Annotated in this window: 57 protein-coding genes (2 of these 57 only partly in view); 22 read left to right on the forward strand and 35 right to left on the reverse strand. The window is 63.4% G+C overall.

The features are described 5' to 3' along the window. Positions 1-476 carry the 5' portion of a preprotein translocase subunit SecA gene (gene secA, locus K3152_RS05590; RefSeq protein ID WP_221573149.1) on the reverse strand. 2,323 nt of this gene lie to the left of the window's left edge, so only the first 476 of its 2,799 coding nucleotides appear in the window; it begins with the start codon at positions 474-476; its stop codon lies off the left edge, out of view. Positions 477-571: 95 nt separating this feature from the next. Beyond that, complete coding sequence (locus tag K3152_RS05595; protein ID WP_221573150.1) at positions 572-844, reverse strand: hypothetical protein; 273 nt, start codon at positions 842-844, stop codon at positions 572-574. A 106-nt stretch (positions 845-950) separates the two neighbouring features. Here K3152_RS05595 and argJ point away from each other — a divergent pair, with 106 nt between their 5' ends. The 4 genes from argJ to K3152_RS05615 all read left to right on the forward strand — a co-directional run bounded on the left by argJ (position 951) and on the right by K3152_RS05615 (position 6,777). Beyond that, positions 951-2,177 (forward strand): bifunctional glutamate N-acetyltransferase/amino-acid acetyltransferase ArgJ, encoded by a 1,227-nt coding sequence (argJ, locus tag K3152_RS05600; RefSeq protein WP_221573151.1) that lies wholly within the window; start codon positions 951-953, stop codon positions 2,175-2,177. Positions 2,178-2,206: 29 nt separating this feature from the next. Then, the gene (locus tag K3152_RS05605) at positions 2,207-2,971 is read left to right on the forward strand and encodes an inositol monophosphatase family protein (protein ID WP_221573691.1); all 765 of its coding nucleotides are present in this window, start codon (positions 2,207-2,209) and stop codon (positions 2,969-2,971) included. A gap of 102 nt (positions 2,972-3,073) precedes the next feature. Further along, a complete protein-coding gene (locus K3152_RS05610; RefSeq protein WP_221573152.1) occupies positions 3,074-5,263 on the forward strand; it encodes an RNA degradosome polyphosphate kinase in 2,190 nt (729 codons plus the stop codon). Next, a complete protein-coding gene (locus K3152_RS05615) occupies positions 5,260-6,777 on the forward strand; it encodes a Ppx/GppA phosphatase family protein (protein WP_221573153.1) in 1,518 nt (505 codons plus the stop codon). The genes K3152_RS05610 and K3152_RS05615 overlap by 4 nt, the downstream gene beginning before the upstream one ends. Here the strand turns inward: K3152_RS05615 and apaG are convergent. Next, complete coding sequence (gene apaG / locus K3152_RS05620; protein ID WP_221573154.1) at positions 6,774-7,172, reverse strand: Co2+/Mg2+ efflux protein ApaG; 399 nt, start codon at positions 7,170-7,172, stop codon at positions 6,774-6,776. The genes K3152_RS05615 and apaG overlap by 4 nt on opposite strands. 267 nt (positions 7,173-7,439) lie before the next feature. Further along, the gene (locus tag K3152_RS05625; protein ID WP_221573155.1) at positions 7,440-8,051 is read right to left on the reverse strand and encodes a 2-hydroxychromene-2-carboxylate isomerase; all 612 of its coding nucleotides are present in this window, start codon (positions 8,049-8,051) and stop codon (positions 7,440-7,442) included. Positions 8,052-8,186: 135 nt separating this feature from the next. Here K3152_RS05625 and K3152_RS05630 point away from each other — a divergent pair, with 135 nt between their 5' ends. Next, complete coding sequence (locus tag K3152_RS05630) at positions 8,187-8,411, forward strand: excalibur calcium-binding domain-containing protein (RefSeq protein ID WP_221573692.1); 225 nt, start codon at positions 8,187-8,189, stop codon at positions 8,409-8,411. On the opposite strand, the gene K3152_RS05635 is transcribed toward K3152_RS05630, so the two are convergent. Beyond that, entirely contained in the window at positions 8,408-9,613 is a 1,206-nt protein-coding gene (locus K3152_RS05635; protein WP_221573156.1) for a trans-sulfuration enzyme family protein, read from the reverse strand. The two genes, K3152_RS05630 and K3152_RS05635, sit on opposite strands and share 4 nt — an antisense overlap. Before the next feature lie 40 nt (positions 9,614-9,653). After that, positions 9,654-10,193 (reverse strand): TetR/AcrR family transcriptional regulator, encoded by a 540-nt coding sequence (locus K3152_RS05640; protein WP_221573157.1) that lies wholly within the window; start codon positions 10,191-10,193, stop codon positions 9,654-9,656. A 67-nt stretch (positions 10,194-10,260) separates the two neighbouring features. Here K3152_RS05640 and K3152_RS05645 point away from each other — a divergent pair, with 67 nt between their 5' ends. Further along, the gene (locus tag K3152_RS05645) at positions 10,261-10,650 is read left to right on the forward strand and encodes a hypothetical protein (RefSeq protein ID WP_221573158.1); all 390 of its coding nucleotides are present in this window, start codon (positions 10,261-10,263) and stop codon (positions 10,648-10,650) included. 43 nt (positions 10,651-10,693) lie between these two features. Then, on the forward strand, positions 10,694-11,965 hold the full coding sequence (locus K3152_RS05650; protein WP_221573159.1) for a phospholipid carrier-dependent glycosyltransferase: 1,272 nt from the start codon (positions 10,694-10,696) through the stop codon (positions 11,963-11,965). Between the two features lie 4 nt (positions 11,966-11,969). Here the strand turns inward: K3152_RS05650 and K3152_RS05655 are convergent, their stop codons facing one another. From K3152_RS05655 to pgi, 11 genes are all read right to left on the reverse strand, one after another. After that, the gene (locus K3152_RS05655; RefSeq protein ID WP_221573160.1) at positions 11,970-13,061 is read right to left on the reverse strand and encodes a glycosyltransferase; all 1,092 of its coding nucleotides are present in this window, start codon (positions 13,059-13,061) and stop codon (positions 11,970-11,972) included. Between the two features lie 34 nt (positions 13,062-13,095). Beyond that, complete coding sequence (gene leuB / locus K3152_RS05660) at positions 13,096-14,163, reverse strand: 3-isopropylmalate dehydrogenase (RefSeq protein ID WP_221573161.1); 1,068 nt, start codon at positions 14,161-14,163, stop codon at positions 13,096-13,098. Between the two features lies 1 nt (position 14,164). Next, complete coding sequence (gene recO / locus K3152_RS05665; RefSeq protein ID WP_221573162.1) at positions 14,165-14,761, reverse strand: DNA repair protein RecO; 597 nt, start codon at positions 14,759-14,761, stop codon at positions 14,165-14,167. A gap of 32 nt (positions 14,762-14,793) precedes the next feature. Then, on the reverse strand, positions 14,794-15,039 hold the full coding sequence (locus K3152_RS05670) for an accessory factor UbiK family protein (protein ID WP_040965904.1): 246 nt from the start codon (positions 15,037-15,039) through the stop codon (positions 14,794-14,796). A gap of 31 nt (positions 15,040-15,070) precedes the next feature. After that, positions 15,071-15,628 (reverse strand): TspO/MBR family protein, encoded by a 558-nt coding sequence (locus K3152_RS05675; RefSeq protein WP_221573163.1) that lies wholly within the window; start codon positions 15,626-15,628, stop codon positions 15,071-15,073. 74 nt (positions 15,629-15,702) lie between these two features. Continuing rightward, positions 15,703-16,425, reverse strand: a complete 723-nt coding sequence (locus K3152_RS05680) for an SDR family oxidoreductase (RefSeq protein WP_221573164.1) — start codon at positions 16,423-16,425, stop codon at positions 15,703-15,705. Beyond that, complete coding sequence (locus K3152_RS05685) at positions 16,425-17,444, reverse strand: NAD-dependent epimerase/dehydratase family protein (RefSeq protein WP_221573165.1); 1,020 nt, start codon at positions 17,442-17,444, stop codon at positions 16,425-16,427. The genes K3152_RS05680 and K3152_RS05685 overlap by 1 nt, the downstream gene beginning before the upstream one ends. 40 nt (positions 17,445-17,484) lie before the next feature. Further along, positions 17,485-18,837 carry a glutathione-disulfide reductase gene (gorA, locus tag K3152_RS05690; protein ID WP_221573166.1) on the reverse strand — a complete coding sequence of 451 codons (1,353 nt, stop codon included), beginning with the start codon at positions 18,835-18,837 and terminating at the stop codon, positions 17,485-17,487. Between the two features lie 67 nt (positions 18,838-18,904). Continuing rightward, a complete protein-coding gene (locus K3152_RS05695) occupies positions 18,905-20,272 on the reverse strand; it encodes a DEAD/DEAH box helicase (protein ID WP_221573167.1) in 1,368 nt (455 codons plus the stop codon). Positions 20,273-20,486: 214 nt separating this feature from the next. Further along, positions 20,487-21,506, reverse strand: coding sequence for a hypothetical protein (locus tag K3152_RS05700; protein ID WP_221573168.1), 1,020 nt, complete (start codon positions 21,504-21,506; stop codon positions 20,487-20,489). A gap of 56 nt (positions 21,507-21,562) precedes the next feature. Continuing rightward, positions 21,563-23,164, reverse strand: coding sequence for a glucose-6-phosphate isomerase (gene pgi / locus K3152_RS05705; protein ID WP_221573169.1), 1,602 nt, complete (start codon positions 23,162-23,164; stop codon positions 21,563-21,565). A 53-nt stretch (positions 23,165-23,217) separates the two neighbouring features. Here pgi and lepB point away from each other — a divergent pair, with 53 nt between their 5' ends. The 4 genes from lepB to K3152_RS05725 are packed head-to-tail and all read left to right on the forward strand — an operon-like array spanning position 23,218 to position 26,903. Beyond that, the gene (gene lepB / locus K3152_RS05710; RefSeq protein ID WP_221573170.1) at positions 23,218-24,069 is read left to right on the forward strand and encodes a signal peptidase I; all 852 of its coding nucleotides are present in this window, start codon (positions 23,218-23,220) and stop codon (positions 24,067-24,069) included. Next, a complete protein-coding gene (gene rnc / locus K3152_RS05715; RefSeq protein WP_221573171.1) occupies positions 24,066-24,737 on the forward strand; it encodes a ribonuclease III in 672 nt (223 codons plus the stop codon). The genes lepB and rnc overlap by 4 nt, the downstream gene beginning before the upstream one ends. Further along, positions 24,734-25,636 carry a GTPase Era gene (gene era, locus K3152_RS05720; RefSeq protein WP_221573172.1) on the forward strand — a complete coding sequence of 301 codons (903 nt, stop codon included), beginning with the start codon at positions 24,734-24,736 and terminating at the stop codon, positions 25,634-25,636. The genes rnc and era overlap by 4 nt, the downstream gene beginning before the upstream one ends. 13 nt (positions 25,637-25,649) lie before the next feature. Then, a complete protein-coding gene (locus K3152_RS05725; RefSeq protein WP_221573173.1) occupies positions 25,650-26,903 on the forward strand; it encodes an MgtC/SapB family protein in 1,254 nt (417 codons plus the stop codon). A gap of 122 nt (positions 26,904-27,025) precedes the next feature. On the opposite strand, the gene K3152_RS05730 is transcribed toward K3152_RS05725, so the two are convergent. The 7 genes from K3152_RS05730 to plsY all read right to left on the reverse strand — a co-directional run bounded on the left by K3152_RS05730 (position 27,026) and on the right by plsY (position 34,114). After that, on the reverse strand, positions 27,026-27,394 hold the full coding sequence (locus K3152_RS05730) for a hypothetical protein (protein ID WP_221573174.1): 369 nt from the start codon (positions 27,392-27,394) through the stop codon (positions 27,026-27,028). 21 nt (positions 27,395-27,415) lie between these two features. Continuing rightward, positions 27,416-27,679 (reverse strand): energy transducer TonB, encoded by a 264-nt coding sequence (locus K3152_RS05735; protein ID WP_221573175.1) that lies wholly within the window; start codon positions 27,677-27,679, stop codon positions 27,416-27,418. Between the two features lie 60 nt (positions 27,680-27,739). Next, the gene (locus K3152_RS05740; RefSeq protein ID WP_221573176.1) at positions 27,740-27,922 is read right to left on the reverse strand and encodes a hypothetical protein; all 183 of its coding nucleotides are present in this window, start codon (positions 27,920-27,922) and stop codon (positions 27,740-27,742) included. Beyond that, a complete protein-coding gene (gene topA / locus K3152_RS05745; protein ID WP_221573177.1) occupies positions 27,922-30,489 on the reverse strand; it encodes a type I DNA topoisomerase in 2,568 nt (855 codons plus the stop codon). Before topA ends, K3152_RS05740 begins: the two co-directional genes overlap by 1 nt. Positions 30,490-30,713: 224 nt before the next feature. Continuing rightward, complete coding sequence (locus K3152_RS05750) at positions 30,714-32,306, reverse strand: vWA domain-containing protein (protein WP_221573693.1); 1,593 nt, start codon at positions 32,304-32,306, stop codon at positions 30,714-30,716. 87 nt (positions 32,307-32,393) lie between these two features. Continuing rightward, positions 32,394-33,512, reverse strand: coding sequence for a DNA-processing protein DprA (dprA, locus tag K3152_RS05755; RefSeq protein WP_221573178.1), 1,119 nt, complete (start codon positions 33,510-33,512; stop codon positions 32,394-32,396). Continuing rightward, the gene (gene plsY, locus K3152_RS05760) at positions 33,509-34,114 is read right to left on the reverse strand and encodes a glycerol-3-phosphate 1-O-acyltransferase PlsY (RefSeq protein WP_221573179.1); all 606 of its coding nucleotides are present in this window, start codon (positions 34,112-34,114) and stop codon (positions 33,509-33,511) included. The genes dprA and plsY overlap by 4 nt, the downstream gene beginning before the upstream one ends. Positions 34,115-34,230: 116 nt before the next feature. Between plsY and murI the strand changes: the two genes are divergently transcribed. The 6 genes from murI (at position 34,231) to K3152_RS05790 (ending at position 39,854) form a co-directional block, all read left to right on the forward strand. After that, complete coding sequence (murI, locus tag K3152_RS05765) at positions 34,231-35,025, forward strand: glutamate racemase (protein WP_221573180.1); 795 nt, start codon at positions 34,231-34,233, stop codon at positions 35,023-35,025. A 111-nt stretch (positions 35,026-35,136) separates the two neighbouring features. Continuing rightward, entirely contained in the window at positions 35,137-36,357 is a 1,221-nt protein-coding gene (gene hemA / locus K3152_RS05770; RefSeq protein WP_221573181.1) for a 5-aminolevulinate synthase, read from the forward strand. 61 nt (positions 36,358-36,418) lie between these two features. After that, positions 36,419-37,111 (forward strand): nitroreductase, encoded by a 693-nt coding sequence (locus K3152_RS05775; RefSeq protein WP_221573182.1) that lies wholly within the window; start codon positions 36,419-36,421, stop codon positions 37,109-37,111. Positions 37,112-37,291: 180 nt separating this feature from the next. After that, positions 37,292-37,771, forward strand: a complete 480-nt coding sequence (locus K3152_RS05780) for a hypothetical protein (protein ID WP_221573183.1) — start codon at positions 37,292-37,294, stop codon at positions 37,769-37,771. An 83-nt stretch (positions 37,772-37,854) separates the two neighbouring features. Next, positions 37,855-38,640, forward strand: a complete 786-nt coding sequence (locus K3152_RS05785) for a hypothetical protein (RefSeq protein WP_221573184.1) — start codon at positions 37,855-37,857, stop codon at positions 38,638-38,640. Positions 38,641-38,744: 104 nt separating this feature from the next. After that, entirely contained in the window at positions 38,745-39,854 is a 1,110-nt protein-coding gene (locus K3152_RS05790) for a serine hydrolase domain-containing protein (protein WP_221573185.1), read from the forward strand. Between the two features lie 15 nt (positions 39,855-39,869). Here the strand turns inward: K3152_RS05790 and K3152_RS05795 are convergent, their stop codons facing one another. Beyond that, complete coding sequence (locus K3152_RS05795) at positions 39,870-41,072, reverse strand: type III PLP-dependent enzyme (protein WP_221573186.1); 1,203 nt, start codon at positions 41,070-41,072, stop codon at positions 39,870-39,872. Positions 41,073-41,437: 365 nt separating this feature from the next. Between K3152_RS05795 and K3152_RS05800 the strand changes: the two genes are divergently transcribed. After that, positions 41,438-42,031 (forward strand): hypothetical protein, encoded by a 594-nt coding sequence (locus K3152_RS05800; protein ID WP_221573187.1) that lies wholly within the window; start codon positions 41,438-41,440, stop codon positions 42,029-42,031. A gap of 33 nt (positions 42,032-42,064) precedes the next feature. On the opposite strand, the gene K3152_RS05805 is transcribed toward K3152_RS05800, so the two are convergent. After that, positions 42,065-43,243, reverse strand: coding sequence for a carboxynorspermidine decarboxylase (locus K3152_RS05805; protein WP_221573188.1), 1,179 nt, complete (start codon positions 43,241-43,243; stop codon positions 42,065-42,067). A gap of 5 nt (positions 43,244-43,248) precedes the next feature. Further along, the gene (locus K3152_RS05810; RefSeq protein WP_221573189.1) at positions 43,249-44,460 is read right to left on the reverse strand and encodes a saccharopine dehydrogenase family protein; all 1,212 of its coding nucleotides are present in this window, start codon (positions 44,458-44,460) and stop codon (positions 43,249-43,251) included. A gap of 81 nt (positions 44,461-44,541) precedes the next feature. On the opposite strand from K3152_RS05810, the gene K3152_RS05815 reads away from it, so the two are divergent. The 3 genes from K3152_RS05815 (at position 44,542) to K3152_RS05825 (ending at position 46,460) form a co-directional block, all read left to right on the forward strand. Then, positions 44,542-45,486, forward strand: a complete 945-nt coding sequence (locus K3152_RS05815; RefSeq protein ID WP_247713242.1) for a threonine ammonia-lyase — start codon at positions 44,542-44,544, stop codon at positions 45,484-45,486. Positions 45,487-45,556: 70 nt separating this feature from the next. Then, the gene (locus tag K3152_RS05820; protein ID WP_221573191.1) at positions 45,557-46,009 is read left to right on the forward strand and encodes an MAPEG family protein; all 453 of its coding nucleotides are present in this window, start codon (positions 45,557-45,559) and stop codon (positions 46,007-46,009) included. A 16-nt stretch (positions 46,010-46,025) separates the two neighbouring features. Continuing rightward, positions 46,026-46,460 (forward strand): MAPEG family protein, encoded by a 435-nt coding sequence (locus K3152_RS05825; protein ID WP_221573192.1) that lies wholly within the window; start codon positions 46,026-46,028, stop codon positions 46,458-46,460. 41 nt (positions 46,461-46,501) lie between these two features. Here K3152_RS05825 and trxB read toward each other — a convergent pair whose 3' ends face one another. Then, a complete protein-coding gene (gene trxB, locus K3152_RS05830) occupies positions 46,502-47,485 on the reverse strand; it encodes a thioredoxin-disulfide reductase (protein ID WP_221573193.1) in 984 nt (327 codons plus the stop codon). Positions 47,486-47,553: 68 nt separating this feature from the next. Then, a complete protein-coding gene (locus K3152_RS05835) occupies positions 47,554-48,333 on the reverse strand; it encodes a tyrosine-protein phosphatase (RefSeq protein WP_221573194.1) in 780 nt (259 codons plus the stop codon). Positions 48,334-48,454: 121 nt separating this feature from the next. Here K3152_RS05835 and K3152_RS05840 point away from each other — a divergent pair, with 121 nt between their 5' ends. After that, positions 48,455-48,913: a response regulator gene (locus K3152_RS05840; RefSeq protein WP_040965869.1), complete on the forward strand. Its 459-nt coding sequence runs from the start codon at positions 48,455-48,457 to the stop codon at positions 48,911-48,913. Here the strand turns inward: K3152_RS05840 and K3152_RS05845 are convergent. The 6 genes in view from K3152_RS05845 to egtB are tightly spaced (at most 60 nt apart) and all read right to left on the reverse strand, a layout consistent with a single transcriptional unit that may run on beyond the window. Then, the gene (locus K3152_RS05845) at positions 48,910-50,310 is read right to left on the reverse strand and encodes an alpha,alpha-trehalose-phosphate synthase (UDP-forming) (protein WP_221573195.1); all 1,401 of its coding nucleotides are present in this window, start codon (positions 50,308-50,310) and stop codon (positions 48,910-48,912) included. The genes K3152_RS05840 and K3152_RS05845 overlap by 4 nt on opposite strands. After that, positions 50,307-52,094, reverse strand: a complete 1,788-nt coding sequence (locus K3152_RS05850) for a glycoside hydrolase family 15 protein (protein WP_221573196.1) — start codon at positions 52,092-52,094, stop codon at positions 50,307-50,309. The genes K3152_RS05845 and K3152_RS05850 overlap by 4 nt, the downstream gene beginning before the upstream one ends. After that, positions 52,091-52,834, reverse strand: coding sequence for a trehalose-phosphatase (gene otsB, locus K3152_RS05855; RefSeq protein ID WP_221573197.1), 744 nt, complete (start codon positions 52,832-52,834; stop codon positions 52,091-52,093). The genes K3152_RS05850 and otsB overlap by 4 nt, the downstream gene beginning before the upstream one ends. 40 nt (positions 52,835-52,874) lie before the next feature. Then, the gene (locus K3152_RS05860) at positions 52,875-53,525 is read right to left on the reverse strand and encodes a retropepsin-like aspartic protease family protein (RefSeq protein WP_247713243.1); all 651 of its coding nucleotides are present in this window, start codon (positions 53,523-53,525) and stop codon (positions 52,875-52,877) included. Between the two features lie 60 nt (positions 53,526-53,585). Beyond that, positions 53,586-54,584, reverse strand: coding sequence for an L-histidine N(alpha)-methyltransferase (gene egtD / locus K3152_RS05865; RefSeq protein WP_221573199.1), 999 nt, complete (start codon positions 54,582-54,584; stop codon positions 53,586-53,588). Then, positions 54,581-55,740, reverse strand: the 3' portion of a protein-coding gene (egtB, locus tag K3152_RS05870; RefSeq protein ID WP_221573200.1) for an ergothioneine biosynthesis protein EgtB. 91 nt of this gene lie beyond the right edge of the window; 1,160 of the gene's 1,251 nt are visible here — the last part of the coding sequence; its start codon lies beyond the right edge, outside the window — the gene reads right to left on this strand; the stop codon is at positions 54,581-54,583. Before egtB ends, egtD begins: the two co-directional genes overlap by 4 nt.

The following is a 55,740-nucleotide window of genomic DNA, read 5'->3' on the forward strand; positions in this document are numbered from 1 at the left end:
GGCACGACGACACCGATCGTCAGGCCAAGATAGTTGTAGAGCTGGCCCATCCACTCCGCGTCGCGTGCGGCGAGGTAGTCGTTGACGGTGACGACGTGGACGCCCTTGCCCTCGATCGCGTTGAGATAGGTGGCGAGCGTCGCCATCAGCGTCTTGCCTTCACCCGTGCGCATTTCGGCGATTTCGCCGCGGTGGATGACGATACCGCCGATCATCTGGACGTCGAAATGACGCATGCCGAAAACGCGAACCGAGGCTTCGCGCACGGTGGCGAAGGCTTCGGGCAGGATATCGTCGAGCGTCTTGCCGTTTGCGAGCTGGTCGCGGAACTTGTCGGTCTGGGCGCGCAGTTCCTCGTCGGAGAGCGCCTGGATTTGCGGCTCGAGCGCGTTGATCTGGTCGACGACCTTGCGGACGGAATTGACGTAACGGTCGTTGGACGAGCCGAAGATGGCCTTGCCGATTGCTTTGAACATGATGGGGCGGATGCCTCGAATGAAGTGGGATTATATGGGAAATGCCCGCGCACAGTGATTGTGCCGGGCAGGAAATGCTGGATGTGCCGGGAAGGCTATTCGTAAGCGCGGTCGGCGCCGAACATCACCGAGGGGATATAAACGGTCACCGGTTCCTGCTGCTTGCAGGGAGTGACGCGTTCGCCGCGCAGCTTCTGCTTGCGCTGCTTGTCGGCGCAGGTTTCCTGCGCATCCCGGGCTTCGGAGCCGCGCGTGTCGGACTGCGAAACAGCCGTGTCGACAACGCTGTTCACCGCTGCATGCACAGGCGCGCCGATGGCCGCGAGGCCAGTCAGCAAGGCGATGAGTGCAAGAAGTTGGCGAACCATGGAAAGACCAGATAACGCATCAAGATGAACAATTAAAGACCGACATGTGCTTTTTCGTCGGCCTGCCGTGCTTGCGGGCCGCACGAAGGCGGTTTAGCGCAGGCCAATGGACCTTGCCCCCTCCCCCCTCTCCCGTGCCTTTCCGCAGCTCCGCGCCATCGAAGGCGTGACCCTGAGGGTGGCGCGTGCCCGCTACAAGAACTGGGACCGCGCCGACCTTACCTTCGCCGAGCTTGCCAAAGGGACCAGTGTCGCTGGCGTCTTCACCAAATCAGCCTGCGCGTCGAGTGAAGTCGAGATGGGGCGTGAACAGGTCACGCTAGGACTGGCGCGTGCACTGATTGTCAACGCGGGCAATTCCAACGCCTTCACCGGCTATCGCGGGCGAGAAGCGGTAGAGCAAATCATGGCGCAGGTCGCCGAGGCGCTCGACTGCGAGCCAAGCTCGGTCTTCGTGTCCTCGACCGGCGTTATTGGCGTGCCCCTCCCCAAAGACAAGGCGCGTGACGGTGTGGCGGCGGTGCTCGAAAGCGAGCCATGCGGCTGGGAAGAAGCAGCCAATGCCATCGGGACCACCGACACTTTTACCAAGGGCGCAGGTGCCTCGGCGATGCTGGGCGACACCCGCGTGGAACTGGCAGGCATCATCAAGGGCAGCGGCATGATAGCGCCCGACATGGCGACCATGCTCGGCTATATCTTCACCGATGCAGCCATCGAGGCGGCTTTCCTCCAGGAAATGTTGTCGAAGGCGAATGAGGAGACCTTCTCCTGCATCACTGTCGACGGCGACACCTCGACCAGCGACACGGTGCTGGCCTTTGCGACCGGCAAGGTTGGCAACGCGCCGCTCACCTCGTGGGAGGATGCGGGCGCGGATGCTTTCTACGCCGCACTGCTCGAAGTTTGCCGCGAGCTTGCACATCTCGTGGTGCGCGATGGCGAAGGGGCGCAGAAGTTTATCGAAGTCGCGGTTTCGGGGGCTGAGAGCGATGAAAGCGCCCGCCGCGTGGGCCTCGCCATTGCCAATTCGCCGCTGGTGAAGACCGCCATTGCGGGCGGCGATGCCAATTGGGGCCGCGTGGTCATGGCCGTCGGCAAGGCGGGCGAACCCGCCGACCGCGACAAGCTTTCGATCGGTTTCGGCGGGGTCTGGGCCGCGAAGGACGGGCAGCCGCTCGCCGATTATGACGAGGCGCCGGTTGCTAAACACCTTCAAGGGCAGGATATCCGCATGGATGTCGACCTCGGCATCGGCGAAGGACGCGCCAAGGTGTGGACCTGCGATTTGACCCACGGATACATCTCCATCAACGCCGACTATCGCTCGTGAGCACGCTCGACGCCGAAATCCTCGCGCTGATGGAGCGCGTTACCCGCGAGGCAATCCTCCCGCGTTTTCGCAACCTTGAAGACGGCGATGTCGAGGACAAGGGCGGCAACGACCCGGTCACCATCGCCGACAAGGATTCAGAGGCACTGCTGCGGGAAGGGCTGACCCGCATCGACGACACCATCGCTTTCGTAGGCGAGGAGGCTGCCCATGCCGACCCGGCCATTCTCGACCGGCTCGACCAGCCCTGCTGGATTGTCGACCCCATCGATGGGACGCGCAACTTCGCGCATGGCAAACCGCCCTTCGGGATCATTATTGCGCGCGCCGAGGGCGGCTTCACCCAATCCGGCTGGCTCTATGATTGCCTGACCGGCCGCTTCTGTTCCGCCCATCGCGGCAAAGGCGCTTTCGTGGATGGCGAGCGTATTCAATCCCGCGCCACCGGCAAGAACCCGCCGGTCGCCGCCATTTCGCTCATTTTCATGGAAGAAGAGCGCAGGCAGGCGACCCGCCGCCACATCTCGCCCAATTACGAACTGGTCGACATTCCCTTCTGCGCCGCCGAGCAATATCCGCGCCTTGCACTAGGCGAAAACGACGTCTCCATCTTCGAGCGAACGCTGGCCTGGGACCATGCCGCGGGCGCGCTGTGGCTGGAGGAAGCGGGCGGCAAGGTCGCTCGCCCCGACGGCTCTCCCTACCGCGTTGACGAATGGGACCGGAAAGGCCTGCTCGGCGCATCGACACCCCAATTATGGGACGAACTTGCAGGTCGCTACGCGGAATTATGACGCTCGCCTGACACGGGAAAGTGACCGGTGGCGGGCTGAAACGCTTTCAAATAGCGAGCCTGCGCCCTACCTTGGACAAGCGATGAGACGAGAGACCCGCCCGTGACCCTAGGCGAAGCCCCCTCCCCCGGCAGTGACCACACGAGTGCCGAACCGAGTGCGGATGGGGTGGTTGGCCCGCCCGAGGCTCCGGAAGAACGCTACGTCAATCGCGAACTGAGCTGGCTCAGTTTCAACCGGCGCGTCCTCGCAGAGAGCGAGAACAGCGATTATCCGCTGCTCGAACGCCTGCGCTTCCTGTCGATTTCGGGCAGCAATCTCGACGAATTCACCACTGTCCGCATCGCTGGTCTCGAAGGGCAGGTTCACCGCAATATCGAGACACCCGGCATCGATGGCCGCAGCCCGCGCCAGCAACTCGACGCCATCCGCGAGCAGGTCCTCGAACTGGAAGACCGCCAGCAGGAAAGCCTCGATGTCCTGCGCGGCCTTCTTGCCGAAGAGGGCATCGTCATCGCTCTCGTCGACGAATTGTCCAAGGACCAGCAGAAATGGCTCGAAGACTATTTCGAGACCGACATCCTCCCGCTCATCACCCCGCAGGCCATCGATCCCTCGCACCCCTTCCCCTTCGTCGCCAGCGGAGGAATGGGCGTGCTGTTCCGCCTGAAGCGCGGGAAGCGCAAAGGCGAGCTGGTCGAGATGGTCCTCATCCCCAGCGGAGCGCCTCGCTTCGTGCGCGTACCGGGAGAGCAGGCCATCTATGTCGCCATCGAACAGCTGGTGACCAAATTCGCCGACCAGATGTTCCCCGGTTTCAAGATATTGGGCGACGGCATTTTTCGCGTGTTGCGCGACAGCGACATCGAGGTCGAGGACGAGGCCGAAGACCTCGTGCGTTACTTCCGCACCGCCATCCAGCGCCGCCGCCGGGGCCGCGCGGTGCTGCTCGAACTCGACGACGAATGCGACGATGCCGCCGAAGCGCTCTTGCGCGAACAATTCGATGTCGATGCCGCGATGATCGTGAAGACCGGCGGCATGCTCGGCCTCCATGACCTCGACACCATCTGCAACGAGCCCCGCCCCGACCTCAAGTTCACTCCCTTCTCGCCGCGCTATCCCGAGCGCGTGCTGGCGCATGACGGCGATGTCTTCACCGCCATTCGCGAAAAAGACATCGTCATTCACCACCCCTACGAAAGCTTCGAGGTTGTGGTCGATTTCCTGCATCAGGCCGCGGTCGACCCGGCCGTCGTCTCCATCAAGCAGACGCTTTATCGCGCGGGCGACCAGTCGCCGGTCATCGCCGCGCTGGTGGAAGCGGCGCAGAACGGCAAGGCCGTGACCGCCGTGGTCGAGCTCAAGGCCCGCTTCGATGAAGAGCGCAACATCCGCTGGGCCAACGAGCTCGAGCGCGCAGGCGTGCAGGTCATCTACGGATTTACCGAGTGGAAAACCCACGCCAAGGTCAGCCTCGTCGTGCGGCGCGAGGAGGACGGCTACCGCACCTATTGCCACTTCGGCACGGGCAATTACCACCCGGTCAACGCGAAGATTTATACCGACCTCAGCTACTTCACCGCCGATGCCGCGCTGGGGCGCGATGCAGCCAAGATGTTCAACTTCATCACCGGATACATCGAGCCCGACGACCTCGAATGCATCGCCATTTCTCCCATCGGCATGCGCGAAAAGCTGTACGAGCTCATCGACAAGGAAATTGCCAACGCCAAGGCGGGCAAGCCATCGGGTATCTGGGTGAAGATGAATTCCATCACCAACCAGCCGATTATCGACAAGCTTTACGAGGCCAGCCAGGCCGGTGTTGAAATTCGCATGGTGGTGCGCGGCATCTGCTCGCTGAGGGCGGGCATTCCGGGCCTGTCGGAAAACATCAGCGTCAAATCCATCATCGGCCGCTTTCTCGAACATGCGCGCATGTGGGCCTTTGCCAATGGCAAGGCGCTGCCGAGCAGGCAGGCAAAGGTCTACATCACCAGCGCCGATGCGATGAGCCGAAATCTCGACCGGCGCGTGGAAGTCATGGTGCCGGTGACCAACAAGACGGTGCACGACCAGATGCTGAAGCAAGTGATGCTCGCCAATATCCTCGATACCGAGCGCAGCTGGCGGCTCGACCCGGACGGCCAATACCGGCGCATGGGGATTGGCGAGGAAGGCTTCAACTGCCACCAGTATTTCATGTCGAACCCCTCGCTCTCGGGACGCGGTTCCGCGCTCGACAGCCATGACGTGCCGCACCTCACCCTGCCGGGGCGCGAGGCGTGAGCGCGACCAAGACTCGCAATCCGAAGTGGCAGCGGCGGCTCATCCATCCGCCGCGCGCGGTCATCGACATCGGCTCGAATACCGTCCGGCTCGTGATTTACGAAGGCACGGGCCGCGCACCCGAGACAGTCTGGAACGAGAAAGTTGCTGCTCGACTAGGCCGCGACCTGTCCGAAACCGGTCGCATTCCGGAAGAGGCCGAGAAGGAGGCGCTCGACGCTCTGGCGCGATATGCCCTGCTGGTCGCCGACCGCGGTATCGAGGATGTGCAGACCGTCGCCACCGCCGCCGCACGCGATGCGGAAAATGGCGCGGAGTTTCTCGCCAAGGTTGCAAGCCTCGGCCTCGAACCTCGCTTGCTGAGCGGCGAGGAAGAAGCCTGCGCTTCGGCCTATGGCGCTATCGGCGCCTTCCCCGGAGCGCGCGGAACGGTGGCCGACCTCGGCGGGGGCAGCCTCGAACTCGTCGCCATAGGGGACGGCGATTGCCACGACGCCGTGAGCCTGCCGCTCGGCACCTTGCGCCTACCCAAGCTGCGTGCGGCGGGCAGCGATATTGCCAAGCCGGTCCACGACATCCTCAGCCACGAAGGCTGGGCAGAAGCGCATTCCGGCCCGCTCTACATGATTGGCGGCACATGGCGCGCGCTGGCCTATTACGCGATGAAACAGGCGGACTATCCGCTCACCGATCCGCATGGTTTTTGTCTCGAAACCGACGTTGCCCGCCTCCACGCAGTGAAATTGCTCGAAGCGAAACCCAATGATCTGCAAAACATTTCAGGCATCTCGGAGATGCGGGCCGAATACCTGCCCAACGCAGCTGCCCTGCTTCTTCCGCTGCTCGATGAACTGAAACCCGACAGCCTCGTGTTCTCGAGCTGGGGTATCCGAGAAGGCCTGCTTTACGGGCGCCTGACCGACTTGCAGCGAGGCCTCGACCCGCTGCTATCCGGTGTTCACGCGTTCTGCGAGCCGCGCGATGCCGCCGTCGTCGATGCTACCCGCGTCGCTGGCTGGACGGTCGAGCTCGCCAGCGGGAACGGCAAGCGCAACGAACGGCTCCGGCTTGCCTCCGCGCAGCTCGCCGCCGCGCTCCAGCGCGTCGAGCCGAACCTGCGCATCAACCACGCCACCGAATGGGCGCTCGACAAGCGCTGGATAGACTGTTCGGCACGAGACCGGGCGATGATGTGCGCCGCCCTTTTCGGCAGCCTCGGCAAGACCGCCCTTCCCGCAAAACTGCGTGAACTGGCCGAGGATGACGACTTGCGCGAAGGTCTGACATGGGGTCTCGGCTTCCGCCTTGCCCGCCGCCTTGGCGCAGGTTCGCGCCTCGTGCTTGCCAGCAGCAAGCTGCGGCTGGAGAAGGATGCGCTTGTCCTGTCTATCGATGAAAGCCGCAAGGCACTGGCGACGGGGCCGATGACCCAGGACCTCGCATTGCTGGCCGAATGGCTCGGCCGGAAGCCGAAGGTCGAAACCGGGCGGTTCGAACAGTCCGACGAGGATTAGTTCGCGGTCGCCGGCGCGGCGAGCGGGAAGAAAGGGATACGCACTTCGAAAGGCGTGCCATCCTCGCGTTGGAAGGTGTAGAACCCTTCCATCGAACCGAAGGGCGTGTCGAGCGGGCAGCCGGACACGTAATCATGGCTCTCGCCCGGCTTCAGCACTGGTTGTTCGCCCACCACGCCGTCACCATCGACATGCGCGACCATGCCTGCGCCATCGGTGATGCGCCAGTGGCGCGTCATCAGCTGCACGGTCTCGTGCGAGGCGTTCTCGATGCGGATATGATAGACCCAGAACCACTTCTCGGCTTCGGGCTGGGATTGCTCCGGCAGGAAGTTCACCGCGACCCGCACGGTAATGCCATCGGTCATGGCGCTATGCTGGAAAAGTTCCTTCATTGCCCCTCCAACCTAATGCTTCCCGAGCCTCGCGCAAGGGGCGCGAGGCCCTTATCCCACCGCCTTAATATCGGTTAACCGCAAAAAGGAAGGCGCGGGTAAGCAGACAGGTCCATTCTCTGTTCAGGGAAAGGGGACGCGACATGCTGTTCGCACTTATTTACCGGCTCATGGCCGACCAGGACGGGGAAGGACGCATCGAACTGATGCTCGCCGCGCAGGTTGTCTTCGCCGCCTTCGCTCTGGGCTGACAGAGCGCGAGAAACCTCAAGGCTTGCCGCCCGACAGATAGCTTTCGAGCTGGTCGAGGCGCTCCTTGCCGAACCACATCTCATCGCCGACGAAGAAGGTCGGGATGCCGAAGGCACCCCGCTCGACCGCCGATGAAGTGTTGGCCACAAGTTCCTGTTTCACCGCGTCATCCTGCGTGCGCTCGAGCAAGGCGCGCGCATCGAACCCGGCATCGGCCAGCACCTTTCCGACAACCTCCGCATCGCCGCAATCGATGTTCTGCTCCCACACTGCGGGCTGCAATACGTCGACCAGCGCCTGCCGCTGCGCTTCGTCATCGGCAGCCACCAGCAGGCGTTGCAGGAGGATGGAATTGAACGGCAGGTCGGGATGCATGGAGAAGCGGTCCATCCCGTGCCGGTCGAGAAAACGCCGAAATTCGAGCGCCGCGTAAGGCACCTTACCCTTCACATCCGCATCACGCATCATCGGCGGCGCGTTGCCCGTAAGCTTGTGCATCCCGCCAAGGAAAACCGGCGTCACCACCAGCTGCGCGCCGGTCCGCGCGACGATATCCTTCAATGGATACCACGCGAGATATCCATTGGGCGCGGCAAGATCGAGGATGAATTCGACGGTCTTCGTCAAGCTGGCCTCCCGTTTGTCGCGCGACGATGGTATATGGCTTGCATGAAGGCAAGCCTCGCCCTCGCGCTATTCATGACACTCGTTCCGGTTCCGGTGGCGGCCGACCCCATCCCCGAGGGCGAAGGGCGGTGTCACATGCACAAGGAAACCGGCGCGCTCCACTGCCCGCAACGTCCAGAGCCGAAGCGCGATGAGGCAGAACGCGAGCGGGCGCCGCTACGCCAAGTCTATTATCGGAACGGCGCTTCAGCGCGTGCTGCAGGGGTCGCACCCATACGGCGCGGGCAACCTGGCTATCGACCCGCGCTAGACCGTGACGGCGACGGCTGGGCCTGCGAACCTTATCGCGGGCGGCGTTAGAACCCGGCAGCCTTCAACGCGCGGTCGAGGTCTTCCTTTACGTCCTCGACATCTTCCAGCCCGACATTTATGCGCAGCAACCCCTCGGTCACGCCCATTTCGGCGCGGGCATCTTCGCACATCGCGGCGTGGGTTGTGCTGGCCGGGTGGCACATCAGGCTGCGCGCATCGCCGATATTGTTCGAGATATCGACCAGTTCTAGCGCATCGAGGATGGCGAAGGCCTTGGGGCGGGTCTCGACATCGAAGGCGAAGATGGGGCCGCTTGCGGTCATCTGTTCCATCGCCAATGCGTGGCGCGGATGACTTTCGAGGCCGGGGTGGAGGATGCGCGGCACGCGGCCCTCGATGAAGCGGCCCAGTTCGACGGCATTCTCGCTCTGCTTCATGGCGCGCAGCGACAGGGTTTCGAGGCCCTTGAGCACCACCCATGCGTTGAAGGGCGCGATGTTGGGGCCGGTGTTGCGCTGGAAGGGGAGGAGGACCTCCTCCATCCATTCCTGCGATGCGCAGACCGCGCCGGCGAGCACCCTGCCCTGCCCGTCCATCAGCTTGGTTGCGGAATAGGCCACCACGTCCGCGCCGAAATCCATCGGCCGCTGGAGCGCGCTGGTGGCGAAGGCGTTGTCGACCACTGTCGTGATGCCGTGCGCTTTTGCGACGCCGCACACATGCGCAAGGTCGACCACATCGAGCGTGGGATTGGCCGGCGTTTCGAAGAAGAAGACCTTGGTGTTAGGCCGGATGGCAGCTTCCCACGCATCGTTGTCGGCGCTGTCGACTACGGTGGTCTCGATGCCGAAACGCGGCAGCAGGCTGTCAAGCAGCCAACGGCACGAACCAAAGGCCGCCCGCGCCCCGACGACATGGTCGCCCGCCGACAGCTGGCACAGCAGCGCGGTGGTCATCGCCGCCATCCCGCTCGCCTGCGCGCGGCAGGCTTCGGCGCCTTCCATCAGCGCGATGCGCTCTTCCAGCATGGCCACGGTGGGGTTCTGGAGGCGCGAGTATGTCATGCCCTGCGCCTCGCCCGCGAAGCGGTCGGCCACCGTCTGCGCGTCGTCATAGGTATAGCCGGAGGTGAGGTAGAGCGCCTCGCTCGTCTCGCCATGCTCGCTGCGCCAGGTGCCGCCGCGCACGGCCTGCGTCGCGGGGCGCCACTTGGAGGTGATCGAGCGGTCGGTTCCGGTGGTCTTCTTCATGGATGCCGCGATAGCATGCAGGAGCGGCGCTTCAAGCGGGTCAGCCTTCCAAGGCGGCAAGCCCTGCTTCGCCCACTTCCCCAAGCCCGAGCGCGTCCATCATGAGCGAGCCTTCCACCGCCAGCGCCACCAGCCGCGCGCCGGCCTTCGGGTCGGGGTCATCGGGCGGCAGATGCGCTTCGAACCATGCAAGCTGGCTGTCCATCATGGCGGCGGCGCTGGCACGGTAGGCGGCATCGCCCTTTGCCGCCCCAGCGACGATTTCCCACCACAGCCTGAGGAATGGGGCGAACATGGGCGCGCGGCCGATGGCGAGCAGCCTTTGCGCACATTCGCGGCGCGTAGCGGCAGGCTCGGTCGGCCAAGCCATTTCGAGCGCCTGAGAATACATCTGCGCCACATGCTCCAGCAGCGCGGTGACGAGACCATCCTTCGATTTGAAATGATAGATGAGCATGCGGTCGCTGGTCCCCGCAGCCTTGGCGAGGGGGCGCAGGCTCGCGCCCGCCAGCCCATGTTCGAGCACATGGGCGGCAAGTTTAGGCAGCAGCGTATCGGGGGACTGGCGAGAATTTTCCATTGACTACCTGTAGCAACTGCTACATTTCGTTTGCGTAGCACTCGCTACATAGAATCGGGAGTCATCAATGACCACTCTGGAAATCCTTTTCGCCCTGGGCGCTGTCGGCGCGCTTCCCGCAGTTCTTCTTCTGGCATTGCGCGGGCGAGTGCAAGAGAGCTGGTGGTTGGCCGCCGCCCTTGGCGCCGCCTTCATCGCCTTCAGCGCCCTCCCCATCGCGCAGGAGGGCTATCTCGGTTTCCTGCCCAACCATACGCAGGACCTATGGGGAACGCAGGTGTGGTACGACCTTATCATCTGTGTTGTTATCTCGCTGGTCTTCATCGTGCCGCGTGCCAAGGCCGTGGGCATGCGTGTGCCCCTGTGGGTGATCGCGGTCGGCCTCACCGCCTCGATATCGCTGCTCCCGATGGTCGCGCGCCTGTTCTGGCTGGAAAGCCGCGCAAAAGCAGACTGAACCCGCTTGTCGGGCGCGCGGGCTTTGCATAAGCCCCGCTGCGATGTACCGCGCGCCCGAGCAACCTCAGGACCCGTTGAAATGGTGCGCTGCGCTGGCGCTCGCGTTCTGGGCGCTGGTGCTGTGGAACCTCGGCATCCCGACCGAGCCATACTTCGACGAAGTCCATTACCTCCCCGCAGCCCGAGACCTGCTGGCGCTCTCCGATTATTCCAACCGCGAGCATCCGCTGTTCGGCAAGGAGATGATTGCGCTGGGCATCGCGCTGTTCGGTGACAATCCGTGGGGGTGGAGGCTGTTCTCGTCCATCGCGGGGGCGTTGTCGCTCTTCGCCGTGATGCGCATGGTCTGGTTCGGCACGCTGGACCGCTTCGCCACTATCGCTGCGGGCATACTGGTGGCGACGGGCTTCCACCTGTTCGTCCATTCGCGCATCGCCATGCTCGATATCTTCATGGTCGCAGGCCTCGCCGTCGCCCTCTGGCAATGCGCCGCCGCCATGCGCGAGCCGGAAACCGGAAGGTGGCGCCTCGCTATCGCAGGCGTGGCGCTGGGCCTTGCAATGGGAGCGAAATGGAATGCGCTGGTGGTCGCAGCCGTGCCGGGCGCGGCCTTCCTCATCCTGCGCTGGTTTGCCGGACGCCGCCGCCTGCTTCTCAGCCGCCGCGGCATGCCCGTACCAGGGATGACCTTGCTGGAGGCGGGGGTCTGGCTCGGCCTGCTGCCGCTCGCGGTCTACTGGGCGACCTACCTTCCCGGATATTTCTTCCAGACGCATACCATCGAAGGCGGCATCGTGGCTCACCACCGCCTGATGCTCGACCTGCAGACGCAGGTGCTGAAATCGCATCCCTACCAGTCGACTTGGCCCGAATGGGTGCTGAACTGGCGCTCGATCTGGTATCTTTACGAACCCATCGACGGGGCGCAGCGCGGCGTGCTGCTCATCGGTAATCCCCTGACCATGCTGCTGGGGCTGCCGGCGCTGTTGTGGTGTGCGTGGAAAGGCGCGGTGAAGCGCGTTCCGATGCATGGAGCGGTCGCGATCCTCTACGCCGTCAGCCTAGGCTTCTGGATTTTCGCCGCCAAGCCGGTGCAGTTCTATTACCATTATTTCCTGCCGGGCACGGTCCTTCTGGTGGCCCTGGCGATCGCTCTGTCGGACCTTCGCAAGGCGGGCTGGAAACGCACATCGACCGGCGTGCTCCTCGCCAGCGTTCTCTTGTTCGCTTTCTTCTACGAGATCCTCGCCGCCGAACCACTGGCAGGATTGATGAGCTTCCAGACATGGACCTGGCTGCCAAGCTGGCGCTAGCGCCTCAGTAGCGTGCCCAGACGAAGCGGCTCGACAGCGCGTAATTCCACACCGAACCGATGGCGATACCCACCAGCGCCGCGAGGAGCGAGGGGACGCCGCGCTCGAACAGCAGCGCGGCAATCGCGACATTGGCCACCGCGCCCACGCTGCAGGCGACGACGAAACTCGCCCAGCCCCGCAGCAGCTTGCCCGCCGTTTCCAGTCGCCGGTCGCGGTAGGTGAGGAAGTTGTTGAGCCAGAAGTTGAAGGTCATCGCGCCCAGCGTGGCGATGGCCTGTCCCCACGCGAAATGCGCGCCAACCAGAAACAGGCAGAGGTAAAGAATGGCAAGATGCACGCCCACGCCCAGCGCGCCGACTGTGCCGAAAAGAGCAAAGCGCGTCGGGATGATGTTGCCGAACGCCTTGTCATAAAGCCCGGCAAGGAAATCGACCGCAATGGCGCGGTCGAGCTTACTCTCACCCGCCCGCCGCGCGGCGAAGATCATCGGAATGTCCTTCACTCGCAGCGGTTTTTCCGAGGTCGAGAGCAGGTCGAGCAGTATCTTGAAACCGATGCCCGAAAGCCTCGGCACCAGCGCCAGCGCCGTCTCGGTCCGCAGCAGGAAATAGCCGCTCATCGGGTCGGTGAGGTCCACGCCAGTCAGCTTGCGCGCCAAGGTGTTCGCAACGCCCGACAGCTTCTCGCGCTCCGGTTGCGCCCATTCAGCAGTGCTCGCGCCTTCCGCAAAACGGCTGGCGACTGCGACATCGGCCTCGCCCGAGTTCACGGCTTCGAGCATCGGCACCAGCAGCGCGGGGTCATGCTGGTGGTCGGCATCCATCACGGCGACGAACGGCGCGGCGGTGGCGCAAAACCCCTCGATGGCCGCGCTCGATAGACCCCTTCTCCCAATCCGCTGGATGACGCGGATGCGGCTGTCTGCGCGCGCCATGCGCCGCGCTTCCTCTGCTGTGCCATCGGCGGAATTGTCGTCGACGACGAGCACTTCCCAGCCCTCGCCCCCGAGTGCCTCCTCGATACGTTCTACCAGCGGCGCGAGATTGTCGCGCTCGTTGAGCGTCGGCAGGATAATCGTGAGGTCGAGCGTCATCGCACCATGCGCCTGACGCGCTTTGCCTACGATTTCAAGCCAGTGCGGTCATTTGCCTGAGCACCGCGTCGCCGATTTCGCTGGTCGAGGCAGTCCCGCCTAGGTCCGCCCCGCGCACATCGCTGGCGACGACCTTTGCCACGGCGCGCTCGATACGCCCCGCCTCGTTTTCGCGGCCCAGCGAGTGGCGCAGCAGCATGGCGAGGCTGAGAATGGCGGCAATGGGATTAGCCTTGCCCTGCCCCGCAATATCGGGCGCGCTGCCGTGGATGGGTTCGTAGAGGCCGAAAGTGCCGAAATCGGTCTGCCGCTCGCCCATGCTGGCGCTGGCGAGGAGCCCGATGGAGCCGACGCAGGCGCTCGCCTGGTCGGAAAGGATGTCGCCGAACAGGTTGCCCGTCAGGATGACATCGAACTGCCCGGGGCTGCGCACCATCTGCATGGCGGCGTTGTCGACATACATGTGGTCGAGTTCGACATCCGGATATTCTTTGGCCACCTCGATGACCGTTTCGCGCCAGATGCGGCTAGTTTCGAGGACGTTGGCCTTGTCCACGCTGGTCAGGCGCCCGCGACGCTTCTGCGCGGCCTGGAAGCCGGTGTGGGCGATGCGGCGCACCTCGGCTTCGTTATAGGACATCGCATCCCAGCCCTCGCGCCCCCCGTCGCTGCTGCGTTCGCCCTTGTCGCCGAAATAGACGTCGCCGTTGAGTTCGCGCACGACGAGCAGGTCGATGCCGCGCGCGATTTCGGGACGGAGCGAGGACATATCCTCCAGCCCCGGATAGCCCGCGGCGGGCCTGAGATTGGCAAACAGGCCGAGTTCGCTCCGCAGGCCAAGGATAGCCTGTTCGGGCCGATGTTCGCGCGGCAAATCGTCGCAGTCGGGGTCGCCCACTGCGCCGAACAGTACCGCGTCCGCCGCGCGCGCCATCTCGAGCGTTTCCTGCGGCAATGGATGGCCGTGGCGCTTGTAGGCGATACCGCCAACATCGCCTTCCCAGATGGTCAGCTTCGGCAGGTCGAGCGCATCGAGCACGCGCCGCGCCTGCTCGGTCACTTCAGGGCCGATTCCGTCGCCGGGAAGAATTGCGATTTTCATGTCAGGCCATCCGTTCGAGCCGCTGCATCAGGAGTACCCTTGCGGCTAGAACGTCGGCGCGGGTGTCGGCAAGCAGGTAACGGGCGATCGGGGCCTCGTTTGCGCGCAGAATTTCCAGAGCCTGCTCAAGGCCCGCTATCTCGGGCTTCGCCCCGCCATAGCCCAGCTCGCGCAGCAGCAGCACTTCATAGGACGCAAGCGCTGGTGCCCAGCCGCGTGCAGAAGGCGCATTGCATACTGCGTCGAGTAGCGCCGACAGCGCGCGGTAGAGGCTCGGATAGGGATTGCGCTCTGGCAAGGCGCTGGCGGTGAGCGCGCAGGTCCATGCGATGGCAGAGGCGGGCAGCGGTTCGGTGAGCCACGGCCCGCGGCTTTGCGCCAGTTCGAGCCGGGCAAACGGCAGCTGGCTGTCGGATTTGGCGCGCACCTCCGCCTCGACGAGATTGCCTGGAATGACCACCGGGCGAAGCTGTCTTCCGCGACCGCCCGCCACGTAGGCCGCGACCACGCCGCTCTCCTCGGTCAGCAGGCGTGCGATAACCGCCGTCTCGCCATGCGGGCGAGCAGACAGGAGTATCGCAGCTGCGCGAAGGTGCATGGAGGTCCCCTACCCTCGGGCGGGGGCGGATGTCACTTGTGCTTGGCTTCCAGCGCTGTGACGCGGGCGGCGAGGTCTTCGGCCTGCTCGCGCGCCTTGGCGGCCATCTGCTTGACCGCGTCGAATTCCTCGCGGGTCACGAAATCCATGCCGCCAAAGGCTTCCTTGGCCCGCTCACGCGCGGTTTCGCGCGCCTCGCGGGTCATGCCGGCGAGCGTACCGGCAGCCGAGTTGGCGAGTTTGACGAAGTCGGCAATCATGGGGTTCTGGCTTTGCATGGCTGCTATCTAGGCTCGCTATTCAAGGACTTCAATTGCCGATGCGCACGCGCTCGACCGCCTCGCCCTGCGAGCCGCCATCGGCACCCGGATTAAGCCGCATGAACTCGTAATTGAGCAGCGTCGCGAAGCACACCCACGCGAGATAGGGCAGGAGCAGGACGGCAGCGAGGCGGCGGACCTTCCAGAACAATGCGATGACCACCAGCAGGCTGAGCACGATCGCCACCAGCACGAAGAGCGCGATGGTTATCTGCTGCGCTGCGAAAAAGGTTGGCGTCCATGCGATGTTGAGCGCGAAATGCACGGCGAAGACCCACAGCGCCGCCGTCCGTCCGCGCGCGCCCCAGGCGCTTGCGACCAACGCCACCGAGAGACCGATCATGATGTAGAGGATGGTCCAGACGATGCCGAACCACTTGGGTTCGGGATAGATGTCGGGCTTCACCAGCGCTTGGAACCACGCGCTTCCCGGACCGGCCCCGACCTGCCCCGACAGGAAGCCGAGCAGGACGCACAGCGGCACCAGGAACAGGGCCCAGCGGATGAAACTTGCGCGGAGTTGGCCGCGCGAAGCCAGCATGTTCATCGAATTCAATCCCTCATGCGCCCCGAATCATTGACGCATCTTGTGGCGCGGCATTGCATGGGATGCAATCGCGCTCAGAAACGCAGCATGATGTTGCGCGCCAAGGCTGGCGAGATCGAGTGGACGCGCTTCAGTATCTTCACCATGCCGATATTGGCCTCGTCGCGGTCCTTCTCGATTGCATGCACGATGGCGGCAGCGCAGTCTTCGGCCGACATCTTGTGGCCTCCGCGCCCGGCGGTCATCTGCGTATCGACGACCGGCGGCAGCGCTTCGATTACGTGGATGCCCATGTCATTCAGTTGCGCACGGATGGCCTGCGTGTAGCTGCGCAGGCCCGACTTGGTCGCGCAATAGACCGGACTGCCCGCCCGCGGTGCGATGGCGAGGCCGCTGGTCACGTTGACGATGGTCGCGCGTTCAAGCCCAGCCATCTGCGGGACCAGAGCGGTGGTCAGCCGGATGGGCGCATTGAGATTGGCGTGGATGCAATCGTCGGTGTCGCCCATGTCGGGTGCGGCTTCGCGGAAATCGTGGTCGACGCCCTGCCCTGCATTGTTGACGAGGATGTCGAAGTCGCGCTCGTCCAGAGCTGCCACCAGCGCATCGACGCCTGCAGGATTGGAGAGGTCGGCGTGGATGGCCTCGAACCCACGCTCGCGCATCGAAGCCAGTCGTTCTTCCGAGCGCCCCGTCACGATGACCTTCGCGCCCTTTGCCGCCAGCTGCAGCGCGAGTTGCTCGCCGATACCCGCCGTGCCGCCGGTGACCAGCGCCGTCTTGCCCTCGATACGCATCAGACTTTCACAATTTCTTTTTCGACAAGGCTGCGCACCGTGTCCTCCAGCGTCTTCTCCGCCGGGATGAAGGTGAAGCCAAGCCGCTCCTCGGTGTGCTGGCCGGAGACGTCGCGCACATTGCCGAGTTCGCCCTTGATTTGCTTCATTTCGGACATGAACAGCGCGAGCACCCTCACCAGCCAGTCGGGCATGGCGCGCTTTGGCACCTTGCCAGCATGTTCGGGCACGCGAGTGCGGATGATGTCGGCCATCTCGCGTATCCAGAGGAATTTCTCCGATGTCGGGAAACGCTCGCCGCGCACGGTCTCGGCAGGTGCTTCGATGGCGCGGACATGCGCCTCTCCCGCATCGCGCACATCGGTGACGCAGATGCCCATATCGGGGATGAGCGGGATCGAGCCGTCGATGACCTTTTTCACCAGCTCGACGCTGGTCGACATGTCGTCGTCATAGACCGGCCCAAAGACGGCGACAGGGTTGATGGAACAGAACACCATGTCGGGCGCGTTCTGCGCCACCCAGTCGCGCGCGGCGCGCTCGGCGACGGTCTTGGACTGGATGTAGGGCGGCGGATTGGCGGTGAGGTCGGTCCAGTCGGTGTAGTCGAAATGGTCCTTGTCAGGGTGGCCATAGGCGATGGCGGCAGCCGAACTGGTCTGGACGAAGCGCTTCACGCCCGCCTTGTGCGCGAATTCGAGCGCGCGAAGCGTCCCGTCGCGCGCGGGAATGATAAGGTCGTCGGCATTCTTCGGCACGTCGAGCGGGAAAGGCGAGGCGACATGCGCCACCGCATCGCAGCCTGCATTGGCCTCGGCCCAGCCGTCATCGGACAGCAGGTCGGCGGAGAAGACCTTCAGCCGCTCGCCAGCATCGGGCCAACGCCCCCGCAGCTTCGGCTCGCTCTTCGCCGCATCGCGAACCGTGGTGTGGACGGTGTAGCCCCTGGCCAGCAGCCGGTCGATGACCTCGCCGCCGATGTAACCCGTGCCGCCCGTGACGAGTACCGTGCCTGCCATACCCTGCTCCCGTGTGAATTATCGGGTGCAGGGTAGACGCCTAGCGCATCAGGACAAGCTCTTCCGCCATGGTCGGGTGAATTGCCGTGGTCGCGTCGAAATCGGCCTTGGTGAGGCCCGCCTTCACCGCGATGGCGGCGGCCTGCATCATTTCGGGCGCTTCGGGCGCAATCATGTGGATGCCGACAATCTTCCCGCTGTCGCCGTCGCAGATCATCTTCATGAGGCTGCGCTCGTTGCGGCCGGCCAGCACGTTCTTCATCGGACGGAAATCGGAGAGATAGACCTTCACGCTGCCGAGCTTGTTCTTGGCCTCACCCTCGGTCATGCCGACGGCGGCAATCGGCGGGTGGCTGAAGACGGCGCTCGGGATGCAGCCATGATCGACCGCGACCGGTTCGCCCTTGCCGAACACGGTTTCGGCAAAGGCCTGGCCTTCGCGGATGGCAACCGGGGTCAGCTGCACGCGGTCGGTCACGTCGCCCACGGCATAGATATGGTCGACACTGGTCTTGCTGAAACGGTCGACCTTGATCTCGCCGTTCTCGCCCAGCTCCACTCCGGCCTTGTCGAGGCCTAGCCCTTCGGTGTTCGGGATGCGGCCCACGGCGAACAGGACGCAGTCGGCATGCTCTTCCTCGCAATCGGACATCTTGACGAAATAGCCGCCATCCTCGCACGGCTTGATGTATTCGAAGGTGGTGTTGAAGCGGAACTGGATGCCCTTCATCGTGCTGATTTGCAGCAAGCGGTCGCGCACCGCCTCGTCATAGCTGCGCAGCAGGCGGTCGCCGCGGTTGACGATGTGAACCTCGCAGCCGAACTCGTTGAAGATGCCGGCAAATTCATTGGCGATATAGCCGCCGCCCGCGATAATGATCTTCTTCGGCAAATCGTCGAGGTGGAAGGCCTCGTTCGAACTGATGGCGTGCTCTGCACCCTCGCATTCGGGCATGCGCGGGCGGGCGCCGGTGGCGATCAGGATGTGCTTCGCGGTGACCTTCTTGCCGCTGGCGAGCGTGATTTCATGCGGGCCGGTAATCTCGGCGCGTTCCTTGAAAACGGTCACCTCGTGGTTCTCGAGGGTCTCGGTGTAGAGACCCTCCAGCCGCTCGACATCGTTCAGCACATTGTCGCGCAGCGTCTTCCAGTCGAACTTCTTCTCGCCAATTTCCCAGCCGAACTTCTGGCAGTCCTCGAGGTCCTCGGCGAAATGCGCACCGTAGACGAGCATCTTCTTCGGCACGCAGCCGCGGATAACGCAGGTTCCGCCGACGCGGTGCTCCTCGGCAATCGCGACCTTCGCGCCATGCGCTGCCGAAACGCGGGATGCCCGCACCCCACCCGAGCCTGCGCCAATGGTGAAAAGGTCGAAATCGTAATCGTCTGCCATCCGGCGCTCCTGTCAGCGTGAGCGCGCGATATGGCGAGTGACGGCTGCAATCACAACCGCCCTCTGCTCAACCTTGGCTGCGACGACGATTCCGGTTGCGATTACGATTGCCACCCGGACGGCCACCCTGCGGCCTGCCCTGACCCGCACCGGCAGGCTTGCCCTTGCGCGCAGGATGCTTCTGCTTCGGCTTTGCCTTGGCAGCACCGCCCGTGGGGCGGACCTTTGGCTTGGCCATGCGCTGCTTGGGCTCGCGCTTGGTCGGGCCGACGCCTTCGACCACGGCGCGGAAGTTGTCGGGCAGCGGCAGGCGCTCGAATTCCGCGTCGGTCTTCTTGCGGATGTCCTTCAGATAATCGCGCTCATCCTCGGCGCAGAAGGCAATCGCAATGCCGTCCTTGCCCGCACGAGCGGTGCGTCCGATGCGGTGGACATATTGCTCCGGCACGTTCGGCAGTTCGTAATTGATGACGTGGCTGACGCCCGGAATGTCGATACCGCGCGCAGCGACATCGGTGGCGACGAGGATGGGCGTCTTGGCGCGCTTGAACTCGTCGAGCGCACGCTCGCGCTGCGGCTGGCTCTTGTTGCCATGGATCGCGTTGGCAGGGATGCCGCTTTGGCCGAGCTTCTTCACGATGCGGTCGCAGCCATGCTTGGTGCGCGCGAAAATGAGGACGCGTTCGAACTTGCCGGGCACCTGGTGGCGCTCCGACAAGACCAGTTCGAGCAGCGTCTGCTTCTCGTCCTGCTGGACCATGAAGAGGTACTGGTCGATGCGCTCTGCCGTGGTGTTTTCCGGGGTCACGCTGACCTTGACCGGGTTGCGGCAATATTTGCCGACCAGTTCCTGGATCTGCTTGGGCATGGTGGCGCTGAAGAACAGCGTTTGGCGGTCGGCCGGGACCAGTTCGCTGATCTTGCGCAGCGCGTGGATGAAGCCGAGGTCGAGCATCTGGTCGGCCTCGTCCAGCACCAGCACTTCGACGCCGTCGAGACGGAAGGCCTTCTGGTCGATGAGGTCGAGCAGGCGGCCCGGCGTAGCGACGAGGATGTCGGTGCCGCGATGCAGCTTGTTGCGGTCCTTGTTGACCGAAGTGCCGCCAACGATGGAGTGGACCTTGAGCCCCGCCAGCGCGCCGTAATCCTTGGCGCTTTCGGCAATCTGACCGGCCAGTTCGCGCGTCGGCGCGAGCACCAGCATGCGGCAGGACTTGAAAGGCGTTTGCTTGTCGGCGTCACGCAGGCGGTCGATGCTGGGCAGCATAAAAGCGGCGGTCTTGCCCGTGCCGGTCTGCGCGATGCCGAGCAGGTCGCGCCCTTCGAGAACGCGCGGAATGGCCTGCGCCTGGATCGGCGTCGGCTCGGTATAGCCCTTCATGTCGAGGGCTTGGAGCACGGGCTGCGACAGCCCGAGGTCGGTGAATTGTGTCATGTATACTCGCAATATGCTTGCGGCGCGCAGACGGATTCGTCGCGCGGCGCGGGTGTCAAACGACCCGCGTGAAAAGGGAAGTCATTGGGTAAAGACCGAGGCGCGGCCGGGGCGATGGATGTCTCCACATCGCCGCTTCACGCTGGCTAGCGCGCTTCGATGGGGGCAGATGGGCCAGCCCGTATGTTATGTCAACCCATCTGCCTTACAGAAGCTATGGATTCGACGGCGTACAAGCTGCTTCTAAACTGTATGGCAATTTATTGCGCTGCGCAGTATATTCGTACCAATTAAGCCACTCGGTCGAAACATAGCAACCTCGTTTAATTGTATACTCGACACAATATTCATTGTACCCATCACAGTAGCCTTTACCCACCCCGACAGGGTTTATCCCGCAAGTCTGTTTCTTTCCATGATTTTTACTACTCACCTCCAGCTCAATGTAAGTCATGTTATTTGGAGTTGCCCCCCTACAATCAAAGGTGCTCGAATTTGCACCTCCAGACCAATACCCAATAGTCTTCAGCTTTTGCCCTGCCAGATTCACGACGATGTGGACAGGCGGTTCAATTTCCTCATCTACGGGCTGACTCCAAGCCGGGATAAAAAAGCTACTTTGGTAGGCTTGGCGGTTTTGACCGGCAACGCCGTTCACGACACCGCTAACTTCTGCGCCTTCCTCCAATCTGGTTAGCAAAAATGCCCGTTCACCAAGCAATTCGTCGCCATCTTGGTCCACGGCCAAACCTTCTACACCTGACGCTTCGAAGCTAGTTAGTTCTATGGCACCGACCGTGGCCGGAGCGGCCCAACCTACCACCAGCGTGGCGCGCATCGGAGTAATATCCCGATAATATGTGTAAAGAGCAGTCTCCTTGCCCACACAACTTGACCACGCATCGACCTGGTCCGCCGAAAGGCTAGCCTTAAAGGTCTCACGAGAGTTCGAATAATGTTGGCTGTAATTTTCTTTGGACAGTAACGAACTGCGCTTCTTATCAAATGACGAATAGTCTCCAACAAAATACGCAGTGTAAAGATTTGCCTTCTTGCGTGCCTGCTCGTAATTATCTTTATTTATCATTCGCATCCAGGCAAGCGATTCAAGCGTATCCTCCTGAAGATAATCAGTCTGCTCGATCAATACCGAATCACAGTCACTAGATTGCGCGAAAACAGGCGAAGATGAAATCGCCGTAATTACCCCACCGATTACACAGTACTTTCTCATAATTTCTCTCCCCAATTAAAAATTGGTAGCGGAGAAATCGCTACCTTGCAAACCTATCAAGTGAGTTCGCTTGTTTGGTTCTTATCAAATGCCAGCGCCAACAACCCATCCGTACTCGCGTCGAACTCCTCGCCGCCCTGCTCGATTGCCTTGGCCATCTGCTTGCCGAGCTCGACGCCGAACTGGTCGAAGGGGTTGATGCCCATCAGTACGGCGCTGGCGAAGGTGCGGTGTTCGTGGAAGGCGATCAGCGCGCCCAGCGTGGCGGCGTCGAGGTCGTCGCACAGGATCGTCGCCGAGGGGCGGTCGCCGGGGTAGTTGCGCGCCGGGTCCTTGCCCGCCTTGCCCGCCATCAGCGCCGCGCCCTGCGCAAAGCAGTTCATCAGCAGGATGCGGTGGTGTGCGGGGTCGAGTTCGTCGCCCGGTGCGATGCTGGCGATGAAGTCGACGGGTATGAGATGCGTGCCCTGGTGGAGCAGCTGGAACACCGCGTGCTGCGCATCGGTGCCCACCCCGCCCCATGTGATTGGCGCGGTCGGGCCGTCGACGGGCTGCATGTCGGCGGTCACGCGCTTGCCGTTGCTCTCCATTTCGAGCTGCTGGAGATAGTCGGGAAACAGCCCCAGCCGCTCGTCATAGGCGAAGACGGCGCGCGTCTGGCAGCCGCGCACGCGGGTGTAGTAGAGGTCGGCGAAGCTGGCGCGCAGGACGAGGTTGTCCTCCAGCGGCGTGTCGCGGAAGTGCTTGTCGACCTCGGCGGCGCCTGCGAGCATTTCGCGGAAATCGTCCATTCCCACGGCCATGGCGATGGGAAAACCGATGCTCGACCAGATGGAATAGCGCCCGCCGACGCTTTCCTGGAACGGCAGGATGCGCGTCTCGTCGACGCCCCATTCGACCGCGCCCTCGGGATTGGCAGTCAGCGCCACCACGCGGCCGCCCGGGTCGGAGACGCCATTGTCGGCGAGCCATTTGAGCGCGCTTTCGGCGTTGGTCATGGTCTCGATGGTGGTGAAAGTCTTGCTGGCCACCGCAATCAGCGTCTTGGCCGGGTCGCATTTCGCAAAGGCCGCTTCCAGCGCCACGCCGTCGATGTTCGAGACGACATGCACGTCGCAGCGCGCGAAGTCGCGGGCCAGTGCATCGACGCCCAGCGCGGGGCCAAGCGCGCTGCCGCCGATGCCGATGTGGATGAGGTGGTCGATTTCGCCGAGCGCCCCTTGGTGGATGGCTCCGACCAGCATGCCCATCCGGTCGATGAGCGCGGCGGCTTCCTCGGTCTTGGCCTCGTCGCCCACACCGCGCAGCGTGGCGTGGTCGGCCGCGCGGCCCTCGGTCGGGTTGACCACCTCGCCCGCGAACAGCTTGTCGCGCATACCAGCGAAGTCCATTGCCTCGGCCAGCTCGGCGAATTGCGCCAGGACCGCGCGGTCGAGATGGGTTTTCGACCAGTCGAACAATATGCCGCCCGGTGCCATGAGGTCGTCGGTCGCCTCACCCGCCAGTTCGATCCGGCCCGAGAGCATCGCCACGCGCTCTGCCCCGCCCGGCTCGTCTGCGCCCTCGCCGCCGTCACGCGTCGCGCTGAACAATTCGAGCAGCGTCGGCTGCGGCAGCTTGGCGAGCTTGCTCCAGATATCGGCGGCGGTTTTGGTCATGGCGGGCAAAAATCCTTTGAAGGGGCGTTGCCCCGCGACTAGGGAATTCGGCGATGAATGAGAACCCCCGCCTTGTGCAGCCAGACGCCGATGCCGACCCGAGCACTGTCGCCACGCCCGAAACCACTCCCGAGAAAGAGGAAAGCTGGGGCGATTTCCTGAAATTCGTGCTGAAGCTGGTGGCCGTGGTGCTCATCTTCCGCAGCTTCATCTTCTCGCCCTTCACCATCCCGAGCGAGAGCATGCTGCCGGGCCTGCGCAATGGCGACTACCTCGTCGCGGCGAAGTGGCCCTACGGCTTTTCGAGTCTCTCGCTGCCGCTGGAAGCGCCGCTCATTCCGGGACGCATTTTCGCCAGCTTGCCCGAGCGCGGCGACGTGGTCATCTTCAAACATCCGGTCGACGGCACCGATTATATAAAGCGCGCCATCGGCCTGCCGGGCGATACGGTCGAAGTGCGCGATGGGACCGTCTATCTCAATGGCGAGGCGCTGGAGCAGGAGCGCGGAAGCTATGTCGACATCCCGATGAGCGTGAACACCGAATGCAACGAGGTAGGCGGGCAGGTCGTCGACGGCACCACCTGCCGCTACCGGCAGATTATCGAGACGCTGCCCTCGGGCAAGAGCTATCCCACCATCGATTTCGGCAACGGGCCTGCGGATAATTTCGGCCCCATCATTGTACCAAAAGGCAAGATGTTCGTGATGGGCGACAACCGCGACAATTCGCAAGATAGCCGCTTTCCTGCGATTGCCGGGAGAGGCGTGGGACTGGTCGATACCGACCTTCTCGTGGCGCGCGCCAGCCGGGTACTGTGGTCGACCGACGGAAGCGCTGAATGGCTGTTGCCTTGGACCTGGTTCACCGCCGCGCGCTGGGATCGCATCGGGAGCGACATATGAGCGGCCTGTCGAGCGATACCCGCAAATGGTTGGAGGACACTGGCTTCACCGTCGGGGACGAGAAACTGTGGCAGGCCGCGCTCACTCATGGCAGCATGGGCGAGAAGGACGATTACGAGCGGCTCGAATTCCTTGGCGACCGCGTACTGGGCCTGTCCATCGCGCATTGGCTTTACGAGCAGAGCGAGGCACCCGAAGGCAAGCTTGCCCAACGCCTCAACGCCATCGTCAGCCGCGAGATGTGCGCGACCGTGGCGCGTGGCATCGGCCTGGCCGACCACATGCGTATTTCTAAACAGGCGCGTGCTGATGGCGGCAAGGACAGCGACAACATCCTCGGCGACGTGATGGAATCGCTGCTCGGTGCGCAGTTCCTCGACAATGGCTTCAAGAAATCGCGCAAGCTGGTACATATCCTCTGGCGTCCGGCGCTGGAAAGCGGCGCGGGCGAAAGCAAGCATCCCAAGAGCGCGCTGCAGGAATGGGCTGCGGGCAATCGCCGCAAGCCGCCGGAATACGAAGTGGTCGACCGGTCCGGTCCCGACCACGCCGCACAATTCACCGTCCGCGTGAGCGTCCACAAGGTGGGCGAAGCGACCGGGACCGCCAACAGCAAGGGCGAAGCCGAGAAGGCCGCCGCCAAGAAATTCATGGAGAAGTTCGGATGACCGAACACAAGACACATTGCGGCCTCGTCGCCGTCATCGGGGCCCCCAATGCGGGCAAGTCCACGCTGGTGAACCAGCTCGTCGGCCAGAAGGTCGCCATCACCAGCGCCAAGGCGCAGACGACGCGTGCGCGGATGCTCGGCATTGCGCTGCATGGTGATACGCAGATGGTGCTGGTCGATACGCCCGGTATTTTCTCGCCCAAGCGCAAGCTCGACCGCGCCATGGTCAGCGCGGCGTGGGACGGTGCGGACAGCGCCGATGCCGTGCTGCTGATGGTCGACCCCATCAAGCAGCGCCGCCACGAACTCGAGCCGCTGGTCGAAGCGCTGGCAAGCAGGCCGGAACGCAAGATCCTCGTGCTCAACAAGGTCGATGCGGCGAAGAAGGAGCCGCTCCTCGCTCTGGCGCAGGAACTGGGCGAGAAGGTCGAATTCTCGGAAGTGTATTTCGTCTCCGCGCTGACCGGCGATGGCGTGCCCGAACTTAAAGAAGCGCTCGCGGGAATGATGCCCGAGGGCCCGTGGATGTATCCCGAGGACCAGGTCTCCGACGCCAGCGAACGCCTGCTCGCCACCGAAATCACCCGCGAACAGCTCTACAAGCAGCTCCACGAGGAACTGCCCTACGACAGCGCGGTGCGGCCCGAGAAATACATCCAGCGCCCCGACGGCAGCGTGGAAATCCACCAGCAGATCGTGGTGATGCGCGACAACCAGCGTGCCATCGTGCTCGGCAAGGGCGGCAGCCGCATCAAGGCCATCGGCCAGGCGGCCCGCGAGGAACTCTCCGAACTGCTAGGCCAGAAGGTCCACCTCTTCCTCCACGTCAAGACCGACGAGCGCTGGAGCGAGGACAAGGAGATGTTCGAGGAAATGGGGCTCGAGTGGAAGGGGTGACGACCCAGGTCTGATGGGCTGGAGCGAAGTCCTTTCGCATCTCGGTGCGGCGCTGGCGATCGGCCTCATGGTGGGGCTCGAGCGCGGCTGGAAGCTGCGTGATGCCGAGGATGGCCAGCGGGTGGCCGGGATCCGGACATTCACCCTGCTCGCCCTGACTGCCGGCATATCCGGCCTGCTGTCGGCGGCTGGCTATGAAATCATTGCCGGCATCATTATGGCGGGCGCGACTGCAATCATGGCACTCGGATATTCCCGCTCGGTGCTTGCCGATGGCAGGCCCGATGCGACATCGGCGATTGCCGCCATGGTCACGCTCGGCCTCGGCTTCCTTGCCGGGATCGGACAGGCGGCACCGGCTGTTGCCGGGGGCGCGGTGGTGACGCTGGCCCTTGCGCTGCGCAACGAAATGCACCGCTGGGTCGGTGCGCTCGACGAAGATGATATCAAGGCATTTGCGCGTTACGCGGTCATTGCACTGGCGGTCTTCCCCTTCCTGCCCGAGGGCCGCTTCGGCCCCTATGACGCTTGGGAGCCGCGCAACCTGTGGCTGGTGGTCATCATCGTCACCGGATTTTCCTTCGCCGGCTATGTCGCCAACCGCCTTTTCGGCGCGCGGCGCGGGACGATTGCGACGGCGGTGATCGGCGGGCTCTACAGTTCCACCGCCGTGACACATTCCTTCGCCCAGAAAATCGGCTCGGGCGCTGGCGCCGGAGCGGAAAATGCAGGCATCGCACTGGCGAGCGCGGTGATGTACCTGCGCGTCATCGTGCTGGTCGGGGTCCTTGCGACGAGCCTGCTGCCGCATTTCGTGATCGTCGTCGCACCGGCACTGGTAGTCGGCTTCGTCGTCGCATGGCGACTCTACTCGCGCGCTCCGTCGACGACCGGCCCTGCCCCGCCGGGCAACCCCATCGCGCTGCTCCCGGCCCTTACCTTCGTGGCTTTCGTGGCAGGCGCCGCAGTGGCGGCACGCTGGGCGCAGGGTGAATTCGGCGAACAGGGTATCGCGATCCTGCTCCTGCTGATGGGAAGCATGGACGTGGACGCTGCTATCGTGACCGCAGGCGGCCTCGAACCCGGCACCATCGCCCCGCAGCTGGCCGCGCTGGCGATCGCGGGGACGATCCTTGCCAATATGTCGGTCAAGCTGGGTGTGACGCTGGCCTATGGAAAGCGTGAGGCACGTCCCGCAGCACTGGCTTTGGCTGCAAGCATGCTCGCGCTGACGGCGAGCCTGGTCGTGGGCTACCTCGGACTGTGATGCAGGAGGAACGAGCTCGCATCTAGGCCATCAGCGAGCCGGGCGGGAGGAACCGAGCGGGCTCCCGGATGAGAAGGTCGACCTCTTCTCACACTTCCAAACCATGGCACGCTGGAGCGCGGTCAATCCGCAACAAGGAAGGCCACCTTCATATTGCGGTCATAGGCTCTAGCCTGGCCGTCAGCATCTGAGATTTCGCCCACATTTGATCCAGATAGGGCATCGCAGGCAGCCTTACCGAACGGTCCGTCATCCGACCCGGGATTGATGCATGAGGTAACCACGCCGGTTTCCGATACCTCTACGACCACATCAATCTCGTGCTTCTCTCCATACCCCGCCGGAAGCCCTGCAACCGAGATCTCCATATCCGGAGGTGTAGTGTACTGGCTTGCAAGGTCCCCCATCTTGGAACCCGGCAGGACCATTTTGGTGTGTCCAACGAATTTCCCGAAGGAATCCTGGCCAGCAGCATTTTTCGCGGGCTGCATTTGAACACGCTTGTATTGCTTTCAAATTTCCCTGGCCAGCCTTTCGCTGCCGACAGAATCCAGAACCGTGCATTCGTAGACCCGACCACGCGGGTCCACGCGCAATTCGAATATGACGAACACTGAGGCTTCTGCACGAAGCGCCCAGAGCGGATAATCTACGTTGCGCGACAAATCGTCAGGCAGCTGCGGACCCGAAGCGGCGGTAAGTGCTGCAATCATGGCGGAAGCAAGGGACAAGATCATGATTACCAACTGAACTGCTGTTCGCAGGAAATTAAGCAAATTCCGGTCGCCGCCCTAGCCATTTCCCTCGTCGGGGGCAGCTTAGTAGCTTATTGGAATCTAGCGCTTTTTCGCCACCTTTATCTTGTTCTTCTTGGCAAAGTCCTTGGTGGATTCCTCACTGCGATTCAGCGCCTTGGCGATCTGCTTGAGGCCCTGGCCCTTGCCGGCGAGGGTGCGGAGCTGGCCCGCCTCCTCGCCCGTCCAGGGTTGCTTGTGCCTTTCGAAACGCTCCTTGCCCATCAGTCCGGCTTTTTCTTGGCGGCGGGCTTCTTCTTCGCCGCAGCCTTCTTGGGCGCCGCCTTCTTCTTTGCCGGGGCCTTCTTCTTCGTCTTCTTCTTCGCCGGGCCCTTCGCCGCGCGGGCATCGATCAGTTCGATGGCCTGCGCCTCGGTCACATCCTCGGGCTTCACGTCCTTGGGGATGGTGGCGTTGGTGGTGCCGTCGGTCACATAGGGGCCGTAGCGGCCCGGCATGACCTTGATTTCACCGCCGCTGGTCGGATGCTCGCCGAGTGTCTTGATGGGTTCCGCCTTGCCGCGCCCGCCGCCCTTGCGGTTGGCAGCCTCCGCGAGCAGCGAGACGGCTGCATTCATGCCGGTCTCGAAGACATCGCGCGTGCTGGCCAGCTTGGCATACTTGCCATCGTGGCGCAGATAGGGACCGTAACGGCCGATGGCGGCCTCGATTTCCTTGCCGGTTTCGGGATGCGCGCCGACGATGCGCGGGAGGCTGAGGAGCTTCAGCGCCCATTCGAGATCGAAATCGTCGAGGTCCTTGGGGATGCTCGCGCGCTTGGCCTCCTTGCCCTCGCCCAGCTGAATGTAAGGGCCGAAGCGGCCCGTCTTGCGCTCGACCGGGAGGCCCGTTTCGGGGTCCTTGCCCATCACGCCGTCATCGGCTCCATCGTCCCCGTCGCTGCCCGGCTTGGCGAACTGGCGGGTGAACTTGCACTCGGGGTAGTTTGCGCAGGCGACGAAGGCACCATAGCGACCACCGCGCAGCGCAAGGCGTCCGCCATCGCGGCCTTCGGTTTCGCATAGCGGGCAATGGCGCGGGTCCTTGCCATCGGCGCGTTCGGGGAAGAGATAGTCGGCGAGGAAATCGTCGAGCACCTCGGTCACTTCCGAGGGCTTTTTCTCCATGATCTCTTCGGTCTTCGGTTTGAAGTCCTTCCAAAATTCGGCGAGCAGCTTCTTCCACTCCTCGCGCCCGTCCGAAACCGTATCGAGTTCATCTTCCATCCCGGCGGTGAAATCGAAGGACACGTATTTCTCGAAAAAGCGTTCGAGAAACGCCGTGAGGAGGCGCCCCGATTCCTCTGCAAAGAAACGGTTTTTCTCCATCCGGACATAGTTGCGGTCGCGTAGCGTCTGGAGCGTGGAGGCATAGGTCGAAGGCCGCCCGATGCCGAGTTCCTCGAGCCTTTTCACAAGGCTCGCCTCGCTGAAACGCGGCGGCGGCTGGGTGAAATGCTGGTTGGCTTCGACTGCCTTCTTCAGCGGGCTGTCGCCCTTGCTGACGTTCGGCAGCAGGCCGTCCTCGTCGTCCTCCGAAGGCTCGTCACGGCCTTCCTGGTAGACGGCGAAATAGCCGGGGAATTTCACCACCTGGCCGGTCGCGCGCAGCTCGTGCTTGCCGGTGCCGTCGCGTAGCGTGATGGTGGTGCGCTCAAGATTGGCCGAGGCCATCTGGCTCGCCATCGCGCGCTTGAAAATGAGGTCGTAGAGCTTGGCCTCGTCGCCCGAACCGGCGCGGTCCTTGCGGAAATCGGTCGGACGGATGGCCTCATGGGCCTCCTGCGCATTCTTGGCCTTGGTCGAATAGAACCGCGGCTTGTCGGGCAGGTAATAGGCATCGTAGCGGTCGGCGATGGCCTTGCGGCAGGCATCGATGGCGCTGCCGTCCATCTGCACACCGTCAGTACGCATATAGGTGATATGTCCCGCCTCGTAGAGCGACTGGGCTAGGCGCATGGTGTGGCTGGCCGAATAGCCCAGCTTGCGCGATGCCTCCTGCTGCAAAGTCGAGGTGGTGAACGGCGGCGCTGGGCTGCGCTTCAAGGGCTTGGTTTCGATTTCCTCGACCGTGAAGCGCGCATCCTCGACCGCCTTCTTCGCGGCCTTGGCGCTGCCCTCATCCCCGAGGGTCAGCTTCTGCAGCTTCTTGCCGTCATACTTGACGAGCCGCGCGTCGAACTGGGTCCCGTCCTGTTCCAGCTTGGCGAGGACCGACCAGTATTCGTCGGCCTTGAAGTGTTCGATTTCGATTTCGCGGTCGACGATGAGGCGCAGCGCCACCGACTGCACGCGGCCCGCGCTCTTGGCGCCCGGCAAGCGTCGCCACAGCACCGGCGAGAGCGTGAAGCCGTAGAGATAGTCCAGCGCGCGGCGGGCGAGATAGGCGTCGATAAGGTCCTGGTCGAGCTCGCGCGGGGACTTCATCGCATCGGTGACGGCCGCCTTGGTAATCGCGTTGAAGGTGACGCGGTCGACCTTCTCGGGCAGCGCCTTCCGCTTGGCGAGCAGTTCACGCACGTGCCAGCTGATGGCTTCGCCTTCGCGGTCAGGGTCGGTCGCGAGGACGAGGCGGTCGGCCTTCTTCGCGTTGTCGCTGATTTCCTTGAAGCGGCTCTGCTTGTCCCGATAGAGTTCCCAGTCCATCGCGAAGTCCTCGTCCGGGCGCACGCTGCCATCCTTGGGCGGCAGGTCGCGGACATGGCCGTAGGAAGCGAGGACCTTGAAGTCCTTGCCGAGGTATTTCTCGATGGTTTTCGCCTTTGCCGGCGACTCTACGATGACCAGTTGCATGAGGTGTAAAATTCGTCCCTTACGTGTGCGTATGCGTATACGCGCGAAAATGGGGACTGCTCCCGAGACCCGTCAAGCAACAAAAAACCCGGAGCGGCACGAGGGCACGCTCCGGGATAAAGGAAAAGGACTTGCTCGAAACCGGGCAGGCCCTTCGGGTCGCAGGGACCGGATAGACGGCCCGCCCCCGAAAGGCCCCACCCAATTGGGTGGGTTCGGATAATTCAGCCCTGTGTTTCTTCGCGCACCTGCTGGGCGAAACCGGGCGGAAGGATGCATTTGCCCGCATCATACTGCCCGACCGCGCGGATGACCTCGTTCTTCTCCGGTTCGATACGGCGGCCCGAAATCTGGCTGTCGATGACGCGCCGGAGCAGCTGGTCGAGGCGGGTGACGAGGTAGCAGTCGATGGCAGGCTTGGCATGCGGGTTGCCGATGCCGCTGTCGTCGGTGAGGAAGGTGTAACGCGACTGGGTGGCCGCAGCCATGGCGCGCATCACGTATTCGGCCACGTCCGCCACGCCCGATGCGCCGACAGGCACGACATGGACGCGGTTTGCGCGCAAATGTTCGGCTGCGAGCCAGGTCTGCGGGATGTCCGCATCATGCGGCGGGGCATCGCCGACGAGCAGCAGTGATTTGACCGCATCGCCGCGCCATTCGAGCTGCGCGGCACGGACCAGCGCGTCCTGCATGGCCTCCTCGTAATCACCGCCGCCTCCTGCGTATTGCGCGGCGAGGCGAGTCTGGGCGCGGGCGACGTCGCTGTCGAAGTCGAAGGTCTGGGTGACGAAGTCATCGCCCTCGTCGCGGTAGAAGCTGAAGGCGACGCGGATATCGATATCCTTGTGACGCGCCTCGAGCTGGTCGATGATGCTGCGCAGCTCCGCCTGGAGGTAGCGCAGTTCGTCGCTCATCGAGCCGGTCACATCGACCACCAGCGCAAGGTCCAGCTTGCGTACCGCGGTGGCGGCAGAGGAGGTGCGGATGGTGACGCTCTGCGCGCCTGCCTCCTCGGCCAGCCGCACGACGCGCCATTCGCTGCCGCCGGCGCGAACCCACACGGTGTCGCTCAGCCGGTCGAGGCCGGGGAAGAACACCGCGCTGCCATCGGCAACCGAGTTGAGCGTGATGGAATTGCCATCCTCGCAACGGATTTCGATGGGCATGAAGGGCACGGCCTGCCCGCGTGCGTCCTTTGCTTCGACTCGCAGGATGCGCGAGGTGTCGAGCCGCGGGAGGGCAGCGACACGCTGGCCGAGATCGGTCTTGCGGACGTAGTCGGCGTAAAGCTCGGGGTTGAGCAGATCGTCATGCTCGCCTGCGGTGAGGAGGCCGCTCTGCGGAGCAGGCTGCGGCGGGCGCGGCGGCATGATGGGCGGCGGGGGATAGCCGGGCATGGAGCGCGAGGCGCCTGCGCTGTCAGCTGCTTCTTCGGCGGTATCCACGGTCGCCGTCGCCGGTACGTCGCGCGAAGTCGTTTCCCCGCGCGAACCAGTGACGACGATGCGCTCGCCATCGCCCTTCGCAGATGCGCCGGGTGCAGGAGGCGGTGGGGGCGCCATTGCCGGAGGAGGCGGAGCAGGAGCGGCCTCCATCGTCGCCATTGCGCGGACACGAGGATGCGGTCCCTGCTGCTGGTTGACCACCGCCTCCTTGCCGAGGTCGGGCAAAGGCGCAGGCGTACGGCAATAGGTCGCCGCCGCACGCCGCTCGGGCGGCATCGTGGTCATCGCAGGGTCTGCTTGCGCCTGCAGGCTCGCCGGTCCGGGGACCAGCATCGACATCATGCAGGCGCCGGCCACAAATTTCTTCATCACGACTCTCCCCTTGAATGTGAAATGATACTCTATCACATTTCATCGGGGAGGAAAGATGAACGCTGGCTGACAGCGACCATTTAATCAGGAAGAAAGGCTGACCCGACCCGCTGCGTGACGTTCAAGACGCCCCCCGATTTCCAGTTCCAGCAAGGCCAGCTGCACCGCCGCCGCGCCCTGCCCGGACTGGCGCACCAACTCGTCCACGGCGACCGGCGCAGTGGTGAGCAGGCTGGCGATGTCGGCGGGTTCGGCCTCGGCCAGTTCGGCGTGCTCGAAGTCGAATTGCGAGACCGGCTCGCGGAAGGTCGAGCGCGGGCTGCCGTCGAAGCCGGTGAGCAGTTCGGTTACGTCCGCGGGCGATTGCACCAGCACTGCGCCTTCGCGGATGAGGTGGTTGCAGCCGTGGCTGCGCGCCTCCAACGGGCTGCCGGGGATGGCCATGACCTCGCGCCCCGCTTCGCCTGCCAGCCGCGCGGTGATGAGGCTGCCCGATTTGACCGCCGCTTCCACCACCAGCGTGCCCGAAGGGAGGCCTGCGATGATGCGGTTGCGGCTGGGGAAGTGACTGCCACGCGGCTCGGTGCCCGGTGGCTGCTCGGCGAGGAGCAGGCCCTCGCTCGCAATCCGCTCCTGCAAGGCCTCGTGCTGCGGCGGGTAGGCGATGTCGATGCCGCTGGCGATGACGCCGATGGTGCGCGGCAGGCTGCCCTCGTGCGCCGCCCCGTCGATGCCGCGCGCAAGCCCCGAGACAACGGTGAAGCCGGCCTCCGACAGGCCCTTGGCGAAATCGCGGGCAAGCTTGACCGCTGCCGCGCTGGCGTTGCGCGCGCCGACCATGGCGACACAGGGCTGCGCGGCGAGTGAGAGGTCGCCCCGCCACGTCAGGATCGGCGGCGCGCTGTCAATTTCTCCGAGCAGGCGTGGATAGTCGGGCTGGTCGTGGAAGAGGTATTTCGCCCCTGCCGCGCGGACATTCTCGACCTCGCGCTCGACCTTGTCCTTCGCAATTGCGCGGTACTGCCGCCCTCCCCGCTTGCCGAGGTCGGGGAGTGCCTCCAGCGCCTCTGCCGCGCTGCCGAAGCGGGCGAGCAGCATGGTGTAGCTGACCGGCCCGATATTGGGCGAGCGGAGCAGGCGGATGCGGGCAAAGGCCTCGTCCTGCGTGAGCTTTACCGCGACCGGTTGGGTGGCTTCGTTCACCCCTTGGAGCCGACCTTCGGTTCGGTCCCCTTGGCGAGGCGACCGATGTTTTCGCGGTGCAGCCACAGCACCAGCGCCGCGATAAGCGCGAGGACATAGGCGATCGTCGTCTCACCGGTGAAGAAGGCCACCAGCGCCGTCACCACCACGGCAGCCATCCCGGCAAGCGAGCTGATGCGCGTAATCGCCAGCACGCTGAGCCACGTGACCGCGTAGACGCCCCCGAACAGCAGCCCGAGGCCGAAGGACACGCCCGCATTGGTCGCCACGCCCTTCCCGCCCTTGAATCCCAGCCAGACGGGGAAGCAGTGTCCGATAACCGCGAAGAGCGCGGTCCAGCCAATTTCCTGCCAAAACAGGTTCCACGCGATGAGGACCGGCACGAGACCCTTGGCAAGGTCGAGCAACAGCGTCGCCGCAGCCAGCCCCTTGCTGCCGGTGCGCAGGACATTGGTCGCGCCGATATTGCCGCTGCCCTGCTGGCGGATATCGCCCTTGCCCGCCAGTTTCGCGAGGATGAGGCCGAAGGGTATCGAGCCGAAGGCATAGCCAAGCAGCGCGGCCCAGAGCACGTTGATGGAAAAATCGGTGCCGAAATCCATGAATTCCCTCAATTCCGTTCGGGCCACGCTTGTCGAAGCCCTGCACTTTCTTCTAGCAACAGCCTTAAAGTGAAATACCGCCCTTCGACAAGCCGAGGGCAAACGGAAGGTCCAGTTTGAACACATCTTCCCCGATATTGCTGTTCGACTCCGGCGTCGGCGGGCTCACCGTGCTGGCCGAATTGCGCAAGCTCATGCCCAAGGCGCCGGTGATTTACGCTGCCGACATGGCTGGCCTGCCCTACGGCTCGAAGAGCGAGGCCGAAGTGGCGGCGCGCGTCGCGGGCCTGCTCGGGCGGATGGCCGAACGCTACAACCCGCGCCTCATCTGCATCGCCTGCAACACTGCCAGCACGATTGCGCTGGGCATGGTGCGCGAGGTGCTGGAAACCCCGATTGTCGGTACCGTCCCCGCCATCAAGCCCGCCGCGCAGATGACGAAGACGGGCACCATCGGCCTCCTCGGCACCGAGGCGACCGTCAGGCAGGGCTATGTCGACGACCTCCAGCGCGAATTCGCGACCGGCAAGAAACTGCTGCGCTACGGCGCCAACGGGCTGGTCGCGCTGGGTGAGAAAAAGCTGCGCGGCGAGTCCGTCAGTGTGGACGAGGTGGCCAAGGCAGCATCGGGCCTCATCCTCCAGGCTGGCGGAGAGAACCTCGACACCGTCGTCCTCGCCTGCACCCACTTCCCACTGCTCCAGGACGAATTACAGGAAGCTTTCGGCAAGGACGTCACTTTCGTCGACGGTTCGAAAGGCATTGCGCGGCGCATCGCGCACCTGCTCGAAGGCGATAGCTTTGCCTTCTGGTCGCGCAGCTTTGCGGTGACCACCGGCGAACTCGAAGACTTCCGCCGCCTTGCCCCGGCCTTCGAACAGCACGGCATCAAGAGCCTCAAACGCTTTTGAAAACTTGCGAATCGTTCGCAAAGATCGCGGTAGAAAACCGGGGCGCATTTCCTTATGTGGGCGGCATATTCAGCCGCGGACGGGCGGCGCAATCCGGCGGGTAGCCCCCACGTGAACTACGACCAGATCTTCGACGAAGCCATCGGACGCCTCCATGCGGAGGGCCGCTACCGCGTGTTCATCGACATCATGCGCAACAAGGGCGCCTTCCCCAACGCGCGTTGCTTCCACGGCCACAACGGCCCCAAGCCGATTACCGTCTGGTGCTCGAACGACTATCTCGCCATGGGCCAGCATCCCAAGGTCATCGAAGCGATGGAAAACGCGCTGCACGATGTCGGCGCAGGTTCCGGCGGCACGCGCAATATCGGCGGCAACACCCACCTGCACGTAGAACTGGAACGCGAGCTGGCCGAACTCCACGGCAAGGACGGCGCGCTGCTATTCACCAGCGGCTATGTCTCGAACGACGCGACGCTGTCGACGCTCGCCAAGCTCCTTCCGGGCTGCGTCATTTTCTCGGACGAACTGAACCACGCCAGCATGATTGCCGGCATCCGCAATTCGGGCTGCGAGAAGCGCGTCTTCCGTCACAACGACCTCGAACATCTCGAGGAACTGCTGGCAGCAGAGGACGCGGACACCCCCAAGCTCATCGCCTTCGAGAGCGTCTATTCGATGGACGGCGATGTCGCCCCCATCCACGCGATCTGCGACCTTGCCGAGAAATACAACGCGCTGACCTATATCGACGAGGTCCACGCGGTCGGCATGTACGGCGAGCACGGCGGCGGCATTTCCGAACGTGACGAAGCCGCGCACCGCATCGACATCATCGAAGGCACGCTGGGCAAGGCGTTCGGCGTGATGGGCGGCTATATCGCGGCCGACACGCGCGTCATCGATTGCATCCGCAGCTATGCCCCGGGCTTCATTTTCACCACCTCGCTCAGCCCCGTGCTGGTGGCAGGCGTGCTGGCGGCCGTGAAGCATCTCAAAGCCTCGAGCGAGGAACGCGACGCCCAGCAGGCCGCCGCAGCCGCGCTGAAAGAGAAGATGCGCGCCGCTGGCCTTCCCGTAATGGATAGCACGACGCACATCGTCCCGCTGATGGTCGGCGACCCGGTTCGGGCGAAGAAGATCAGCGACATCCTGCTCGCCGAATACGGCGTCTACGTGCAGCCCATCAACTTCCCCACCGTCCCCCGCGGTACCGAGCGCTTGCGCTTCACCCCCGGCCCCGCCCACACGGGCGAGATGATGGACGAACTGGTCGCCGCGCTGGTCGAAATCTGGGACCGCATGGACATGGAACTGCGCGAGGCGGCCTGAGCCGTAAGGGATTTTGCAGGGCTGCGTCTCTGCGCTACCTCTCCTGCGCAAAGGAGAGGACATGAGCGGCAACCCCGACCAGACATTCGCAGAAGTAGTCCAAGGACGCCGCTCCATCCGCGGCTATCTCGACAAGCCTGTCCCGCGCGAACTTATCGAGGAAGTGCTGGCGCTTGCCATGCGTTCGCCTTCCTCGATGAACACCCAGCCCTATTATTTCCATGTCATTACCGGCGAACCGCTCGACCGCATTCGCAAGGGCAATACCGAGCGCATCCTCGCAGGCGAGCCTGATAGCCGCGAGTTTCGGCGCGGGCAGCCGTTCTCGGGCAAGCACCGCGAACGCCAGATCGGCTGCGCTGTCCAGCTGTTCGAGGCGATGGGTATCGAACGCGACGACAAGGAGAAACGCCAGGACTGGGTCCTGCGCGGCTTCCGCCAATTCGACGCGCCGGTGTGCATCATCATCACCTACGACAAGGAACTGTCCGACAGCGACGACACACCGTTCGACTGCGGCGCTGTCACCACTGCGCTGGTCAATGCGGCGTGGAGCCGGGGCCTTGGCTGCGTCATCAATTCGCAAGGCATCATGCAATCGCCCGTTGTGCGCGAGCATGCCGCCATCCCCGACGACCAGGTTATCATGAAAGCCGTGGCGATGGGCTGGCCCGACGAGGACTTCCCGGCCAATCCGGTGAAAATCACACGGCGCAAGGTCGATGAAGCGGCCCGCTTCGTGGGCTTCGATTGAGCGGTCGGAAACTCCAAATTAACTTTCGTTACCCTCGGAGAAACGCGGTTTTCCACTGGCCGCATGGCGCAATCGTCCCGTCGAACTAACCTTGCCTCTTGGGCCGAAATTAAGACCCATGGGGCAGGCAGCCAGTGACGCGCAGCTAGGGCGCGTCATGGCTCGATGGAGGGTTAGCAAATGAAGAAATTGAATGTGGTCGCCATTCCGGCGGCTTTCGGCCTCGCACTCGCGGCGCCCGCGCTGCTGGCGCAGGATGGCGATGCCGGCGATGCTGGCAGCGACGCTGAAGTCGAAGTGGAAGACACCGAGACCGAAGTCGAAGTCGTCGAATCGAACGGCGCTATCGTCACGCGCGAAGCCATCACCGAGGAAGTCGCTGTCGTCGACGAGAATGGCGAAGCTGTCCTCGATGCAGACGGCAACCCGACTTACGAAACCGTCGAAACCGGCGGCTGGGTGCAGACGGTCGAAACGCCTTCGGGCAACCGCCACACTATCACCAAGGCCGAAGGCGAACGCGCCGTCGTGACGCATGAGAAGGCTGAACGCGTGGCTCGTGCCGACCGTCCGGAAAAGCCCGAACGTCCGGCGAAGCCCGAACGCCCCGAGAAGCCCGAACGTCCGGAAAAGCCGGAACGTCCCGGCCGCGGCGGCTAATCACACATAATCAAGCGCGTCGTCCGGCTGCCCTGCAAAGGGGAGCTCCGGGCGGCGCGCCTTCACGTTCAGGAGTGAAGACAATGACCCGTTTGCTAAGCGGCGCCGCAGCCTTATGCGCCCTCGCCTTGCCCCAGGCCGCGATGGCCGATGACTACGTCCAGATCGGCGTGGGTGCCGACTATTCCAGCGGCGACTATGGTGAAGAGGTCGATACGACCATGCTGGCCCTACCCGTCTCGGCCAAGGTGAAGACGGGCGACCTCAGCCTGCGGGTTTCGATCCCTTGGGTGAGCGTCGATGGCCCCTCGGGCGTCATCCCCGGTGACGGCGGCGTGCGCGGCCCGGGTCGCGGCGGCGGCGGGGAAGATCTGATTGGCACCGAGTCACGCTCGGGGCTCGGCGATATCGTCGCGGCGGCCACCTATTCCTTCGGTCTGTCGGACGCGACCTATTTCGATGTCACGGGCAAGGTGAAACTGCCCACGGCCTCGACCGAAAAGTCGCTCGGCACGGGCACGACCGATTTCACGCTGCAGGGCGAACTGATGCAGGTCTTCGGCGATGTCAGTGCCGCGGTGCGTGCAGGCCGCCGCTTCAACGGCGAGAGCGACGAATTTGCGCTCGACGACGTGTGGCTGGGCGGCGCGAGCCTGTTCTATGTCACCGGCGACACCACCTGGGGCCTCGACTACGACTGGCGTGACGGTTCGCTGCCGACCGCACCCAATCGCAGCGAACTGACCGGTTCGGCGACGCACAAGCTCAGCGATGCGCTGCGCTTGCAGGGTTACGCCTACACCGGCCTCGCCGACGGCAGTCCCGACATCGGCGCCGGCGCGCAAGTACTGTTCCGCTTCGGACAGTAATTTTCTTTCATAGACGCTCGTCGTCCAAATTCGCCAACTGGCAGAACCAAACTCGGATAATCCCTAGCGTGTGTTAGTGAAGCAGCACACGCAAGGGAGGCTCCATGAAAATCCAGACCACTATCGCTCTCGCATTGGCCGCCGCCGCACCGCTTTCGGCCCAGGCAAGCAGCACACAAGAGACCGACAAGGTCGCCAAACTCGATGCAATGGCTCCGCTGTTGCTGGCTAAATACGATGTGCCCAGCGTGGGCGTTGCCTACATCGAGAATGGTGAAATCGCATTCGTCAGACATTACGGCAAGCAAAGCTGGGGCTTTCCGGCTAACGAAGAAACGCTGTATAATGTTGCCTCGCTGACCAAGCCGGTCTCGGCAGAGGTGGTGCTTCGGCTTGTTTCGGCAGGCCGCATTTCTCTCGACACCTCGCTGGCCCAGCATCATGTCGATGACGATCTGGTCGACGACCCTCGTATCAACCTTCTCACGCCTGAAATCGTCCTGCGGCATCGTACCGGGTTCGCGAATTGGCGCCGCCAAACCGACGGCATCCTCCAGTTCTCGCACGACCCGGACACCAAGACGGGATATTCCGGCGAAGGATACGAATGGATGATGAAGTCCGTCGTCGCAGCAACGGGGAGCGACTTCGAGGACCTTGCCCAGGAGTTGATATTCGACCCGGCAGAAATGCCGCTGACCGGTTACGTCCTGGCCGGCAAATGGGTGGGACATCTGGCTGCGCCCTACAAGGCCGGCGAGGCGGTCTACAACAAGATCAGGCGCGAGCCTTCGGCGAGCGACGACCTGCGAACGACGCCTCGCGAATATGCCAAATTCATGCTGTCGGTATTCGAAGGCGAGCACGTATCGCCTGCATTACGCGCACAACAGGCCACGATCGTGAACTCCTACCAAGAACACTTCCAATGCGACGGTAGCGATGCTGTGCCGGACTTTTGCCCCGTTGACGAGGGCTGGGGTCTTGGCTGGTTCATCCACGACTATGGTGATCGCAAGATCATGCAGCACTCGGGCGGCGACCATGGCGAAGCGAGCCTCGCCATTTATGACCCGGTCGCCAGGCGCGGGGTCATCGCGCTCACAAACGGGGCCGAGGGTCACCGCGTCATGGTGCGTATCGTCGGCGAACTTTTCGGCGACGAAAGGGTGGAGGAATACTTCGTGACCCTGTCCGACAATATCGGGAAATAGCGTGTATCGACGCGACTAGCGCAGGTTCACCACATTGTCGGCTTCGGGACGCACGCGGCTGCCGTCGTAAAGGCTCGCCATCGGCTCGTCGGTTACGATGATGCGTTCTGCAGCGCCGAAGCCGTTGAAGTCGGTCTTCATCGCTGCGCCGTAAGCGCCGAGCATGCCGATTTCGATGTAGTCGCCTGCCTGGATGTCCTCCGGCAGGGCGAAGGGGCCCGGCATGTAGTCGGCATCATCACAGGTCGGGCCGTAGAAGGCGAAGTCCATCTCGGGCTTGATGAGGTCGTCTTCGAGCGCGCGGACGGGGAATTTCCAGTCCACATGCGCAGCATCGAACAGCGCGCCGTATGCGCCGTCATTGATGTAGAGTTCCTCGCCGCGGCGCTTTTCCACCTTGACCACGAGACTGCTGTATTCGGCACACAGCGCACGGCCGGGTTCGCACCACAGCTCGGCGTTGTAGGCCACGGGCAGCGCGTAGAAGTGCTGGTGGATGATCTTGAAGTAATCTTCGAGCGGCGGCGGCTCCATGCCCGGATAGACGCTAGGAAAGCCCCCGCCGACGTCGATCATGTCGATGACCACCGAAGCCTCGGCAATCGCGGCGCGCGTGCGGTCCAGCGCCTGCACATAGGCGAACGGGCTCATGGCCTGGCTGCCCACGTGGAAGCACACGCCCAGCCAATCGGCGTACTGGCGGGTTTCCTGCAGCAGCGCAGGCGCTTCGGTGAGGTCACAGCCGAACTTGGAGGCAAGGCTCAGCGCGGCGTGCTCGCTCGACACGCGCAGGCGAACGCAAAGGCGCAGGTCGGTGGCGTATTCGCCATCCTCGCCACGGGTAGCCTCGACGATCTTCAGCAGCTCTTCGGAAGAATCGAGGCTGAAGGTCTTCACGCCGTGCTTGAAATAGGCCTCGCGGATCGCGCCGGGCGATTTGACGGGGTGCATGAAGCACAGCGTCGCTTCCGGCAGCGTCTCGCGCACCATGCGCACTTCGGCAATCGAAGCGACATCGTAATGCGTCACGCCGTTGTCCCACAGGATCTGCACCAGATCGGGCGAGGGATTCGCCTTGACCGCATAAAGCGACTTGCCCGGGAACTTCTCGACAAAGAAGCGGGCAGCGCGCGCAGCGGCGTGCGGGCGGTTGAGGATTACGGGTTCGTCGGGCGCGAGCGCGCGAACTACGGACCGGGCGTCAGGGAAATGCTGCAACTCAAGGGACCCCCTAAACAGTCCTTGCGGACCATGAAACGACAAGCTGCCTTGCGGTTAGGAAGTCCCCTTGGGGCAGCAGGAGGCGCGCATATAAATCGTCACTCATGAAACGCAAGTGAATATCGCGGCGTATTTGCGCAAGTTCGCACAGGGCGCGACGGGCCTCTTGTGCGGTGGGTCGCAAACGCACTTAGGGTTAATATTGTTGCAATTTGGCGTTTCCCTACAAGCAACCCTACTGAGGCCGCGTTAGGAATTCGGCTTCTCGGAAAGGGGGCTGCACACACCAACTCCCCCGGGCAAAGTGTAGGAACACGACAAGAAACAGGTCGCATCTCGTCATCCGACAACAGGAGGAATGGATGAATTCGACCTTCAAGAAACTCGCGCTGATACCCTTGCTTTTCGCGGTTGGGGCACAGGCGGAACCGCCGCGCGACCAGCCGATGGTATCGCTGGACAGGCTCGCCAAGCAGTTGGAGCCGTTCAAGGATGTCACCTACGCCGAAGAACAGGGCTATTTCCAGGCGTCGGGATGCGAAGCTCATCCCGAATTGGGCATAATGGGCTACCACTATGTGAGCGCGGAATTGCTCGGCCTGACGCCGCCCGTGGATGGCAGGGTCAACGGAACCGGGACTTACACCGGCACGAATCCGCCTGCGATCCTGCTCTACGCTCCCGACGGACACGGCGGCAAGGAACTGGTCGGCATCGAGCTGCTGGTCTTTGCCGAGGCATGGCATGCGGAAAACAAGAACCCGCCCAAGTTCCGCGGCCGGGAATGGGATTACATGGAAGACGACCCTGATACGCCGGTCGACGAGGCGCACGGCTTCATGCCCCATTACGACCTTCACATCTGGCTATACGCGGAAAATCCCAGCGGCATGTACGCCCAGTGGAACCCCGACCTGAGCTGCGCGAACCTCGGCATTGCCGAATTCAATCACTAGGTCGCGCTACCACACGACCTTGCGCGGCCGGCTTCAGCTTAGCCGGTCGCGAAAGGTCGAATAGCCGAACTCTTTCACCAGCTCGAGCTGGTCGGTTTCGCTGTCCCACATATAGATACTGGGCAGCTGGACGCCATTGAAAGTGTTTGTCTTGACCATCGAGTAATGCGCCTGGTCGAGGAAGGCGAAGCGCTTGCCGACCTCTGCCCCGCCCTCGATGCGATAATCGCCGATGACATCCCCTGCGAGGCAGGAAGGGCCGCCGATGCGCACTTCGGGTGTCTCGTGGTCTCGCGCCTCACCGAGCATGGCAGGGCGATAGGGAGCCTCTATCACGTCGGGCATGTGGCAGGTCGCCGAGACGTCGGCGATGGCGACGGGCAGGCCGTTGTAGCCGGTGTCGAGAATGGTGCCGACGAGGATGCCCGCATCTAGCGCCACCGCCTCGCCCGGCTCGAGATAGATCTCTGCGCCGGTGTCGTCCTTCGCATCCTTTAAAAATTCGACCAGTTCCTCGCGCTGGTAGTCGGCGCGGGTGATGTGGTGGCCGCCACCCATGTTGATCCACTTGAGCTGGCCGAACCACGGCTCGATCGCATCGAACACGCGGTCCCAGGTCTTGAGCAGCGGCTCGAGATCCTGTTCGCAAAGGTTGTGGAAGTGGATGCCCTCCACGCCTTCCATCATTTCGGGCGTCAGCTGGTCGAGCGGGAAGCCGAGACGGCTGCCGGGGCTCGACGGGTCGTAGCGCGGCACCTCGCCGGTCGGCACCTGCGGATTGATGCGCAGGCCGACCTCGAAATCCTGTCCACTGGCACGGGCGTTGTCGAGGATGAGCGCAGCGCGGCTCATCTGGCCCGGCGAATTGAAGATAACATGGTCCGACAGGCGGCAGATCTCGTCGAGTTCCTCCGGCTTGTAGGCCGCGCAATAGGTGCTGATTTCGCCGTCGTAGAATTCGCTCGCCAGCCGCGCTTCCCACAGGCCCGATGTACAGACACCGTCGAGATATTCCCCGATGATGGGCGCGGCGCTCCACATGGAGAAGGCCTTCAAGGCCGAGAGCACCTTGATGTTCGCCTCGTCGCGGATGTTCGCCAGAACCTGGCAATTGGCGCGCAATTTCGCAGCGTCCACCACGAAGGCGGGGCTGTCGACACGGTTCAGGTCGAAATGGGCGAAAGCGCCCGGATCACCGGCTTTGGTTTCCATGACCGTCAGAAGTCGACCGGACCGTCCATTTCCTTCACCTGCCAAGGCAGGCCGTGCTTGTTGAGCATTTCCATGAAGGGATCGGGGTCCATTTCTTCCATGTTGAACACACCGTCGCCCGACCACTTGCCCGTGACCATCATGGCCGAGCCGATCATGGCGGGCACGCCGGTGGTGTAGGAAACGGCCTGGTTGCCGGTTTCCTCGTAGGCCGCCTCGTGGCTGCAAATGTTGTTGATATAGAAAGTCTTCTCGCCCGATCCGTCGAGCGCTTCGCCGGTCGCGATGACGCCGATGTTGGTGTTGCCCTTGGTCGTTTCGCCCAGCGTTTCGGGCTTGGGTAGCACGGCGGCGAGGAACTGCAGCGGGATGATGTCCTTGCCCTGGTACCGCACCGGGTCGATGCGCGTCATGCCGACATTCTGCAGCACGGTCAGGTGCTTGATGTACTCATCGCCGAAGGTCATCCAGAAACGCGCCCGCTCAAGCTCGGGATTGAACTTGGCGAGGCTTTCCAGCTCCTCGTGATACATCATGTACATGTTCTTCGGCCCGACGCCCTCGAAATCGAATTCGACCTTCTTGCCCATCGCGGGTGTCTCGACGAATTCGCCGTTTTCCCAGTGGCGAGCCGGCGCGGTCACTTCGCGTATGTTGATTTCCGGGTTGAAATTGGTGGCGAAGGCCTGGCCGTGGTCGCCGCCGTTGCAGTCGAGGATATCGAGCTGGCGGATGGTCTTCAGCTTGTGCTTCTTCAGCCACATGGTGAAAACGCTGGTCACGCCCGGGTCGAAACCCGAACCCAAGAGCGCCATCAGGCCCGCGTCTTTGAAACGGTCGTGATAGGCCCACTGCCAGTGGTACTCGAACTTGGCCTCGTCCTTGGGCTCGTAGTTCGCGGTGTCGAGATAGCTTACGCCCGCTTCGAGGCAGGCGTCCATGATGGGAAGGTCCTGGTACGGCAGCGCGAGGTTGACGACGAGGCTGGGCTGAACCTTGCGAATGAGGTTCACCATCGCGGGGACTTCTTCCGCATCGATTTCATAGGTCGAAATGTCGACACCGGTGCGGGTCTTCACGCTGGCGGCGATGGCATCGCATTTGGACCTGGTGCGGCTGGCGAGATGGATATCGGTGAAGATATCCTTGTTCATCGCCATCTTGTGAACGCAGACCGAGCTGACGCCGCCTGCACCGATGACCAAAACTGTCGACATGAAGAAACCTCTTTTCGTAAATTCGAATCTTGCGCGCCCTCTAGCGAAATGCACTAGGCTAGCCAAATGGTCCGGGACGATATGAGAAAACCGACGCGGCAGGGCGTGCTCGATGCTGCAAAGTCGATTGCCGCCATCTTGCCGCCGACGCCGCTGCTGCCGGTCGAGATAGGCGGAGTACAGCTCCACGTGAAGGCGGAGAGCCTGCAACCGGTGGGCGCGTTCAAGATACGGGGCGGCTGGTGGCGGCTGTCGAACCTCTCCGACGAGGAGAAGGCGCGCGGCGTGGTAGCGGTGTCGTCGGGCAACCATGCGCAGGGCGTGGCGTGGGCGGCGCGGCGGCTGGGTATCGATGCCGCCATCGTGATGCCGCGCAATGCCCCGAAGGTGAAGCTGGAAGCAACGCGGGCGCTTGGCGCCGAAATCGTGCTCTACGACCGCCCCGGCGAGGACCGCGACGAGGTGGCGGCTCGCGAGGTCGAGGCGCGCGGTGCGACACTGGTCCATGCCTTCGGCGACCCGTGGGTCATCGAAGGACAGGGCAGCGCCGGCGTCGATATTGCCGCGCAGCTTGGACGCGCACCTTCGCGGCTGGTGGTCTGCTGCGGCGGTGGCGGGCTTGCCGCGGGTCTCGCCCTCGCCTGCCCCGAGAGCGCCATCCACGTGGTCGAGCCGCATGGCTGGGACATGGTCGGACAGGCAATTGCTGCTGGCGAAATCGTGCGCGTGGGCGACAACCCACCCCCCACCATCTGCGACGCGCTCCAGCCCGATGCGACCAAGCAGGTCAATCTGGACGTGCTGCAGGGCCGCGCCGAACCGGGTGTGACAGTGACCGACGAGGAGGTGCGCGCAGCACAGCGATTTGCCTTCTCGAACCTCAATCTTGTCGTCGAACCGGGCGGGGCAGCCGCCCTCGCCGCTGCGCTGGCGAGCAAGGTGCCGCTCGACGAGGACAGTGTCATCATGGTCACCGGCGGCAATACCGAAGCGGCGAGTTTTGCGGAGACCATCGCCGCAAATTAGGTTGCGATTGACTATTCATTGCGGCCTGCGCAAGTTCGCGGCATCAGGGTCGTGAAGAGAGGGGAATTTCATGCAGGCTCAAATGCTGGCACCGGCCGCCGTGCTCGTGCTGTGGTCTCTGATCATGCTTTACTGGATGGCCTTCACGCGCTTTCCGGCGATGAGGAAGCTGGGCCGCGACGTCGGCTCTGCCAAGCCCGGCGGGCGCGGACAGGACCTCGAAGGGGTCATCCCGGACAACGTCAACTGGAAGGCGCACAACTACGCGCATCTGATGGAACAGCCGACCATTTTCTACGCGGCTGCCGTCATTCTCGCCATCATGGGCGCAGGGTCGTGGGACGTGCTGCTGGCGTGGATTTACGTCGGGCTTCGCATCATCCACTCGGTCTACCAGGCGACCGTAAACGTGGTGAAGGTACGCTTCCTGTTCTTCCTCCTGTCGAGCATCGCGCTGACCATCCTCGCGTTCCGCGCAGTGATGGCGACGCTGTTCTTCGACCCTTCCCTCGCCCCGGCATAAGCGAAAGGCTGAAACGATGATTGACGCAGAAATCCTCCAGCCCGTCGTGGTGCTGATGGCATGGACGATGGTGATGTGGGCCTGGATGTACGCCACCCGCATCCCCGCGATGAGCAAAGCGGGCATCCAGCCCGACGATGCCCGCAAGACCAAGGGCCTCGACGAGGCGCTTCCCGCCGAAGTCCAGTGGAAGGCCCACAACTACAATCACCTGCACGAGCAGCCGACCGTGTTCTACGCGGTCTGCCTGCTCTTGGCGATGGTCGGCTGGGGTGACGGGATGAATGCGCTGCTGGCGTGGATCTACGTCGGCCTGCGCATCATTCACTCGATCGTGCAGGTGACCGCGAACAAGGTGATGGTGCGCTTCGTGCTCTTCGCCCTGTCGAGCCTCGTGCTGATTGCACTCATCTTCCACGCCGCAATCTGGGCGTTCGACATTCACATGTAATGTAGTCGGGGCTCGTCAGGGGCGAGCCCCGCTATGACCGTTTACTCCGCAGCCTCGGCTGCGTGGGCGTGACCGTCTGCGTCGATTTCTAGGTTCGCGAGGAAGCGCTCGGCATCAAGGGCGGCCATGCAGCCCATGCCAGCAGCAGTCACCGCCTGGCGATAAACGTGGTCGGTGACGTCGCCCGCGGCGAAGACACCCGGAATGTCGGTCTTGGGCGAACCCGCCTCGGTGAGCAGATACCCGCCATCATCCATCGGCAGCTTGCCCTTGAACAGTTCGGTCGCGGGCGCGTGGCCGATGGCGACGAATGCCCCGTCGGCTTCCAGCGTGCTGTCCTCCCCTGTCACCGTGTCGCGCAAGTTGAGGTGGTGGAGCGCGCCATTGTCGCCAGCCTCGAAGCTCTCGACCGTCTTGTTCCAGATGACCGAAATCTTGGGGTGGTTGAGCAAGCGCTCCTGCAAAATCTTCTCCGCGCGCAGTTCGTCGCGGCGGTGGATGAGCGTCACGTCGTCCGAATGGTTGGTGAGGTACAGAGCTTCCTCGACCGCCGTGTTGCCGCCGCCGATGACCGCGACTTTCTTGCCGCGATAGAAGAACCCGTCACAGGTCGCGCAGGCCGAGACACCCTTGCCGCCCAGTTCCTGCTCTCCCGGAACGCCGAGCCACTTTGCCTGCGCCCCGGTGCAGATGACCAGTACGTCGGCGATATATTCGTCGCCGCTGTCTCCGATAGCCTTGAAGGGCGAGCCGTTCGCCACGTCGACATCGACAATCGTATCCCACATCATGCGCGTGCCGACGTGCTCTGCCTGCTTCTGCATCTGCTCCATCAGCCACGGGCCCTGGATGACGTCGGCAAAGCCGGGATAGTTCTCGACATCGGTGGTGATGGTCAGCTGGCCGCCGGGCTGGAGGCCCTGCACGACAATCGGCTCCATCATCGCGCGCGCGCCGTAAATGGCGGCGGAATAGCCCGCGGGGCCGGAGCCGATGATGAGCATCTTGGTGCGATGGGTAGCCATGTGTCTAAGTCTCGTATTCGCAGATTTCGTGAAGTGAAGCCGCTATATGGGGATTGGCCTTCCAAGAGTCACGCCACGAACCGCGTCCGAAGCTGCTCCTTCAACAGCTCGTCCACACCTAACGTGCCTTCGATATAGGCATCGAGCGTGCCGTGCTCCTCCTCGACCACCTGCCAGAAGGTTTCGAGATATTCCTCGCGCACTTCGAGCAGCGCCTTGATCGCCCCGTCATCGAGCTTGCGACCCAGCCGCTGTTCGATACCCGGCACCGATTGGGCAGCGAGCACTTCGAGCGTCGGCGCATGGTTGGTGCGCAGGAATTCGGCCATCTGGTTCTCGCGGCTTACACCCAGCACATGAAGCATCAGCATGGCCGCCACACCGGTGCGGTCCTTGCCCGCGAAGCAATGCACGAGGCTCGGCCCATCGCGCTCCGCCAACAGGCGTAGATATTGCGCGAACATCGAAATCATCGCCACATTGCGCGGAATGCGGGTATAAACACCGAGCATCCGCTGGCGGGCGAATTCCTCGGTCGTGGTGCCCTCGTCCACATCCATGTGCGGCGGGCTGGAGCTGGTCTCCCCGTCGTAGAAGAATACCTCGCCATCGAAACCTTCCGGGCGCTTGCAGGGGTTGCGGTCGCGCTCGGAAACACCGCGCAAATCGACAACCGTCCGGATGCCGAGCGCCCTCACCGCCTGCAAATCCGCCTCGCTCGCGCCGACATGCTGGCCCGAGCGCCACAGCAGCCCAGTCTTCACATTGCCGCCGCCCTCGACCTTCCAGCCGCCGTAATCACGGAAGTTATGGATGCCGTCGGTGTTGAGAAAGGGTTCGCGAATCATGGGCGCGAGCGTGGCAGGGCGGGAGACTAGGGGATAGCCCCTATTGCGCGGAAAACCGTCTTTTCTAGACCCTGCGGCTACAGCCTCCCTCGTCCGGGGGGACCACAGCGGAGCCGAAGACATGTCGCATATCCTGATAGTCGATGATGATGAAATGATTGCCCAGATGGCGAGCGAAATCCTGATGGATGCGGGCCATGCCTGCGGCTGGGTCGCCGACGGGGAGCGGGCGCTCGACCTGCTGCGCTGGCGCAGGCCCGACCTGCTCCTTCTCGACCAGGACATGCCCGGCCTCACCGGCGCGCAAGTGCTGCGTTCACTGCGCAGTTCTGCGGAGACCTATGATTTGCCGGTCATCATGTTCACCGGCATCAGCGGCGTGGAGGACGAGAACGCCGCCTTTCACAACGGCGCGCAGGCCTATATCCGCAAGCCCTTCGAGGCGCATGTGCTCATCGGGCAGGTGGACGAAGTCCTGGCTCCGCGTGCGGAAAGGCCGAGCCATCTCAGCCTGATGGACCATCTGGAACAGGCAACCGGCCGCTGGCGCGATGCGCCCAAGCAGCGCGCCGTGTCCTAGCCTCCGGAAACGCTGTCGAGGTCGGAGAGGAAGGTCTCGGTCCAGTCCTGCACATTGTCGTCGCGCACCGTGCCGATGAGCGCATCGTAGCGGCGCTTGCGCTCTTCCAGCGGCATGTCGAGCGCGGTGCGGATGGCATGGGCAAGGTCGTCCGGACTGTGCGGATTGACCAGCAAAGCATCCTTCATCTGCGCGGCGGCGCCAGCAAAACTCGACAGGATGAGGACGCCGGGGTCTTCGGGGTCCTGCGCTGCGATATATTCCTTGGCGACGAGGTTCATCCCGTCGCGCAAGGGCGTCACCAGCCCGATTTTTGCCGCGCGGAAGAAGCCGAACAGTTCGGCATGGCTGTAGCCGCGGTTGACGTAGCGGATGGGCACGAGGTCGACCTCGCTACGCGCGCCGTTGATTTGACCGGCCTTCTGCTCGAGCGTGGCGCGGATGGCCTGGTAGCTGTCGACATCCTCGCGGCTGGGCGGCGCAATCTGCACGAAGACGAGGTCGCGGACGCGCTCTGGGTGCTTGTCGAAGAAGCGCGAGATGCCGTCGAGGCGTTCGGGCAGGCCCTTGGAATAGTCCAGCCGGTCGACGCCGATCATCGCGGTACGGCGGCGGGCCGAACTCATCAGCCTTTGCTGCGCCTGCCGCGCATCGCCTGTCTCGCCCAGCCCGCTGAAGTGGTCCCAGTCGATGCCGATGGGATAGGCGCGCGCGATGGTGGTGCGTCCGTCGAGCGTGATGGCGCCTGTGGCCTCATCCACATCCGCGCCGAGTTCGGTGCGGCAATAATGCAGGAAGCTGTCGAGCCATTCCTTCGTCTGGAAGCCGAGCAAGTCGTAATGCAGCATCGTACGCGTCAGCCGCTCGTGATAGGGCAGCGAGACGAACAACCGCGTGGCGGGCCATGGGATGTGCAGGAAGAATCCGATGCGGTTCTTCGCACCGCGCGCCCGCAAACGCTCGCCCAGTGGGACAAGGTGATAATCGTGCACCCACACCACGTCGTCCTCTTCGAGCAACGGGGTGACGAGTTCGGCGAAGCGTTCGTTGACCCGCTCGTAGCCCTTCCCCGTCTCACGCTCGTATTTGGCGAGGTCGAGGCGGTAATGGAACAACGGCCAAAGCGTCGAATTGGCGTAGCCGTTGTAATATTCCTCGATGTCGCGTTCGGACAGATCGATGGTCGCGGTGGTTACGCCGTCGCTGGACTGGGTGGCGATATTGCCGGTGCGGCCGCTTTCACTTTCCTCGCCCGACCAGCCGAACCACAGGCCTTTTCGTGACTTAAGCGCCGAATGCAACGCGCCGGCGAGGCCCCCTTGGGCGCCCGCTGCTCCTCGCGCCTTGGGGACTGCGACGCGGTTGGAAATTACGACAAGGCGGGCGTCGGTGCTCAACGCACTTCGCTCCAGCTTTTCGAAAGATGACCTGCAGAGTTGATGATACCTACCAGCGAATAGGTCTGGGGGAAGTTCCCCCACAGTTCGCCCGTCTCATAATCGAGGTCTTCGCTCAGCAGGCCCGAGCGGGTGGTGTGACCCAGCATCGCCTCGAACATCTGCCGCGCCTCGCCACTGCGCCCGGTAAGGTGCAGCGCTTCGATGAGCCAGAAGGTGCAGACGTTGAAAGCTGTTTCCGGCGCGCCGAAGTCGTCTTCTGCCGCATAGCGCAGCATGTGGTCGCCGCGGCGCAAGTCCCGCTCGACTGCCTCGAAGGTCTTGAGGAAACGCTCGTCGTCGGGCTTCAGATAGCGGAGTTCGACCATTTGCAGCAGGCTGGCGTCGAGGTAGTCGCTCTCGAAGCTCGCGCCATAGTGCTGGCCTTCCTCATTCCATGCCTCGGCATCGATTTTGGCGCGAATGGCCTCGGCGCGCTCTTTCCAGAGCTTGGCGCGGTCGTCCTTGCCCAACTGCCCTGCCACGTTCGAAAGACGGTCGCAGGCGGCCCAGCACATGACGGCGGAATAGGTGTGCACTTCCTGCCGGGTGCGGAATTCCCACAGGCCCGCATCGGGCTTGTCGTGCTTGGCCCATGCGGCCTCGCCGACCTCTTCCAGATGCTCGAAATCGCGCTCGTCCGCCATGCGCAGCAGGCGCGTGTCGAAAAATGCCTGCGCTGTGGGCATGACGATCTGGCCGTAGCAATCGTATTGCACCTGCTTATAGGCAGCATTGCCCACCCGCACCGGGCCGTTGCCGCGATAGCCGGCAAGGTTTTCAGCTTCGAATTCGTGCAGCTCGGCATCGCCCATGACCGAATAGAGCGGCTGTATCTGCCCTCCCCGCGCCTGGTCGATGATGTTGCGCAGGTAAGCGAGATATTTCTCCAGCACGTCGAGCGCGCCCAGCCGGTTCAAGGCCTGCACGGTATAATAGCTGTCGCGTATCCAGCAGTAGCGGTAATCCCAGTTGCGCTGGCTGCCGGGCGCTTCGGGAATGGAGGTGGTGAGCGCGGCGACAATCGCGCCGGTTTCCTCGTGCTGGCACAGTTTGAGCGCGATGGCGGCGCGGATGACTTCTTCCTGCCATTCGAGCGGGATGTGCAGGCCGCGCACCCAGTGCTGCCAGTATTTCTTCGTATTGGCTTCCATCCGGCGCAGTTCGCTGCGAATATTGCCGACGAAGGGCTCGTCAGGGCCGAGGAAGAAATGCTGGTCGCTCTCGACCCGGTAACTGCGCCTTTCGAGGATATAGCCAACCGGCGCATCGGTGGAGAGGCGCAGCGCCTGCTCGCCGGTCATGTAGCGGATGTGGTTGGTGCCGTTGGTCGTGCCCGCCAGCCCCTCGCCGTAATTCTTCATCGGCGCAAGACCGACCCGCAATCGCGGGGCCCCTGCCACGGGCCGGACGATGCGGATATAGGCGACCGGGCGATACATCCGGCCCGAGCGTTCAAAGCGCGGCGCGAAGTCATGGATTTCGAGCGCGCTGCCATCCTCCGCCTCCAGCCGCGTGACGAGAATGGGTGTGTTGCGGACATAATGCTGGGTGGCGCTGACCTGGCCTTCCAGTTCGAAGCGCCAGACGCCCTCGTCGCGGTTGTCGCCATTGAGAAGCGAGCAGAACACAGGATCGCCATCGACGCGGGGGATACAGCCCCAGACGAAGCCACCCGCCTCGTCGACCAACGCGCTGACCTGGCAATTGCCGATGGGGGAGAGTTCGAGATTTGCTTGAGTCAAAGGTTCAACCAATTGTGTACCGCTTCCACGTCATGCAGGTGATAGCGCGCAGCCTCGCTGTCCCGTTCCCCGACTGCAATGCCGAAGCCTGAGAATTCGATTGCGGCGCGCATGCCGTGCTCGTCGGTCACGTCGTCACCGATGAAGACGGGGGTGCTGCCGATGAAGGGGGCGATACCCATGAAAGCCTCCAGCGCCGCGCCCTTGTTCGCTCCGGGGCGGACCAGTTCGGCGACGCCTTTCCCGCTCGTCACATCGAGGCCATGGGCATCGGCAACCTCGCGTGCGAACGCCAGCGTGGCCTCCGCCTTTTCGGGCTGGCCGCGGAAATGCAACGCACCTCCGTGGCTTTTCGTCTCGTAAAACAAGTCGTTACGCCCAGCATAGGCACGCAGGTCCGCGACCGCCTCATCGGGCAGCCCGCGAGGAGCCTCCCCCAACCGCTCACCGCTGGCAAGGAAACGCGAAGCGCCATGCGAACCTGCCCGGGCGATCGCCACTTCTCCCAGATGCGTCCGCAAATCATCCAGAGCGCGTCCGCTCACCAGCGCGAGCCGCCCATCCAGCCTGTCGCGCAGCTTGTGAAGCGCCTCGGTCAATCCGGCAGGGACATGGATGTCGCCCGGTCTCGGCGCGATGCCGACCAGCGTGCCATCGAAATCGAGGAACAGCGTCACCGGCCCGGCGCAAAGCAGCTCGGCAAGGGGTGGCGGAGATGGGAGCGGAGAGCGGCTTGCCATCGCGCCAAGGCTTAGCGGAGGCGGCGCTGGCGTCAAACCGTCAATTGTCGTTCGCCGGGCCCGGATCGAGTATCAGGTCGCCGCCCTCGACCCGCCAGCTGTCGAGACGCGAGAGGAAATTCATGCCCAGCACGTTCGTCTGACCGAGGTTGGGCGCGATGACCGCATCCAGCCCCGCCGCTTCGATGTTGCCGAACCGCAAGCTGTCCACCGTCGTCAAATCCGCCGTCACTGTTCCATTGGCGGTGTTCAGCAGGACAGGCAGCCCGCCGGTCCGCGGATAGAGCCCGGCCTGTTCGGCTGAGCGGGTGGAGAAGGCGGTCAGCGTCGCCCCGGTGTCGACGAGGAAACGCGTGGGCACGCCGTTGACCTCTGCCACCAGCCAGTAGTGCCCATCAGCGGCCATGGGGATAAGTGTTTCCTCGCCCACGATACGCTGCTCGGGCATGCCGAGTTCGGTCACGGCGTCGAGCCTCGGGTCGAAGCGCGCCAGCTGGAAGAAGACAGTCAGGAGGATGCCGGCGAGCGCCAGAGTGCTGACGGTCCTCACCAGTCTCCCGCCTGCTATGCGCTTGCGCAACATTAGCGCGCCGATCCAGCCTATGAAAAGCGCCACGATTGTCCCTGCGAGAAGGCCGGAACGCGGCACCGCGCGGATGATTTCGGCAATGGCATCGAAAGCGCTCTGCATGTCCATGAGCCGGATATAGGTCGCCCCTGCTTCCGCGTCGATGAACGCGGCGAAAAATAATCAGGGTGCGTCGCGCTTTTCGGTGGCCTCGGCAAGGATGACCGAGAAACGATCCTCGCTGTCGGTCCAGCGCATGCGCGGCGTCCAGCCGCCTGCCAGCAGCAAGGTATTGGCGCTGCGGCGAGTGAATTTGTGGCTGTTCTCGGTGTGAATGGTTTCGCCCTGCGTCATCGTGAACCGCTGGCCCGCGACCTCGAACCCGATGTCGCGTGTGGCCTCGAGATGCATTTCGATGCGGGCGAAGTCGTCGTTCCACGGCGCCTTGTGCCGCAATGCATCCACCGGGATGGTCCCGCCAAGCTCGCGGTTGATGCGGCGGGCGAGGTTGAGGTTGAACTCGCCCGTCACGCCTCGCGCATCGTCATAGGCTGCTTCGAGCACCTTGGGGTCTTTTACCAGGTCCATGCCGATGAGCAGCAGCGGCAGTTCCCCTTCCTCTGCCCCCAGCGTTGCGCGCATCGAACGGAGCAGGTCGACCGCCGTACGCGGGACCATGTTTCCGATGGTGGAGCCGGGGAAGAAACCCAGCTTCTTGAGCGGCAGCACTTCCTCGGGCAGCGCGACCTCGCGCATGAAATCCGCCTCGACCGGATGAACGTCGATGGCGGGAAACTTTTCGGCCAGTGTCGCCGCCGATGCGCGCAGGAAATCGCCCGAAATGTCGAGCGGCACATATGCGGCCGGGTCGATGGCGCGCAGCAGCAGCGGTGTCTTCACCGAGCTGCCCGAACCGAATTCGACCACTACGCGGCCCTTGCCGATATGTTCGGCGAACTCTGCCCCGCGTGCTTCGAGTATCTCGGTCTCGGCACGGGTCGGGTAATACTCCTCGAGATCGGTGATGTCCTCGAACAATTGCGAGCCGGCATCATCGTAAAGCCAGCGCGCAGGGATGGCCTTTTGCCGCTGGCGGAGGCCTTTGAGCACATCTTCGCGGAATGCGCGGTCCACACCGTCCTCGTCGCGGTCGACGAGCGCTATGCCCTGTTCGGTTTTCATTGGTCTTTCGCCAGTCTCAGCCCGGTGAATTGCCAGCGCTGGTGGGGGTAGAAGAAGTTGCGGTAGCTGGCGCGCGAATGGCCGCGCGCGGTGGCGCAGCTTGCGCCCTTGAGCACGAACTGCCCGCTCATGAACTTGCCATTGTATTCGCCCACCGCGCCTTCCGCGGGCTGGAAGCGGGGATAGGGCAGATAGCCACTGCGGGTGAACTGCCAGCAATCCCCGAACAGGCCATCCGAGCCGGTCGGTTGCGGAGGTGCGGCCTCGTCCATCTGGTTGCCGCCGCACGGATCATGCGCAGGCGCCTCGCCCTCTTGTCCACGTGCAATCGCTTCCCATTCGAATTCGGTCGGCAGGCGAAGACCTGCCCAGGTGGCGAAAGCGTCGGCCTCGAAATAGGAGATATGCGTGACCGGTGCTTGCGGGTGGCGCTCCTGCCAGCCCGTGTGGGTGAAATGCTCATCTTCGCGCCAATAGGAAGGCGCGCTGATGTTGTTCTCCCGCACCCACGCCCAGCCATCCGATAACCAGAGTGTTGCCTCGTCATAGCCGCCATCGGCAATGAACTCGGCCCACTCAGCATTGGTGACGAGGCGCGATGAGAGGGCGAAGGGTTCGAGCAGCACGCGGTGCGCAGGCCCCTCGTTGTCGAAGGCGAAACCGGGCTCTTGGTGGCCGATACGCGCTACCCCGCCCGGGTGCGAATGCCAGCCGTCGGGCTGCGCCGCTACCTCGCGCACGGCATGCTCCCACATCGCCGGTCCCAGCGGGTTCTGGAACAGCGCGTGCTTGATATCGGTTAACAGCAATTCCTGGTGTTGCTGCTCATGCGCGAGGCCAAGTTCGATAAGCGGGCGCAACTCCTCGCGCTCCAGCAGCGGCTGCATCGCCTCGTCGACATGCGCGCGCCATTCTAGGATGTCGGTCAGCGTCGGGCGCGAGAGCATGCCGCGCGAGAAACGGGCTATCCGCTCGCCTTCCGCTTCGTAATAGGAATTGAAAACGAAGGGCCAGTCCTCGTCGAACAGCCTGTAGCCCTGCAAATGGTCGCGCAGGAGGAAGGTCTCCCAGAACCACGTGACATGCGCGATATGCCACTTGGCGGGCGAGGCATCTTCCATCGACTGGAGAATTGCGTCGGCCTCGGAAAGGGGTT

Origin of the sequence: Qipengyuania polymorpha (assembly GCF_019711435.1) — a bacterium.
GTDB classification, from domain to species: Bacteria; Pseudomonadota; Alphaproteobacteria; order Sphingomonadales; family Sphingomonadaceae; genus Qipengyuania; species Qipengyuania polymorpha.

Bases quoted from the DNA above. Each gene is read 5' to 3' on its own strand.
- K3152_RS05695 (WP_221573167.1), bottom strand. From the start codon at position 20,272: ATGACACAATTCACCGACCTCGGGCTGTCGCAGCCCGTGCTCCAAGCC.
- K3152_RS05780 (WP_221573183.1), top strand. From the start codon at position 37,292: ATGAAGAAATTGAATGTGGTCGCCATTCCGGCGGCTTTCGGCCTCGCA.
- K3152_RS05645 (WP_221573158.1), top strand. From the start codon at position 10,261: ATGACCACTCTGGAAATCCTTTTCGCCCTGGGCGCTGTCGGCGCGCTT.
- K3152_RS05630 (WP_221573692.1), top strand. From the start codon at position 8,187: ATGCACAAGGAAACCGGCGCGCTCCACTGCCCGCAACGTCCAGAGCCG.
- K3152_RS05790 (WP_221573185.1), top strand. From the start codon at position 38,745: ATGAAAATCCAGACCACTATCGCTCTCGCATTGGCCGCCGCCGCACCG.
- K3152_RS05635 (WP_221573156.1), bottom strand. From the start codon at position 9,613: ATGAAGAAGACCACCGGAACCGACCGCTCGATCACCTCCAAGTGGCGC.
- K3152_RS05750 (WP_221573693.1), bottom strand. From the start codon at position 32,306: ATGAAGAAATTTGTGGCCGGCGCCTGCATGATGTCGATGCTGGTCCCC.
- topA (WP_221573177.1), bottom strand. From the start codon at position 30,489: ATGCAACTGGTCATCGTAGAGTCGCCGGCAAAGGCGAAAACCATCGAG.
- K3152_RS05820 (WP_221573191.1), top strand. From the start codon at position 45,557: ATGCAGGCTCAAATGCTGGCACCGGCCGCCGTGCTCGTGCTGTGGTCT.
- K3152_RS05840 (WP_040965869.1), top strand. From the start codon at position 48,455: ATGTCGCATATCCTGATAGTCGATGATGATGAAATGATTGCCCAGATG.
- K3152_RS05670 (WP_040965904.1), bottom strand. From the start codon at position 15,039: ATGCAAAGCCAGAACCCCATGATTGCCGACTTCGTCAAACTCGCCAAC.
- K3152_RS05740 (WP_221573176.1), bottom strand. From the start codon at position 27,922: ATGGGCAAGGAGCGTTTCGAAAGGCACAAGCAACCCTGGACGGGCGAG.
- K3152_RS05835 (WP_221573194.1), bottom strand. From the start codon at position 48,333: ATGATTCGCGAACCCTTTCTCAACACCGACGGCATCCATAACTTCCGT.
- K3152_RS05680 (WP_221573164.1), bottom strand. From the start codon at position 16,425: ATGCGTATCGAGGGCAAGACGGCGCTGGTCACCGGCGGCACGGCGGGT.
- K3152_RS05640 (WP_221573157.1), bottom strand. From the start codon at position 10,193: ATGGAAAATTCTCGCCAGTCCCCCGATACGCTGCTGCCTAAACTTGCC.
- egtD (WP_221573199.1), bottom strand. From the start codon at position 54,584: ATGAAAACCGAACAGGGCATAGCGCTCGTCGACCGCGACGAGGACGGT.
- K3152_RS05810 (WP_221573189.1), bottom strand. From the start codon at position 44,460: ATGTCGACAGTTTTGGTCATCGGTGCAGGCGGCGTCAGCTCGGTCTGC.
- K3152_RS05650 (WP_221573159.1), top strand. From the start codon at position 10,694: ATGTACCGCGCGCCCGAGCAACCTCAGGACCCGTTGAAATGGTGCGCT.
- K3152_RS05825 (WP_221573192.1), top strand. From the start codon at position 46,026: ATGATTGACGCAGAAATCCTCCAGCCCGTCGTGGTGCTGATGGCATGG.
- rnc (WP_221573171.1), top strand. From the start codon at position 24,066: ATGAGCGGCCTGTCGAGCGATACCCGCAAATGGTTGGAGGACACTGGC.
- pgi (WP_221573169.1), bottom strand. From the start codon at position 23,164: ATGACCAAAACCGCCGCCGATATCTGGAGCAAGCTCGCCAAGCTGCCG.
- K3152_RS05605 (WP_221573691.1), top strand. From the start codon at position 2,207: ATGGAGCGCGTTACCCGCGAGGCAATCCTCCCGCGTTTTCGCAACCTT.
- K3152_RS05595 (WP_221573150.1), bottom strand. From the start codon at position 844: ATGGTTCGCCAACTTCTTGCACTCATCGCCTTGCTGACTGGCCTCGCG.
- trxB (WP_221573193.1), bottom strand. From the start codon at position 47,485: ATGGCTACCCATCGCACCAAGATGCTCATCATCGGCTCCGGCCCCGCG.
- K3152_RS05775 (WP_221573182.1), top strand. From the start codon at position 36,419: ATGAGCGGCAACCCCGACCAGACATTCGCAGAAGTAGTCCAAGGACGC.
- K3152_RS05730 (WP_221573174.1), bottom strand. From the start codon at position 27,394: ATGCAGCCCGCGAAAAATGCTGCTGGCCAGGATTCCTTCGGGAAATTC.
- era (WP_221573172.1), top strand. From the start codon at position 24,734: ATGACCGAACACAAGACACATTGCGGCCTCGTCGCCGTCATCGGGGCC.
- apaG (WP_221573154.1), bottom strand. From the start codon at position 7,172: ATGAAGGAACTTTTCCAGCATAGCGCCATGACCGATGGCATTACCGTG.
- K3152_RS05675 (WP_221573163.1), bottom strand. From the start codon at position 15,628: ATGAACATGCTGGCTTCGCGCGGCCAACTCCGCGCAAGTTTCATCCGC.
- gorA (WP_221573166.1), bottom strand. From the start codon at position 18,837: ATGGCAGACGATTACGATTTCGACCTTTTCACCATTGGCGCAGGCTCG.
- K3152_RS05860 (WP_247713243.1), bottom strand. From the start codon at position 53,525: ATGCAGAGCGCTTTCGATGCCATTGCCGAAATCATCCGCGCGGTGCCG.
- K3152_RS05805 (WP_221573188.1), bottom strand. From the start codon at position 43,243: ATGGAAACCAAAGCCGGTGATCCGGGCGCTTTCGCCCATTTCGACCTG.
- K3152_RS05655 (WP_221573160.1), bottom strand. From the start codon at position 13,061: ATGACGCTCGACCTCACGATTATCCTGCCGACGCTCAACGAGCGCGAC.
- recO (WP_221573162.1), bottom strand. From the start codon at position 14,761: ATGCACCTTCGCGCAGCTGCGATACTCCTGTCTGCTCGCCCGCATGGC.
- otsB (WP_221573197.1), bottom strand. From the start codon at position 52,834: ATGGCAAGCCGCTCTCCGCTCCCATCTCCGCCACCCCTTGCCGAGCTG.
- K3152_RS05800 (WP_221573187.1), top strand. From the start codon at position 41,438: ATGAATTCGACCTTCAAGAAACTCGCGCTGATACCCTTGCTTTTCGCG.
- leuB (WP_221573161.1), bottom strand. From the start codon at position 14,163: ATGAAAATCGCAATTCTTCCCGGCGACGGAATCGGCCCTGAAGTGACC.
- K3152_RS05785 (WP_221573184.1), top strand. From the start codon at position 37,855: ATGACCCGTTTGCTAAGCGGCGCCGCAGCCTTATGCGCCCTCGCCTTG.
- lepB (WP_221573170.1), top strand. From the start codon at position 23,218: ATGAATGAGAACCCCCGCCTTGTGCAGCCAGACGCCGATGCCGACCCG.
- plsY (WP_221573179.1), bottom strand. From the start codon at position 34,114: ATGGATTTCGGCACCGATTTTTCCATCAACGTGCTCTGGGCCGCGCTG.
- K3152_RS05725 (WP_221573173.1), top strand. From the start codon at position 25,650: ATGGGCTGGAGCGAAGTCCTTTCGCATCTCGGTGCGGCGCTGGCGATC.
- argJ (WP_221573151.1), top strand. From the start codon at position 951: ATGGACCTTGCCCCCTCCCCCCTCTCCCGTGCCTTTCCGCAGCTCCGC.
- K3152_RS05685 (WP_221573165.1), bottom strand. From the start codon at position 17,444: ATGGCAGGCACGGTACTCGTCACGGGCGGCACGGGTTACATCGGCGGC.
- K3152_RS05815 (WP_247713242.1), top strand. From the start codon at position 44,542: ATGAGAAAACCGACGCGGCAGGGCGTGCTCGATGCTGCAAAGTCGATT.
- K3152_RS05700 (WP_221573168.1), bottom strand. From the start codon at position 21,506: ATGAGAAAGTACTGTGTAATCGGTGGGGTAATTACGGCGATTTCATCT.